44 protein-coding genes, 5 pseudogenes and 2 other annotated features are annotated in these 47,797 nt (G+C 68.5%); of the genes and pseudogenes, 28 read left to right on the forward strand and 21 right to left on the reverse strand.

The genetic code is table 11. From position 1 onward, the window contains the following. Positions 1 to 347 (forward strand): integrase core domain-containing protein (locus tag MHY29_RS00920; protein WP_239237943.1); only part of this gene is annotated, 347 nt, incomplete at its 5' end. A 175-nt stretch (positions 348 to 522) separates the two neighbouring features. Here MHY29_RS00920 and MHY29_RS00925 read toward each other — a convergent pair. Genes MHY29_RS00925 through MHY29_RS00935 form a run of 3 tightly spaced genes read right to left on the reverse strand, consistent with a single transcriptional unit; the run spans position 523 to position 4,653 of the window. Then, positions 523 to 939 carry a VOC family protein gene (locus tag MHY29_RS00925; RefSeq protein ID WP_239237944.1) on the reverse strand — a complete coding sequence of 139 codons (417 nt, stop codon included), beginning with the start codon at positions 937 to 939 and terminating at the stop codon, positions 523 to 525. Continuing rightward, positions 932 to 3,232: an excinuclease ABC subunit UvrA gene (locus tag MHY29_RS00930; protein ID WP_239237945.1), complete on the reverse strand. Its 2,301-nt coding sequence runs from the start codon at positions 3,230 to 3,232 to the stop codon at positions 932 to 934. Before MHY29_RS00930 ends, MHY29_RS00925 begins: the two co-directional genes overlap by 8 nt. Before the next feature lie 32 nt (positions 3,233 to 3,264). Further along, on the reverse strand, positions 3,265 to 4,653 hold the full coding sequence (locus MHY29_RS00935; protein WP_239237946.1) for an MFS transporter: 1,389 nt from the start codon (positions 4,651 to 4,653) through the stop codon (positions 3,265 to 3,267). Positions 4,654 to 4,854: 201 nt separating this feature from the next. Between MHY29_RS00935 and MHY29_RS00940 the strand changes: the two genes are divergently transcribed. Further along, positions 4,855 to 5,835, forward strand: a complete 981-nt coding sequence (locus MHY29_RS00940) for a YafY family protein (RefSeq protein WP_239237947.1) — start codon at positions 4,855 to 4,857, stop codon at positions 5,833 to 5,835. A gap of 97 nt (positions 5,836 to 5,932) precedes the next feature. Here the strand turns inward: MHY29_RS00940 and MHY29_RS00945 are convergent. Together MHY29_RS00945 and MHY29_RS00950 are read right to left on the reverse strand one after the other, a co-directional pair. Next, positions 5,933 to 6,740: pseudogene (locus MHY29_RS00945) on the reverse strand (IS5 family transposase); the annotation flags it as partial. A gap of 63 nt (positions 6,741 to 6,803) precedes the next feature. Next, positions 6,804 to 7,718 (reverse strand): annotated as a pseudogene (locus tag MHY29_RS00950) (helix-turn-helix transcriptional regulator); the annotation flags it as partial. Positions 7,719 to 7,813: 95 nt separating this feature from the next. On the opposite strand from MHY29_RS00950, the gene MHY29_RS00955 reads away from it, so the two are divergent. The 3 genes from MHY29_RS00955 (at position 7,814) to MHY29_RS00965 (ending at position 10,253) form a co-directional block, all read left to right on the forward strand. Continuing rightward, entirely contained in the window at positions 7,814 to 8,179 is a 366-nt protein-coding gene (locus tag MHY29_RS00955; RefSeq protein ID WP_239237948.1) for a VOC family protein, read from the forward strand. Positions 8,180 to 8,247: 68 nt separating this feature from the next. Next, the gene (locus tag MHY29_RS00960) at positions 8,248 to 9,234 is read left to right on the forward strand and encodes an IS481 family transposase (RefSeq protein ID WP_239237949.1); all 987 of its coding nucleotides are present in this window, start codon (positions 8,248 to 8,250) and stop codon (positions 9,232 to 9,234) included. Between the two features lie 176 nt (positions 9,235 to 9,410). Further along, a complete protein-coding gene (locus MHY29_RS00965; protein WP_239237950.1) occupies positions 9,411 to 10,253 on the forward strand; it encodes a chromosome condensation regulator in 843 nt (280 codons plus the stop codon). Positions 10,254 to 10,342: 89 nt separating this feature from the next. Here MHY29_RS00965 and MHY29_RS00970 read toward each other — a convergent pair whose 3' ends face one another. Both MHY29_RS00970 and MHY29_RS00975 read right to left on the reverse strand, forming a co-directional pair. Continuing rightward, a complete protein-coding gene (locus MHY29_RS00970) occupies positions 10,343 to 10,792 on the reverse strand; it encodes a hypothetical protein (protein ID WP_239237951.1) in 450 nt (149 codons plus the stop codon). A 10-nt stretch (positions 10,793 to 10,802) separates the two neighbouring features. Continuing rightward, positions 10,803 to 11,390 (reverse strand): helix-turn-helix domain-containing protein, encoded by a 588-nt coding sequence (locus tag MHY29_RS00975; RefSeq protein WP_239237952.1) that lies wholly within the window; start codon positions 11,388 to 11,390, stop codon positions 10,803 to 10,805. 385 nt (positions 11,391 to 11,775) lie between these two features. Between MHY29_RS00975 and MHY29_RS00980 the strand changes: the two genes are divergently transcribed. Both MHY29_RS00980 and MHY29_RS00985 read left to right on the forward strand, forming a co-directional pair. Continuing rightward, on the forward strand, positions 11,776 to 12,225 hold the full coding sequence (locus MHY29_RS00980; RefSeq protein ID WP_239237953.1) for a hypothetical protein: 450 nt from the start codon (positions 11,776 to 11,778) through the stop codon (positions 12,223 to 12,225). A 253-nt stretch (positions 12,226 to 12,478) separates the two neighbouring features. After that, positions 12,479 to 13,597: a hypothetical protein gene (locus MHY29_RS00985; protein WP_239237954.1), complete on the forward strand. Its 1,119-nt coding sequence runs from the start codon at positions 12,479 to 12,481 to the stop codon at positions 13,595 to 13,597. A 378-nt stretch (positions 13,598 to 13,975) separates the two neighbouring features. On the opposite strand, the gene MHY29_RS00990 is transcribed toward MHY29_RS00985, so the two are convergent. Then, the gene (locus tag MHY29_RS00990; protein ID WP_239237955.1) at positions 13,976 to 14,356 is read right to left on the reverse strand and encodes a MerR family transcriptional regulator; all 381 of its coding nucleotides are present in this window, start codon (positions 14,354 to 14,356) and stop codon (positions 13,976 to 13,978) included. Further along, a complete protein-coding gene (locus tag MHY29_RS00995) occupies positions 14,349 to 15,299 on the reverse strand; it encodes an aldo/keto reductase (RefSeq protein WP_239237956.1) in 951 nt (316 codons plus the stop codon). The genes MHY29_RS00990 and MHY29_RS00995 overlap by 8 nt, the downstream gene beginning before the upstream one ends. A gap of 1,034 nt (positions 15,300 to 16,333) precedes the next feature. Between MHY29_RS00995 and MHY29_RS12420 the strand changes: the two genes are divergently transcribed. The 5 genes from MHY29_RS12420 to MHY29_RS01015 are packed head-to-tail and all read left to right on the forward strand — an operon-like array spanning position 16,334 to position 22,868. Then, entirely contained in the window at positions 16,334 to 17,065 is a 732-nt protein-coding gene (locus tag MHY29_RS12420; protein WP_370643414.1) for a TnsA-like heteromeric transposase endonuclease subunit, read from the forward strand. Positions 17,066 to 17,073: 8 nt separating this feature from the next. After that, positions 17,074 to 19,278, forward strand: coding sequence for a hypothetical protein (locus tag MHY29_RS01000; RefSeq protein ID WP_239237957.1), 2,205 nt, complete (start codon positions 17,074 to 17,076; stop codon positions 19,276 to 19,278). Next, the gene (locus MHY29_RS01005) at positions 19,265 to 20,428 is read left to right on the forward strand and encodes a TniB family NTP-binding protein (protein WP_239237958.1); all 1,164 of its coding nucleotides are present in this window, start codon (positions 19,265 to 19,267) and stop codon (positions 20,426 to 20,428) included. The genes MHY29_RS01000 and MHY29_RS01005 overlap by 14 nt, the downstream gene beginning before the upstream one ends. After that, a complete protein-coding gene (locus tag MHY29_RS01010; protein WP_255718388.1) occupies positions 20,425 to 21,861 on the forward strand; it encodes a TniQ family protein in 1,437 nt (478 codons plus the stop codon). Before MHY29_RS01005 ends, MHY29_RS01010 begins: the two co-directional genes overlap by 4 nt. Next, entirely contained in the window at positions 21,858 to 22,868 is a 1,011-nt protein-coding gene (locus MHY29_RS01015) for a TniQ family protein (RefSeq protein WP_239237960.1), read from the forward strand. The genes MHY29_RS01010 and MHY29_RS01015 overlap by 4 nt, the downstream gene beginning before the upstream one ends. Before the next feature lie 552 nt (positions 22,869 to 23,420). Here MHY29_RS01015 and MHY29_RS01020 read toward each other — a convergent pair. Continuing rightward, positions 23,421 to 24,635: a hypothetical protein gene (locus tag MHY29_RS01020; protein ID WP_239237961.1), complete on the reverse strand. Its 1,215-nt coding sequence runs from the start codon at positions 24,633 to 24,635 to the stop codon at positions 23,421 to 23,423. Between the two features lie 143 nt (positions 24,636 to 24,778). Here MHY29_RS01020 and MHY29_RS01025 point away from each other — a divergent pair, with 143 nt between their 5' ends. After that, positions 24,779 to 25,660, forward strand: coding sequence for a hypothetical protein (locus MHY29_RS01025; RefSeq protein ID WP_239237962.1), 882 nt, complete (start codon positions 24,779 to 24,781; stop codon positions 25,658 to 25,660). A gap of 420 nt (positions 25,661 to 26,080) precedes the next feature. Beyond that, positions 26,081 to 27,553, forward strand: coding sequence for a hypothetical protein (locus MHY29_RS01030; protein WP_239237963.1), 1,473 nt, complete (start codon positions 26,081 to 26,083; stop codon positions 27,551 to 27,553). A gap of 157 nt (positions 27,554 to 27,710) precedes the next feature. Here MHY29_RS01030 and MHY29_RS01035 read toward each other — a convergent pair whose 3' ends face one another. The 6 genes from MHY29_RS01035 to MHY29_RS01060 form a co-directional block, all read right to left on the reverse strand. Continuing rightward, positions 27,711 to 28,631: a GDSL-type esterase/lipase family protein gene (locus MHY29_RS01035; protein WP_239237964.1), complete on the reverse strand. Its 921-nt coding sequence runs from the start codon at positions 28,629 to 28,631 to the stop codon at positions 27,711 to 27,713. Between the two features lie 40 nt (positions 28,632 to 28,671). Next, on the reverse strand, positions 28,672 to 29,940 hold the full coding sequence (locus MHY29_RS01040) for a CoA transferase (RefSeq protein WP_239237965.1): 1,269 nt from the start codon (positions 29,938 to 29,940) through the stop codon (positions 28,672 to 28,674). 54 nt (positions 29,941 to 29,994) lie between these two features. Beyond that, positions 29,995 to 30,744, reverse strand: coding sequence for a bifunctional 2-polyprenyl-6-hydroxyphenol methylase/3-demethylubiquinol 3-O-methyltransferase UbiG (locus tag MHY29_RS01045; RefSeq protein WP_239237966.1), 750 nt, complete (start codon positions 30,742 to 30,744; stop codon positions 29,995 to 29,997). Continuing rightward, a complete protein-coding gene (locus MHY29_RS01050) occupies positions 30,741 to 31,343 on the reverse strand; it encodes a hypothetical protein (RefSeq protein WP_239237967.1) in 603 nt (200 codons plus the stop codon). Before MHY29_RS01050 ends, MHY29_RS01045 begins: the two co-directional genes overlap by 4 nt. A gap of 149 nt (positions 31,344 to 31,492) precedes the next feature. After that, positions 31,493 to 32,344 carry an IS3 family transposase gene (locus tag MHY29_RS01055; RefSeq protein WP_239237968.1) on the reverse strand — a complete coding sequence of 284 codons (852 nt, stop codon included), beginning with the start codon at positions 32,342 to 32,344 and terminating at the stop codon, positions 31,493 to 31,495. Continuing rightward, positions 32,282 to 32,383 (reverse strand) — a sequence feature (AL1L pseudoknot). (Overlaps the previous gene by 63 nt.) Then, on the reverse strand, positions 32,341 to 32,760 hold the full coding sequence (locus tag MHY29_RS01060; RefSeq protein WP_370643417.1) for a transposase: 420 nt from the start codon (positions 32,758 to 32,760) through the stop codon (positions 32,341 to 32,343). It overlaps the preceding feature by 43 nt. The genes MHY29_RS01055 and MHY29_RS01060 overlap by 4 nt, the downstream gene beginning before the upstream one ends. Here MHY29_RS01060 and MHY29_RS01065 point away from each other — a divergent pair. Both MHY29_RS01065 and MHY29_RS01070 read left to right on the forward strand, forming a co-directional pair. Beyond that, the gene (locus MHY29_RS01065; protein WP_239237970.1) at positions 32,754 to 33,563 is read left to right on the forward strand and encodes an alpha/beta fold hydrolase; all 810 of its coding nucleotides are present in this window, start codon (positions 32,754 to 32,756) and stop codon (positions 33,561 to 33,563) included. The genes MHY29_RS01060 and MHY29_RS01065 overlap by 7 nt on opposite strands. 19 nt (positions 33,564 to 33,582) lie before the next feature. Next, positions 33,583 to 34,179 carry a DinB family protein gene (locus MHY29_RS01070; protein ID WP_239237971.1) on the forward strand — a complete coding sequence of 199 codons (597 nt, stop codon included), beginning with the start codon at positions 33,583 to 33,585 and terminating at the stop codon, positions 34,177 to 34,179. A 324-nt stretch (positions 34,180 to 34,503) separates the two neighbouring features. Here the strand turns inward: MHY29_RS01070 and MHY29_RS01075 are convergent, their stop codons facing one another. Further along, a complete protein-coding gene (locus tag MHY29_RS01075; RefSeq protein WP_239237972.1) occupies positions 34,504 to 35,631 on the reverse strand; it encodes a GNAT family N-acetyltransferase in 1,128 nt (375 codons plus the stop codon). Positions 35,632 to 35,682: 51 nt separating this feature from the next. Between MHY29_RS01075 and MHY29_RS01080 the strand changes: the two genes are divergently transcribed. Continuing rightward, positions 35,683 to 36,285, forward strand: a complete 603-nt coding sequence (locus MHY29_RS01080) for a GNAT family N-acetyltransferase (protein WP_239237973.1) — start codon at positions 35,683 to 35,685, stop codon at positions 36,283 to 36,285. Between the two features lie 14 nt (positions 36,286 to 36,299). On the opposite strand, the gene MHY29_RS01085 is transcribed toward MHY29_RS01080, so the two are convergent. Both MHY29_RS01085 and MHY29_RS01090 read right to left on the reverse strand, forming a co-directional pair. Continuing rightward, the gene (locus tag MHY29_RS01085; protein WP_224356013.1) at positions 36,300 to 36,650 is read right to left on the reverse strand and encodes a serine/threonine protein phosphatase; all 351 of its coding nucleotides are present in this window, start codon (positions 36,648 to 36,650) and stop codon (positions 36,300 to 36,302) included. A 97-nt stretch (positions 36,651 to 36,747) separates the two neighbouring features. Further along, positions 36,748 to 37,302 (reverse strand): DUF664 domain-containing protein, encoded by a 555-nt coding sequence (locus MHY29_RS01090; RefSeq protein WP_224356015.1) that lies wholly within the window; start codon positions 37,300 to 37,302, stop codon positions 36,748 to 36,750. 152 nt (positions 37,303 to 37,454) lie between these two features. Between MHY29_RS01090 and MHY29_RS01095 the strand changes: the two genes are divergently transcribed. Next, positions 37,455 to 38,417 carry a YafY family protein gene (locus tag MHY29_RS01095; protein ID WP_239237974.1) on the forward strand — a complete coding sequence of 321 codons (963 nt, stop codon included), beginning with the start codon at positions 37,455 to 37,457 and terminating at the stop codon, positions 38,415 to 38,417. Positions 38,418 to 38,480: 63 nt separating this feature from the next. Next, complete coding sequence (locus tag MHY29_RS01100) at positions 38,481 to 39,035, forward strand: GNAT family N-acetyltransferase (protein ID WP_239237975.1); 555 nt, start codon at positions 38,481 to 38,483, stop codon at positions 39,033 to 39,035. Between the two features lie 22 nt (positions 39,036 to 39,057). Here the strand turns inward: MHY29_RS01100 and MHY29_RS01105 are convergent. Then, positions 39,058 to 40,227, reverse strand: a pseudogene (locus tag MHY29_RS01105) (oleate hydratase); the annotation flags it as partial. Positions 40,228 to 40,302: 75 nt separating this feature from the next. Between MHY29_RS01105 and MHY29_RS01110 the strand changes: the two are divergent. Continuing rightward, positions 40,303 to 41,274: a GNAT family N-acetyltransferase gene (locus MHY29_RS01110; protein ID WP_239237976.1), complete on the forward strand. Its 972-nt coding sequence runs from the start codon at positions 40,303 to 40,305 to the stop codon at positions 41,272 to 41,274. A 229-nt stretch (positions 41,275 to 41,503) separates the two neighbouring features. Here MHY29_RS01110 and MHY29_RS01115 read toward each other — a convergent pair whose 3' ends face one another. Continuing rightward, the gene (locus tag MHY29_RS01115; RefSeq protein WP_239237977.1) at positions 41,504 to 42,238 is read right to left on the reverse strand and encodes a TetR/AcrR family transcriptional regulator; all 735 of its coding nucleotides are present in this window, start codon (positions 42,236 to 42,238) and stop codon (positions 41,504 to 41,506) included. A 126-nt stretch (positions 42,239 to 42,364) separates the two neighbouring features. Here MHY29_RS01115 and MHY29_RS01120 point away from each other — a divergent pair, with 126 nt between their 5' ends. The 8 genes and pseudogenes from MHY29_RS01120 to MHY29_RS12430 form a co-directional block, all read left to right on the forward strand. Continuing rightward, complete coding sequence (locus MHY29_RS01120; protein ID WP_239237978.1) at positions 42,365 to 43,477, forward strand: FAD-dependent monooxygenase; 1,113 nt, start codon at positions 42,365 to 42,367, stop codon at positions 43,475 to 43,477. Between the two features lie 130 nt (positions 43,478 to 43,607). Beyond that, entirely contained in the window at positions 43,608 to 44,486 is an 879-nt protein-coding gene (locus tag MHY29_RS01125; RefSeq protein WP_239237979.1) for an aldo/keto reductase, read from the forward strand. Positions 44,487 to 44,619: 133 nt separating this feature from the next. Further along, positions 44,620 to 45,078: pseudogene (locus MHY29_RS01130) on the forward strand (aldo/keto reductase); the annotation flags it as partial. 44 nt (positions 45,079 to 45,122) lie between these two features. Further along, on the forward strand, positions 45,123 to 45,554 hold the full coding sequence (locus tag MHY29_RS01135; protein WP_239237981.1) for a cupin domain-containing protein: 432 nt from the start codon (positions 45,123 to 45,125) through the stop codon (positions 45,552 to 45,554). Between the two features lie 5 nt (positions 45,555 to 45,559). Beyond that, positions 45,560 to 46,417, forward strand: a complete 858-nt coding sequence (locus MHY29_RS01140) for an aldo/keto reductase (protein ID WP_239237982.1) — start codon at positions 45,560 to 45,562, stop codon at positions 46,415 to 46,417. A gap of 57 nt (positions 46,418 to 46,474) precedes the next feature. Next, the gene (locus MHY29_RS01145; RefSeq protein WP_239237983.1) at positions 46,475 to 46,849 is read left to right on the forward strand and encodes a DUF2255 family protein; all 375 of its coding nucleotides are present in this window, start codon (positions 46,475 to 46,477) and stop codon (positions 46,847 to 46,849) included. 75 nt (positions 46,850 to 46,924) lie between these two features. Continuing rightward, on the forward strand, positions 46,925 to 47,323 hold the full coding sequence (locus MHY29_RS12425; RefSeq protein WP_370643416.1) for an SDR family NAD(P)-dependent oxidoreductase: 399 nt from the start codon (positions 46,925 to 46,927) through the stop codon (positions 47,321 to 47,323). Positions 47,324 to 47,423: 100 nt separating this feature from the next. After that, positions 47,424 to 47,662 (forward strand): annotated as a pseudogene (locus MHY29_RS12430) (transposase); the annotation flags it as partial. Continuing rightward, positions 47,650 to 47,780 (forward strand) — a sequence feature (AL1L pseudoknot). Its footprint overlaps the pseudogene before it by 13 nt. Positions 47,781 to 47,797 lie beyond the last annotated feature (17 nt).

Raw genomic sequence — 47,797 nt, forward strand, 5'->3', positions numbered from 1 at the left:
TGCGCCGCGCGGTCGCTCACTTCGCGCGCCTGGGCGTGGAGGTGGAGCGGGTGCTCTCGGACAACGGTTCGGCCTACCGCTGGCATGCCTGGCGGGATGCTTGCACCGAGCTCGGGATCAAACCCAAGCGGACTCGGCCCTACCGACCGCAGACGAACGGGAAGATCGAGCGGTTCCATCGCACGCTCGCTGACGGGTGGGCCTACGCCCGGTTCTACGGCTCAGAGACCGAACGCAGGGCCGCGTTGCCTGGGTGGGTGCACTTCTACAATCATCACCGGGTCCACTCCGCGATCGGAGCCGCGCCTGCCAGCAGGCTCAACAACCTCCCTGGACATCACACCTAGAACCGCGTCCGCCTGCAGTCGCCGGTGACTCGGCTCCACGCGAGTTGACGGGCCGGCGACCTTCTAGATCTGTGCGGGGGCGAGATTGCTGTGCAGCCTTCGCTGCATCTCGACAGTCGATCTCACCAGTTGGCGCTCCGACGGGAGAGCGCGTCTCAGCCTCCACACACCCGGATCAGATTTCGTTTGTCGCGTGGTGACAGACGGCTTCGACGTTGATGTCGTAGGGGTCGAGGATGAAGGCGCCGTAGTAGTGCTCGTGGTACTCGGGGTGGGTGGCAGGGGGGTGCAGCAGCTGAGCCCCCAAGTTCGTGGCGGTGGCATAGAACGCGTGGACCTGCTCGCGGGTTTCAGTGGTGAACGCAAGGTGCATGTTCGTGCCGACGGTGCCGTTGTCGATTAGCCAGAAGAAGGGCTTGATCTCGGTCCATCCGTAGCCGGTCATGGCGTTGTCCGTAGCGGTTGCAGGGACCTCCAGGACGGGGTGGATGTTCAGACTGGCAAGGAGCGGGTCGTAGAAGGCGCGGGCGCGGGTCAGGTTGGGCACGGCGATGTTGAGGTGATCGATCTGGGAGCCGGAACGGTCAGTCATGAGGGGTCTCCTGGGGCTGCGTGGGGTAGGGAGCTGTGGTTGACAGGCGGGCCGCGAGGGCGCGGCCGGTGTGAGTTTCGGAGTCGACGAGTGCGGAGGAGGGACCCTGGTATGTCAGGGTGCCGCCGAGGGGGCCGGCCTCGGGGCCGAGGTCGATGACATGGTCGGCGGAGGCGATCAGGTGCAGATGGTGGTCGGCGGCGATGACGGTGGCGCCGTCCTCCACGAGCTGATGAAGCAAGGTGGTCAGGGTGGCGACGTCGTCCATGTGTAGTCCCGTGGTGGGCTCGTCCAAGACGTAAATGGCGGCCGGGCTCTGGATGCGGGTGGCCAGGCGCAGTCGTTGACGTTCACCACCGGAAAGGGTGGACAGGGGCTGGCCGAGGGTGAGGTAGCCCAGGCCGACGTTCACGAGCGCTGTTAGCGGGGTGGCAGCAGGGGTGCCTGCATATCGGTGTGCGGCCTCGGCAACAGGGAGGGCCAGGACTTGGGCGATGGTGAGACCGTCCAGTGTGTGCGTGAGCACTTCTGGCGTGTAGCGGTTCCCATCGCAGGTCGTGCAAGTGACGGCGACGGGGGCGCTGTTGGGAGCCTCGAGATAGGTGACTCCTAGACCGGCGCAGTGCGGGCAGGCGCCGGCGCTGTTTGCGCTGAACAGTCCGGGCTTCACAGGGTGATCGGGGGTGCTGGCGGCCTTGGCGAAGGCCGTGCGGAACCAGTCCATGGCCCCGGTGTAGGTGGCCGCAGTGGAACGGCGGGACCCGGGGATCGGCTGCTGGCCGATCAAGGCCAGGTCTTCGCTGGGGGGCAGATTGGCCAGCAGTGAGCTCTTGCCTGCTCCAGCGACTCCGGTGATGCAGGTGAGCACGCCGAGGGGGATCTCCACGGTGAGGTGATCGAGGTTGTGGGTTGTGGCGTTCTGGATGGTAAGGGTGCCCGTTGGAGTGCGGGGGGTGGTGTTGAGGGCAGGGCCGGAGGCCAGGGCGCGGGCGGTAAGGGTGTCGGCGTGGGCCAGTTCGGTGGGGGTGCCGGAGAAGGTGATGGTGCCGCCGTGAACACCGGCTCCTGGCCCGAGGTCGATGACATGGTCGGCAGCGGCGATCACGTCGGGGTGGTGCTCGACGACGAGCACGGTGTTGCCCTTGTCGCGCAGGGCGTGCAGGAGGGCGAGGACCTGGGTGGTGTCGTGCGCGTGCAGGCCGGCTGCCGGTTCGTCGAAGACATAGGTCAGGTCAGTCAGGGAGGAGTCCAGGTGGAGCACCGTGCGGATGCGTTGGCCTTCGCCGCCGGAAAGGGTCGAGGTGGGCCGATCCAAGGTGAGATAGCCCAACCCGACCCGGTCCAGGTTGCTCAGAAGGGAACGCAGCTGTGCGATCAACGGGGCCGCAGCCGGCGCATCGAGGTGGGTGAGCCATTCGGCCAGTTCGGTGGCGGGCATGGCGTGGCAGGTCGTGATGGGAGTGTTCCCGATCGTGCAGGCGCGTGCGGCGGGATTCAGGCGGGTGCCGTCGCATTCGGGGCAGGGCCCGGTGGTCGCGGCCTCCTCCAGGGCCTCTCGAATGCGCGGCTTGAGGCTGGAGGGGTCCTTGGCCAAGTAGAGACGGGTGATCTTGGTGAGAACGCCCTCGTAGGCCATGGGGTAGGAGCCGGTGTCGACCTTGGGGCCTGTTCCATGCAGCAGATGTTCGAGCTCGTCGGGGGTGTACTCGCTCACGGGAGTGTCGTTGTTGAACGCCCCGCTGCGGGCATAGACCTTCCAAAACAGGGAATCGACGGCGAAGTTGGGGAAGGTGATCGCACCCTCGTTGAGGGACCGGGCGCGATCGATGATGGTGTCTACTTCGAGGGTGGCGGCCCGGCCGGTGCCCTCGCAGGCAGGGCACATGCCGGCGGGGCTGTTGAAGGAGAGCGCGTGCGGTCCAGGCACCGGTGGGGTGCCGTGTCCGGCGTAGAGCTGGCGCAGCAGGGACCAGGCGTCGGTGGCTGTGCCCACGGTGGAGCGGGGGTTGGCGCCCAGGGGTGCCTGGTCGACAACGATCGACGCGGAGAGCCCCTCCAGGATGTCGACGTCGGGCCGAGGCAGGTGCGGCATCAGGTTCTGCACGAACGCGGGGTAGGTCGCGGAGAGCAGGCGCTGAGATTCGGCGGCGATGGTGTCAAAGGCCAGGGACGACTTGCCCGACCCGGACACCCCGGTTACGACGGTGAGCTTCTTCTTGGGGATCTCGAGGTCGATCCCGCGCAAGTTGTTCGTGCGGGCCCCACGGACTCGGATCACGTTGTCGGTGCTCATGCGGCGCTCCTGATGAGTTGGGTGTGGTTCGGTCAGTGCTGGTGGGCTGCGGCCGTCTTGGGCAGGGCGAGCATCATCACTGCGGCGGCGAGGTAGGCGGCGGCCTGCCATGGCATCACCTGGGCCAGCGCGTGCCCGAATGTCTGAGCTGAAGAACCTGCGGTGGTCGTCGTTTCGGCGGTGAGGGCGGTGAAGAAGATGGTGCCGAGCACGGCCACACCGGCGGCGCCACCGAGCTGATTCACCGTCGAGAGCACACCTCCGGCTGCACCGGCGGCACGGCCGGGGACGGCTGCGAGCACGACATTGACCAAGATCGGAGCGGCCAGTCCCAATCCGAGGCCACCGATGAACATCACTCCGGCCAGGGCCCAGTAGCCGGGGGTGGCGCCATCACGCACGAGCCACCACAGCAGGGCCTGCGAGACGGTCAGGGTCAGCGATCCAGTCACGAGCAGAGCTCGTCCGGCCTTGGCGGCCAGTGCCACACCGGCTCCGGAGGTCAGCATCGACCCGATGGCGTAGGGCAGGATGACCAGCCCTGTCTCCCATGCTGACCGGCCGGTGCCGGCCTGGAGGTAGATCGACAGCACCAGGAAGAACGAGGCGAGGCCACCGAAGAACAGCACCGACGCCGCCAGCCCAGCCATGAAGGGGCGCACCAGCAGCAGGGCCGGATCAAGGATCGGTTGCCCGCCGCGGCGCACCACTGCACGTTCGTACGCCAGGAAGCCGGCCAGCAGGATGACACCGGCGATCAGCAGCAACCAGCCCCACATTGGCCAACCCCAGTCCTTGCCCTGCACAAGCGGCAGAAGAATCAGGAACACGGCGGCCGCGGCCATCACAGCTCCGGGAACATCGAGGCGGGATCTGGTCGGTGCGTGCGACTCGGGCAGAAAGCGCACTCCCAGGATCAGGGCGATGGCGGCGACGGGGATGTTGATCCAGAAGATCGCCCGCCACCCGAGGTCCCACAGGTCGGCGTCGATGAGGGCTCCGCCGATGAGGGGTCCGGCGACTGAGGCCAGGCCCTGGACCGCCCCGTATGCGCCGAAGGCCTTGGCCATCGCGGCCGGCTCGAAGGAGGAGCGAATGATCCCGAACACCTGCGGCACCATGAAGCCTCCTGCCAGGCCCTGAAGGGCGCGCATGCAGATCAGAATCTCCGCGTTGGGAGCCAGGGCGCATAGCACCGAGGCCAGGGCGAAGCAGCTCAAGGAGACCAGGAAGACTCGGCGACGGCCGTAATCGTCACCGACGCGGCCGCCGGTGATCAGCCCGGACCCCAAGGCCAGCGTGTAAGCAGCGAGCATCCACTGGATCTGGGCGGGGCTTGCCTGGAGGTCGGCAGAGATCTGGGGGGCTGCGACCGTGACGATCGTGACGTCCAACAGGTCCATGAACGAGGCGAAGAGCACGACCAGCAACGCCACGGAGGCGGCTCGCCCGCTGAGACGACCAGCGTCGGCATGGGACTGCGCAGAGGTGCTGCTGCAGTCTGAATCGGTGGCATGTGAAGCGCCGGCAGGGTGAGTGTCGTGGGTATGAGGTTCGCGCATGACCCCACCGTTTCGTAGGTGGCGGACGTCGAGTGGCCGCTATTCCGGCATTCTAGGAGCATGGCGAAGACTTCCTCGCGGGTTCTGCACTTGCTCTCCCTGCTTGAGGCGCGCGTGGAGTGGGCAGGCATTGAACTCGCTCACCGTCTGGACGTGTCGCCGCGGACCCTGCGCCGGGACGTGGACACGTTGCGTGAACTCGGATACCCCGTGGAGTCCATCAAAGGACCCGGCGGGGGGTACCGGCTCGGAGCGGCAGGCAAGCTGCCCCCGTTGGTCCTGGACGATGACCAGGCCATCGCCATTGCTTTGGCTTTGCAGACCGCGCCAGCCACAGTGAGCGGGATCGAGGACGCAGTCGCGCGCGCGCTGACCACCTTGCGCCAGGTGATGCCGGCAAGATTGCGCGCGGCCAGTGAGGCCTTCAACGTCACCAGCCTGCGCAACTATTGGGAGTTCTCCGCGCCACCGATCGACGTCACCACGTTGCGAGCCGTCGGATCGGCCATACGCACCACACGGGCCCTGCGCTTCGACTACGTTCCCAGCGCGGGTGATACGTCATGGCTCGAAGACGGGGCACTCGGCCCGCCTTTGGAAGTGGAGCCCCACCACCTCGTGGTCTGGGCCGGGCGCTGGTACCTCATCGCTCGCCATGCCAGACATGGCACCTGGGGCACCTACCGGGTAGACCGAATCCGACCGACGACCTTGCCTGGGAGGACGTTCGCGCCCCAGCCGCTGGGCCACCAAGACGTGATGCGCATGGTGGTGCAGAATCCACATCGCGGTGACACACCCGGTCAGTGGCGATGTGTGGGGACGGCCACCTTGAACCTGCCTGCTGACGTCGTAGCTCGTTGGGCCCCTGGCGGCTCGGTGGTCACCCCCATCAACCGGTCCACGTGCCGGCTCACCATCGGGGGATGGTCATGGGCAGGTGTGGCAGGTCTGTTCATCACCTTCGACGCCGAGCTCACCGACGTCGAGCCGCCAGAGCTGGCCAGCACCTTCATCGAGATCAGTCACCGTCTTCGGTGACCCGGAGACTCTCAGAGAGCCTTCCCGGGCTGGGAGCCGGTCGGTGGCCGTCTCGGTAACGGTCGAGTGTGCGGTACTCGCTGGTCAATCATGTCGGTTAGGGCGTGTCTGACAATAGTTTCGCCCACGCGATGACCGCGTTGAGCACCACGGCAGCCCGGTAGACGATCGCGTACTTGTCGTACCGGGTCGCCAGCCCTCGCCACTGCTTCAGATGCGCGTACTGGCGCTCGATGACGTTCCGGCCTTTGTAAGCCTGCGAGTCCAGGCCAACGGGGCGGCCACCGGCCGAACCGCGGCGCCTGCGGTGGCCCTGCTGGTCCGCCGGCTCGGGGATCACGGCCTTGATGCCGCAGGTGCGCAGGTGGGTGCGGATCGCCCTGGAGGAATACGCCTTGTCGCCCAGGACCGCGTCCGGGCGGGTGCGGGGCCGGCCTGCAGGCCGGGCCACGCGCAGCTGGCCCAGCAATGGCAGCAGCATCGGGGAGTCCCCTGCCTGGCCTGGGGTGATCAGGCTGACCAAAGGCAGCCCTGCGCCGTCGACGAGCTGGTGGATCTTCGTGCTAAGCCCGCCACGAGAGCGTCCTACCCCATGATCGACGGGCTCATCCCGCAGATTCTTGTAATTCGATCCAGCCCCCTGTGAGGCGCTTCGTGTTCGTCGCGTGCTGATGCGCACGGGCGATCGTGGAGTCCACCGACACCGACCAGTCCACCAAGCCCTGCGTGTCGGCAGCGGCGGTCAGCTTCGCCAGCACCGCGTCCCAGGTGCCCTCTTCGGCCATGCGCCGATGCCAGGTCCACACCGTCTGCCAGGGGCCGTAGACCTCGGGCACATCCCGTCAGGGGATCCCGCACCGATACCGGTAGATGATCGCCTCGACCATCGTGCGGGCATCAGCGAACGTGTGCTGACCGGAGACGTTGATTGAGCCTGCCGGGTTGTGAGCTTGCATCAGTTGGTGGGCGAGGTCATGGACGCGCTGCACGGCTTCAGGTGGGTCGAGGACTTTGATGTGGTCCCCGAATTGGAGGAGCTGGCGAACCGACTCGATGTCGGGATAGGCCACGGTGATGGTGAGCCACTCGTCGACGGGATTGGACACGTCGACCAGACGGCTCCCCAGGATCCTGGCGGCGAGGTCCAGCCGGTTGGCCCGCAGGTGAGCGTTAATCTCCACGCTCGCGTCGGTGGTGAACGTGCCGACCAACTGATCCCAGACTTTCTCCAAGGGCTGGCCGGGCCGCAACACGGCCGGTTCGTCCATAGCCTTGTGTGTCACCAGGCGATTGGTGTTGAACATGCGCGGCGTGCCGTCCACGTCACCAACCAGATACCAGGCGGCCTGCTTGCTGACCAGTCCGTAGGGGTCGACCTGGTAGGTGTCGGCAGTGGCGTGTCCGCTGTGGCGGTAGGTGACGACGAGCCGGCGGCCCTGCCGGGCCGCAGCCAGCAAACTCGACAGGTCCCGGGTCGTGGCAGGCGTGAACCATCCGGCAGGGTCGATCAATAGGACATCGGTCAGAGGCGGTTCGCCTGGGCCCCAGCGACGGGTGGCTGCCGTGAGCTTGGCGCGGGCGTGTTCACCTACCTCTCCCAGGCCGATCTGTGCGAGCTGGTCGGGGCTGAGGCCGACTGTCGCGAGGAGCTGCAGCTCGGAGGGATCGAGCCGTGACAGGTCCAGACGGGAACGCGCGTCGAGCACGATCGCGCCATGACGGCCGCGTTCTGCATGGACTGGGACACCGGCAGCGGACAGGGCTTCCACGTCGCGCAGGACCGTCCGGGTAGACACCTCAAAGCGGTCAGCGAGCTGCTGGGTGGTCATCCGTCCGTGCACTTGGAGCAGCAGGACGATCGACAGCAGACGAGAAGCCTTCATGTCCTCATTTTCACAAAGAATATGACAGGAACTGTCGTGTATCGGCGATGTGCTGGGAGACGTTCACACGCCAGCCCAACCCTTGGAGGCCCGCCATGACGGCACCCAACCTGTTCCTGACCTACGTGACCGACGCTCAGCGTTCTACCGCGTTCTACAGCGACCTGTTCGACATCGAGCCCACCTTCACCAGCCCCCGCTATGTCGCTTTCGAGGTCGCGCCCGGCGTCCTGTTCGCGATCTGGACCGGCCACAACGAACACACCACCCTGGAGACGCCGCGCACCAGCGAGCTCGGACTGATGCTGCCCGGCGGGGGCGACGCCATCGACGAGGTCTACCAGCAGTGGGTCGCCAAGGGCATCCGGGTGGTCGAGGAGCCCCACGACGACGTGTTCGGCCGCACCTTCGTGATCGCCGACCCAGACGGCAACCTCATCCGCGTCAGCCCCGTCGACTGACATCCCACCCCATCCCCTACGTGGCGGCGAGCAGCAGCTCGCCGCCACGACTCTTTGTCGAGGAAACCATGTCACACCCCAACGCTGCCCTCACCCCACGCCACCGTCTCAAGGTGGCGCAGCTCGTCGTCGACAAGGGATGGCCGATCAGCGAGGTGGCCGCCCGCTTCCAGGCCTCCTGGCCCACTGTGAAACGCTGGGCCGACCGTTACCGGGCAGGCCAATCAATGCAGGACCGGTCCTCCCGTCCCCATCGCTCGCCGAACCGGACCAGCGGGAAGACTTCCCGGCGATGCATCGACCTACGGCTGCGCCTCCGGGAGAGGCCAGTGCAGTTGGCCTGTCGACTGGGCATCGCCCCGTCGACGGTCCACCGCATTCTGGTCACCGCACACTTGAACCGGCTGTCCCATGTCGACCGCGCCACCGGCGGACCGGTCCGGCGCTACGAACACGACAAGCCTGGTGCGATGCTGCACGTGGACGTGAAGAAGCTCGGCAACATCCCCGACGGTGGCGGTTGGCGCTACGTCGGCCGTCAGCAGGGCGAGAAGAACCGCGCCGCCACCCCTGGCAAGCCCAGGAACAGGTACCGGGACCCGTTGATGGGCAAGGCCAACGTCCACACCGTCATCGACGACCACTCCCGCGTCGCCTACGCCGAGATCCACGACGACGAAACCGCCCTCACCGCCACCACCGTCCTGGTCCGGGCCGTCGAGTGGTTCAACCATCGCGGCGTCACCGTCGAGCGGGTCCTGTCCGACAACGGCGGTGCCTACCGCTCACACCTGTGGCGAGACACCTGCGCGGAGCTTGGCATCCGACACAAGCGAACCCGGCCATACCGTCCGCAGACCAACGGCAAGATCGAGAGATTCCACCGCACCTTGGCCGACGGTTGGGCCTATGCCCGCTGCTACACCTCCGAGGCCGAGCGCCGGGGCGAGCTCGACGGCTGGCTGCACTACTACAACCAGCACCGGCCCCACACTGCCTGCGGGAACCAGCCGCCCTTCTCACGGTTGATCAACGTCCCCGGGCAGTACATCTAACCGATCTCTTCGCTTACCGGATCCCGCGCACTCTCTGAACAGTTCACGGTGAGTCGCGTACCGTCTTCACTGCATCTCGACAACGCTCGAGTGCGCGTAGTTGCGGAAGGTCATGCCGCCCCCCTTGCCGCCCCCAGTCGGAAGGTCCTCCCAGATGACCATGTAGTCTCCCGAGGATGCAGCTGAACCGGCTCGCCGCGGGACGACGGCATTCGCTCCTCGCCACCAGCAGCGGCGGAGTTCGCGCTGCGGGCCGCCCAGGGTCGCCGGAGCTCGCTGTCGAGGACTGGACTGACATCGTCGCTGTGGCCGCGGGCAACGTTCACACGGCTCGCAACACCGGGCGTTCGCACTCCGTGGGATTGCGCGCAGACGGGACAGCGCTGGCCGCCGGCTGGAACGATGACGGCCAGTGCGACGTCCGCCCCTGGATGGGTTTGGTGGGCGTCGCGGCCGGATGGCGCCTCACGCTCGGACTCCATGCGGACGGGACCGTGATGGCAGCTGGCCGCCGCGCTGAGGGGGCCTGCGACGTGGAAGGCTGGTCAGAGATCGTTGCAGTGTCTGCCGGCGACTGGCACTCCGTGGGCGTGCGGGCTGACGGAACTGCGCTGGCTACAGGTGTGAACCGACGAGGCCAGTGCGAGGTCACGGCCTGGACCGGCGTGGTGGACGTGGCCGCCGGATACCTCCACACGTTAGGCCTCCACCGGGACGGCAGCCTTCTCGTTGCCGGAGATCCCGCCGCCGGCCTCAACGAGGCCCGCCGATGGCAGGGGCTCCAGGCGGTCGCTGCAGGCAGCCACCACGTCCTTGGACTCACCCAGGATGGGCGAGTCGTCGCCGCGGGCGACAACAGCCAAGGCCAGTGCATGGTTCAGGGGTGGCGTGATGTCGTAGCAATCACCGCCGGATCGCGCCACTCCCTCGGCCTTTGCGCCGACGGCCACGTACTCGCCACCGGGGTCAACGCCGACGGCCAGTGTCGGCTCCAAGCCGGGCAGCCAACTGCGTGGTGAGTCCCCTCAGCGACGACCGCCCCTGACTCGAAGCGGGATCTTCGGGTGTCGCATAAGTCCGTGTTGCCTCTCCATCGCCTCGCGCGGGTTCAACCCTGCGAGAGGTCGGTGATCTTCTCCGCGAGCCGCTGAATGCCTCCTCGGATCATCGCCCCGTACCCCTCAGCCGGCAGGAGGTGCATGGCTGCTTGAGCCTGTTCGACCTGGGCCCGCGCCTTCGGCAGATCACCGGCACGGAGGTAGCCGTCGCCGAGGTTGAGGTGCAGGCTGGGGGCGAACCCGGTGGCAGAGGGGATGCCGATGGGTGCGAGGTCGTCGTCGGTGATCCCGTCGAATGCCTCCAGGGCCCTTTCGTCCCAGGCGATCTCGTCAGCGAGGTTGTCTTGCTGGTCGGCGAGATAGTGGGCAATGACGCAACGCTGGGCGGCGTCCTCGGGGCTGGTCCGGTCCCAGCACCCCTGCAACGAGGCACGGGCAGTCTCACTGCGGCCGCCGAGAGCGGCTTGGACGGATTCTTGAATGTCTTCCCAGGTCTGCATAACTCGAAGGCTATGGGCGCGTTGACCCGCTGGTCTTGAACGAATCGGACACAGCCACCCGCCCACGGCCGAGTGCCAAGGACGACGTTGTCAGCGTGAGCGCCTGGGTATCTCGGGCCAGGTGGGCTTGGTCGCTGAACCCGGCTTCTGCGGCCACGGTCGCCAGGGTCGGTTCAGTACCGCCGACCCTGACCGAAGCGGCTCGATGGATTCGCAGGATCCTCCGCAGGGTCGTTGGGGGCATGCCGAACATCTCCAGGGAACGCCGGTGCATCTGGCGCGGGGAAATAGCCAGCTCAGCTGCCGTCACGGCGACAGGCTCCCCGGCTGCGGCGCCCGCCAAGATCCGCGCGGCGCCATCGCCCCGGCTCTCGGTGTCCGCGCCTACCCGCCGAGACGCATAGGCCACGAGGAGGACGGCCTGCTGACGTGGAGTGCTGGCCATTTGAAGCGCGCGGCGCAGATCGGTGCTGGACGCCGCATGGCTAGGCAAGTGGCCGAGTTCGACTCTGGCGTCACACCACGGCGCCAGGCTGGTGTCGGCGAAGGGACGGCCTGCGAGGTGTGTCAGGCGGATCCCCACGACGGTGTCGAGCATGCGATCCGCAACCCAGGGGCGGGTGGCCGGCCCGAACCACCAGACCGTCTCACCAGCGATGGCTAGGCCAGAGCGGCCATCGGGAACGCTGACGTACTCGCCAGGCCTTACCGGTCCAGTCACGTAGGCCAGGGCGACGCCGCTGGCGGGGTGATGCCACAGCTGAGTCATGTCACGAACCTACGGCAGGGGGACGATCGACTCGCTCTACTGACCGGGAGACTTGGATTGCGTCAACAGCTCCTTCGCCCCCCACTTTTCGCGACGCTATAGAGCGCGCCCAACTGTGAAGATTTGACCGCGTTTCGTGCGAAATCTTCCGCGCATCTCAACAATCGGTGGGTCGGCCTTCCTCTTCGGCGGCATCCGCGCACTACCCGAGCCCGTGCAGGCTCCGTTGCGCGTGGCGGCCGTCGGCCTGATCGCGTTCGCTCTCGTGGCCATCCTGTTCCGGCGTCGCGTCATGCCGTCCATGGAGCCGCCGACCCCCGGGGCGATGCGCGTGTACTGGGTCGCCGTCGTCCTGTTGCTCCTGCTGATGCCCGTCACACGCATCGTCGCGGAGGCGCTTCATACCCCAACCGCGCAGATCGCTCTGGTGGCCGCCGTCGTCGGCGCCCACTTCCTGCAGTTCGCCCGAGCCTTCCGCGCGCCGGTGTTCTCGTGGATCGGGGGCTCCATGCTCGTCCTCGGACTCGGCGGCGCGTTTCTGGCCGCGTTGGGTTTCTCGTTCGCCGGTCCGGCTGGTGCTGCGGCCGCGGCGGCGGCAATGTTGGTGATCGTCGCGGCGCAGGCGTTCCTGGGGGGCCGCTCCAAGCGCAGCGCGCGAGGCTGACAGGCTGACCGCCCCTGCGCGGGCTGGTGTTGCTGGCCATGAGGTTGTTGACGTTTCTCGCTGCTGGCTGGTCGCGCAGCTGCACTGGTGCCATGCGGATGCAGCAGCGATTTCAAGACCCCCGGCCGGGATATGGCCGCGGGGTCTTCGACGCGCAGTCGTAGCGCAGTCGTAGCGCAGTAGGTCTCCGCAGGTACGGCCGGGGGAAGTTTCTCGTCCTTCACCTACCTGCCAACTTCTTGGAGACCTTCTCATGTCGCACGCCGACTACCTGACTTCCGACCAGCTCTATCGTGCTCTCAATACGCGCGACCTCACCGATCCCGACCAGGGACGTCACGCCATCCAGGCTCTCCTGCAATCAGTCATCGACCGTCTGCAGCCCGAGTGGGACAGCTCGATCCGGTATGTGCGCAGCTCGCCGGTCGTTCCTGTTCGAGACAACTACGACCGCCTCGGTTACGACCCAGGTGATGTCACTCGGGCTCGCCGGTACACCCGTTACATCAGCCCCGCTGTGATGCTCCGTAGTCACATGAGCGCCGAACTCCCGCGCGCCCTTGAGGACTATGCGGGAATGTCCGAGGTGGATGAGTTACTCGTGGTACCCGGTCTCGTCTACCGTCGCGACGCCGTCGATCGCACCCACGTGGGGGAACCCCACCAGGTGGACCTGTGGCGCATCCGTAGCACTCCGAATACCGGCGACGAGGACATGCTCACGATGATCGGCCACTTGGTCGAGGCAGTCCTCCCGGATGCGCAGTGGAGAACAACAGACGTGGCGCACCCATACACCGTCGGTGGTAGGCAGATCGACGTGCTCCACGACGGCGAATGGCTTGAACTCGCCGAGTGCGGCCGCATCCATCCCGAGGTGCTGCGCGGATCGAGCCTCGACCCCGAGCGGTGGTCCGGCCTGGCTCTCGGTATGGGGCTTGAACGCGCACTGATGCTGCGCAAGGGCATCCCTGACATCCGCTATCTCCGGGCAGAAGACTCTCGCATAGCAACCCAGATGCTCACCCTGGATCCATGGCAGCACGTTTCACTTCTGCCTGCGGCCCGGCGCGACCTCTCAGTCGTCGTGGATACACAAGAGGACGAGGAGACGCTTGGTGACCGCATCCGCGTCGCTCTCGGAGACAACGCCGACGTCATCGAGTCTCTCGAGGTTCTCAGCCGCACACCCCACGAGGGACTGCCCGAGGCCGCGCGCTCGAGGCTCGGCACTCTGGAAGGACAAGTCAATCTCCTGCTGCGAAACATGTTGCGCCCCATCGACCGCACTTTGACCTCAGATGAGGCCAACGTGATCCGCAACGTGATCTACGAGGCCGTGCATGAGGGCCCGGTGATGGAGCTGATCTGAGATCGCTGAGAGCAGTCATGACCTCGCCTACGCATGCCAACGCTCCCCTCTCACCCGAAGGCCGACGCCGCCTTGGCTATGTCAACTCCATCTGGCCCCGGGATGACGGTCTGATTGGGGACCACCCAGACGATGGCGCCCCGTGCCGGGTGCGGCAGGAGCGGATGCTCATCAGTGACAACCAGGAGCCCTCCCATCAGCCTTGGCTGTCCCTGACCAGTGGCCGCTGTGGCTGGGCGTCAGGCTGTGATGTCTCTCCGAGCGATGAGGGCGAAGCCGGGTGCCGCTCGAACGCCGACTCGCACTCGGCTGGACCCGAGCCACACGACACCAGCCCTCGAAGAAGAACCATCTGCGGCAGATGATCGCGTTCGTTCGTCAGTGGGATTGGTGTGTGGCGAGCCGTTGCGTGTAGTCGCGGATCTTCTGGTCGATGACGTCGAGTGAGTGTTGCCAGGTGGTGATCTGGTCGATCACATGGGTGCGGTGTTCCTGCAGCAGGGCGAGGCGTTCGGGCACGCCGTCGGGATCCTGGGCGACCCAGGCAGTGAACTGGGCGATCTGAGCCAAGGGCATTCCGGTGTCCTTGAGGTGCATGAGGACTTCCAGCAGGTGGACATCGCCAGGTTGGTAGGAGCGGTGGCCAGCGTGATCGCGAGGTGGGGCCGGGACGACGCCGTGGCGTTCGTAGTAGCGCAGGGTGTCGGGATCCAGCCCGAGGTGGGCGGCGACTTGGGTGATGGTGAGGGTTTCAGGCACGTCGAGCATCTTCCAGCACTGCCACGTCCTGGGCAGGCAGCGGTGTCGTCACGGCCTGCCAGGCGGAGCGGACCTGGTCGGGGCTGGAGACCCCCACAACGGGGATCACGGGCTGGCTCCGGCTGACCATCCAGGTCAAGACGCCCTGCCCGGCGTCGAGGCCGTGGCGGTCTGCCACGTCGTGCAAGGCCGCGAGGGCGTCCGCGTGGGCCTGGTACCCGGAAGGCAGCGGCCGGTCGGTGCGGGTGTAGGCGCCCGACAGGAGCGGTGAGTAGCCCAGGCGGGTGAGGTCGTGTCGGTCGCACAGGTCGATGATCTCGTCGTCGAGCAGCACGTGCGGGGACAGGTCGGCGTCGGGCTGGGGTGTGAGCCAGGTGAAGCGTTGTTGCAGGGCTCGGTAGCGGATGGCTGTCGGGACGGCCATGGCCTCGTCAAGCCGCCGGATGGTGAGGTTGGACGCGGCGACTTCCCGCACCAGTCCCCGCTCGACAAGGTCGGTGAAGGCACCAAGGGTCTCCTCGAAGGGGACGGTCGGGTCGTCGATGTGGGCGTAGAGCACGTCGATCCGGTCGGTACGCAGGCGGCGCAGGCAGTCCTCGACCTGGCCACGGACAGCGGCTGGCGACAGGCCCAGGGTGTCGCCCAGGTCCCTGCCCGGTACGCGGGGGCGCGCGCCGATCTTGGTGGCCAGCGTGACCTGGTCCCTGGCCGCTGCGCCGTGGGCGTGCAGCCAGTCACCGATGACGGTCTCGGACTCGTCGCCAACACCACCTGCCCAGAAGGCGTAGTTATTCGCAGTGTCCCAGAACCGGGCGCCCACCTCGAAGGCCTTGTCCAGGCAGTCCATGGACCGGTCGGTAGGGACGTGGGTGCCGAAGTACATCGTGCCGAGGGCCAGTGCGGGAACGGTGAGGCTGCCGATGTGGAACGCGTTCTGGGTCATGGCTACACTCCACCAGTTGGACCAAGGTTCAGGTCAAGCAGGCCCAACCCCGCCCATGAACACCAGAGACAGAGGCAGTGGTCTGTCTGCCACTCGGGGTACACCTCCGCCCAGCCGCTCTGGGAGGCAGCGACATGGTTGCCGCAGTACGGGCACTCGCCACGCTGGTCAGAGAAGTCTGCGCTCATGTGCGGAGTCTAGGACTGCCCGCAGAGTTGGTCGGACTGACCCGGGTTAATGATCAATCGTCCCGAGCCGGGTACCGCTCCAGGGCCCATCTCCGGTGGCCCAACGCCCGTTGCAGTGCCCGCTCGTGATCCCAGCTCAGCTCGTTCTCCGCCAGCGCCTCCTGCAGAACATCGCACTCCCAGGAGAGTCTCTGTCGTGTCCGCTTCGTGAGTTCGCGACAGGCCCGGCTGCAGTAGTTGGAGGGTCGGCCGCGCTGGTCCTTTGACGGCCACTCACACATGTTCGTGCACTCGGGGTTGAGACACCTGTACCGCTCGCTGGGTGCTCGAGCGCTGCTGAGCGCCTGGACGAGTTCGTTGGCCGTTGCGCGCGCGGGGTCGGGCAGGTGCTTAGACAGCGGGGCTCTCACGAAGTCACCAGCACGCTGGTTCGATGCGCCATAAGTGTGAAACTAGAGCCGGGCGCTTGGAGATGCAAGAGGCTCGCACATAAGACGTACTGAGTCGCTTCTTCGCTGCCCTGGTGCCGATCCGTCTTCCTCTAAGAAGCGTGTATAACCATACACGTACGGTTAGACGCCGACGAGAAATCAAGTGGACGCATCTGCGTCGGCGGCTTTGCCGCCGCCGAGCCCTTCGATGCTTCTATGAGCCTGAAGGAAGAATGCTCCGGTGCTCCGCACGTCGAAAGTTCGTTGCAGCAGGCCCGATGCTGTTCTAGGCTCAGCCCCAGTGACGAGAGCTTGCGCCCCGTGAAACAGCGAGGGCGCACCGGCGGCAACCGGTACGCCCTCGACGCGGTCAAAACACTAGAACTCAATCGAAAGAACCGCTGTGGTCCAGTCTATGGGCGACCCCAGCGGAGGACCAGCCACACCCTGGCACCAGTGGGAGTTCTCCCAGGCCGGCGAGCCGATCCTCTGCAACGCCCCTGAACATCTGCCTGATCTATCGTCCCTGTCATCGGTGCGCCGCTTCCGGTCGTCACCGAGAAGCCGGCACATACCCGTCGATGCATTCAGCGCGACTATGGGCGCTCCCGTGCGCCTGGAGTCCGGTCTGGAGCATGGTCTGCTCCTGCACTTGGACCGAGACCGGTCTGTCACGTGGCTGCTGCCCCAGCCAGCGTGTCTGCACTTCACGGATGCTGACGGCAAACGCCGCCGACACGTACCCGACCTGCTCTCCCTGGACCGAGATGGGAACGTCTGCCTGTGGGACGCCCGCCCTTCGCGGCGCCAAGACGAGCGCTTCCTCGAGGCCGCGCGCGCCACCCAAGCGTGCGCCCGTCTGCTGGGGTGGGACTACCGCATCCACACCGGCCACGGACCGGCCTACGAGGCCAACCTGAGGTGGCTCTCCGCCTTCCGGGCACCGAAGCCGTGGTACCGCGAAGCAGAGGAACGGTTGGCCCGGCTGCTCACGTCCGGCCCCCGCTGCGTCACGGCGGTCTTCAGTGTTGATGACGGGTCGGGGGAGCTGATCTCCGGGCTGTGGCACCACGTCTGGGCCGGTCGCGTCGCGGCAGACCTGGATTCACCGCTGAGTGGGGCGACCAGTGTGAGGTGGGTCGGATGAGAGCCCAGATGAGTGCCCGGATTCAGGCTGGGGACAGCATCCTCACCGAGCACGGGCCGGTCGAGGTGATCGCACCCCAGCCTTCCGGCCTGTTGGTCCGCGCTGCCGGCGGGCAAAAGACGCTGGTCTCTCACGCTGAGGTCATCCCGCGCCGGTTCCAGGACGGCAGGATCACCGGCGTCATCGCCTCGTTGCACCCGCTGTGGGAACAGCTGGATCAGGACGTGCGTGATGAGGCGCTGTTCAAGCTCGAGTGCGTGAACGAGGTGACCACCGGGTATCGCCGCGGTGTCGCCTCACTGGCGGTCGAGGGCGAACCCTTCTACCCGTTCGGACCGGGATGGAACGTGAGCCTGCGGGGCCGCTACCAGGCGATGGCGCGGGTGGTGAGCCTAGAGAAGGGTGCCGACCGGGTGCTGATGCGCCGCATCTACGACGGAGAGCTCCAGCGCCCCGAGATCGGGCTGCGCACGCTGCAGTCCTGGGGTGAGAACTTCGCCGAGCACGGTCTGCGGGGGTTGATCGATGGGCGGGCTCTGCGCAAGGTCCAGGACTTCAGCGTCCTCGATGTCCGGTACCGCCAGGCCGCCGATGAGGTCTTCGGGCAGTTCGACGGTGAGATCTCGGCAGTGAACCAGCAGGAGATCCAACGGCGCATCTACGCCCTGCTGCGACAGCGCGGCCAGGACGATGTGCAGGTGCCCGAACGGCTCGAGTCTGACTTCCTGCGCCACTACTACCGGCGTCTGGGCGAGGGGACCCGGGCGCATCGGTCCCGCAGTCTGCGCAAGATCGCCACGACGTCTAGTGCTGTGCTGCACCATCCGGGGTACTGCGCCTCGGATGTCACCCGGGCAGACAACCTCGTCATGGACGAGTACACCGGCAAACCGATCAGTGTGGAAGTCTGCACGATCATCAGCGTCCCCACCCGCGTGGTCGTGGCCCTGCGGGTCTTCCCCCGGTCGGTGACGTCCTTCGAGCTGGGTCTGATGCTCTACGACGCGATGCGCCCGTTCTCCATGGTCGCCGCCGAGGGGGCCATCGACGACTGGCGGTGGTGCGGGGTGCCCACCGGATTGGAGGTCAGCGCCCCGCAGCTGCCTCGGCACGTCAAAGAGGACGAGGGACCGCTGGGGGTGCACCACATCCCTGCGGTCACCCCGGTGGAGATGCACACCGACCACGGCAGCACCTTCGTCAGCGACCAGTTCAGGACCCTGCTCCAGCAGTTCGGCATCACTCTGTCCCTGACCCGGGGCGGCCGGCCTACGGACAACCCGCACATGGAGCGGTTCCACGAGACCCTCCAGCGGGCCTACCAGGCGCTGCCCGGCTACAAGGGACGCAACGTTTCCGAACGCGGCTCCATCGTCGGCGTCCAAGCCGATGAGCCGTTGCTGACCGCCCGCCAACTGGAGACCCACCTGCGGGCCTTCGTGGCAGTCGACTACCACCGCCGCCCCCATACCGGGCTGATCTGGCCCGGCGCCGAAGAGCAGGCCCTGACCCCGTTGGAGATGTTCGACGCGATGCTGGCGAGCACCGGGCGGCTGCACTACCCGCAGCACCCGGACCTGATCTACCAGTTCCTGCCGATCCGGTGGCTGACGATCCGTCACGCCGGCGTCGAGTACAAGAACATGGCCTACGACGCCGAGGCCCTCGACGAGTTCCGGGACTGCCGGGCTGGCGCGTTCCGCGACAAGGACGCCGCGGCCCCATTCCACTACGACCCCCGGGACACCACTCGGCTATGGTTCCGCCACCCCGAGACGGACCGAATCCACGAGATCCCCTGGCGTGGCCGTCACCTCTTGCACGCACCCATGGCCGACGTCGTCCGTGATCAGGCCCTGGCCCAGATCCGCCGCCGCGCAGGCCGGCGCCACTCCGCGAAGGTCTCGATGCTCGAGCTGATCGACGAGATCGGCCAGCTCTCCACCGCCCCCCGGGACGAGGCATGGGCGTCCAAGCTCTCGGCCGCACGCATGCGCTGGGGCCAGGGCCAACGCGACCACGACGAAGCCGCCGAAGCTCGAGGGTTGAACCAGGCACCGGTCGCCACGCCACGGGCCCCGCGGGCCGATCGCCAGCATCTGACAGCTCTGCCGGGTGGGCGAAACGACGAGGCCGCGCCGGCAGGGTTCGGGCTGGCAGATCTGGCCGAGCCGTGGCCTGACTACCCGGAGGCGCACGATGAACTCGCATGACTGGCACCACCAGGTGGTGACCTCGCAGCCGACCGCGCTCAGCCCGGTCACGGTCCGCCAGTTCGAGCGCCTGGACCAGCGGGACCAGGACGAGCACTGGACGGCGTTGAACCGGTGGATGGTCTCCCAGCCGATCGACTGCCCCCGCGTGAAGCAGATCAGCACCCGGCTGCAGGCCGAGGTGTTGCGCAACGAGTACGCCCCGCGCGGGGCTAAGACCGTCATCGGGCTCTCCGCGGCGAACGGGGTCGGCAAGTCCACGCTGATCAAACGCCTGGCCCACCAGCTCTACCGCGAGGTCGTGACCACCACCGATCCCACGACGTTGCCCACCCGCACCGTGGGCAACGGCGCCACCGTGGACTGGATCCCCCAGGTCTACATCACCCTGCGCGCGGCCTCGCGCATCCAGGAGGTCAACACCGCGCTGCTGTCGTTCCTGGGGTACCCGACGATCGGTCAGACGCGCGCCACCACCACGCGCGTGGTCGAGGCCATTCGCACCCACGGGGTGCGGCTGCTCATCCTGGATGACGTGCACATGCTCAAGACCACTCAGATGGATGCCCGCGACGTTCTGGACTACCTGAAGTACCTGAACACCGAGCTCGGAGAGCTCGGCGGGACGATGATCCTGGTCGGGGCGAACCTGGAGGACAGTGACGTTTACGCCGACGCGCAGATCGCCACCCGCCTGGCACCGCTGCAGCTGCAGCCGCATTCGATCACGCACATCAGCGACCGGGCCCGGTTCCAGGCGATGCTGCGCGGGGTCGAAGAGACCTTCATGGCCCACCTCGACACCGCCACCGCCGGCACCCTGACCAACGAGCTAGCCGGCGAGATCTGGCAGCGCACCCAGGGCTACCTCGGCGACATCCACCGGCTGATCACCACCGTGATCCTCGACGCCTTCGACGCCGGCGAGGACACCATCACCCGGGAGAGACTTCGCGCGGTGCCGCTGTCGGCACGGGCCACGGCCGCTGAGGCGTCACTACGCGAGGCAGCCCCCCAGCGCTCCCGACGGGCCGAGAACAAGCGCAAATCGAAGGCTGCCTCCATTCCACCGCCGAAGGCCCCGACGAAGAACGAGGCCGGCTCCACCACGCAGGACCCCACGACTCCGGGCCCGGGCGGTGAGGGATGAGCCGTCCTGTCCAGATTCCCCCGATGCCCGGGGAGTCGCTCACGGGCTATCTCCAGCGCTACCAGCAGGCGGGCCTGGCCCCCGTCCGGCTCACAGTGCCGGCCAGTTTCGACAACGCCTCGGCCCCGGCCGCGGTCATCACCCAGGTCCATGCGGCCACGGGTCTGAGCGAGGATCAGATCACCGGCATGACGATGCATCGGTGGGTTCCCTCGATTCGCGGGTACCGGGTGCAGCGCCGCCACGGCTGGAAACTGCACCCCCACCGGTGGTGGATCTGCCCGCAGTGCACCGTGAGGACCGGGTACCAGAGCCTGCGCTGGCGCCTGGCCCTGCAGCCGGTCTGCCTACGGTGCCGCACCTACCTGGTCGACCCCGACAACGCGCAGATCCCGCAGCCCGTCCCCGAGGCCACCGTCGAGCTCGTGCAGGGTCTCGACCGGATCCTCGACGACGCACTGTCCGGGCGCAGGTCAGCTCGGCAGCGCCTGTCCACACTCCGTCAGGCCTGCCAGCATCTGGCCCGACAGCAGGATGCACCCACCCCGGTCGCCCTCGACCCAGCGTTGACCTCCTGGGGGGCATACCCCTGCGCCGACCCCGTGAAGGTGGCGCACCTGCTGACCCTCGCCAGCGCGTCCATCACCCGTGTGACAGCACGGAACCGGCCAGACTCCCGGGCCATGGACCCGGCAGCGCCTGGGCAGAGCGCCTCTGGGGCCACCGTGACTTCCCTGTCGCGTGCCCGTCTGCGCGCGACCGTCACCACCCTGACCGACTGGTCGCAGTCCACCGGGCTCTGCGCCCGCCACGTTCCCACCATCGCCCAGCCGAGCCTGCACACTGGTGGCGGCCGACCCTCCCTGGTCGCTCAGGCGGGGACAGCGCTGGCCCTGCACCTGCTCCTGGACGAGGCCACCGGGGTCCCCGCCTCCGCAGCGGCGGCCCGCTCTGCCCACGGGCTCACCGGTGAACCCCTCGACCATCGACTGCTCCACCGTGTGATCACACGAGACGGCCTCGACGACGACCAGCAACACCATGTCCTCCAGGCCGCGGAAGAGCTCATCGCCGGTGGGCTGGCCGAGTACCAGCTGCGCCGCGCGGTCTTCCGAACTCAACCCCACCTGCCCAGACTGTTGGTCCCGGACCACTGGATCCCTGCCGTCGAGGAGTTCTCCGCCACGACGATGACCCGCGCCTGGATCTGGCTGCACGTCGCCGGCGGACACCCCCAACTCGGGCCCGTCCCCAGCGTCCGCCTCGACGAGATCGACGACTTCAACCATCACCTGGACCCGGAGACCCGTCTGCACCTTCACGAAGCCGCTGCCGCTCAGATCGACGGTCCCGACCTCGTGGGCCTCCTCACGGGCTCGGCCACCGGCCACGAGCGGACGCGCCAGGTCAGCCCGAGGAGGTATGCCGGATGATCACCCCGCTGCCGGTCCGCGTCATACCCGGGGCTGAAGAAGCCATGGACTCGTACATCGAACGTGTGGCCGCCGCCAACGCCCTGGCCATCGGCCCGTTCACCCACCACCTGAAACGACTCTCCGGGGCCACCCTCCGATTCCTGAACGCAGCCCCCGCACCCGCACTCGTGGAGACCCTGGCCATCCTCACCCAGACGCCCCCGCCTGCTCTGCGCCAGCTGACACTGTCCCGGTACGAAGTGATGCCCACGATCGAGAACACCCACCGCTACGGCGCACGAGCGGCCAGCGCGAAGGGCTGGTTCTCCCTCATCCGCACCCAGGCATGTCCGGCCTGCGTGGGTGAAGGCCAGCCATGGGCGAGCCGCTGGCGCCTGCCTTGGGTGGTCGCCTGTCTGCGGCACTCCTGTCTGCTGGTGACCCGGTGCTCCGGCTGCCGGATCAAGCTGCGCTCGACCCGGTTGCAGGGGTTGCGGGCCTCCGGGTTCAGCACCTTGTGCGGCAATCCGCGTGCACCCGGACGGGTGCCCCAGTGCGAACACGATCTCGGTACCGCGACCCGGGTGCCAGCCGGCGCCGCGACCCTGAATCAGCAACAGGCAGTGCTCGAAGCTCTCCGCGGAGAGGTCGTCCTCTGCCACGGCGAACCCGTCCCCGGCGCCGAATATCTGCGCCGGATGCGGTCCATCGCGGTGCTCCTGATCCACATCGCGGCCATCAGCCCCGCCTCAGGCCTCCCCGGATGGGCCCTGCAGGTGCGGGTCGAGGCGCGCGCACGCACCAAGGAGCGCGGCCCGCGGTGGGGTGTGAGCGCCCCGGACTGCCCCGAGCTGCGTGCGGAGGTATTCCTCATCGCCCACCAGATCCTCGCCGGCTCAGTGGGAGTGGGTAGAGGGGCTCTGAACGCCTGGCTCGACCTCGTGCCGCCCAGCAACGAAGGCAGCCGTGCATGGGCGAAAGACCACACCACCACCCCCGATGCCATCAGCTACCTCATCGGCTGAGACGCAGGAGACGAGGAGAGATGTCGAAGTCATCGAAGCGCAAGAGGCGTGCGGGCAAGGAGGACCGCGGCGAGCGCCGGGCGTTAGCCAGTGGCCGGCCAAGCGGGGCGCCCGCAGGAGGCCGGGAACAGCCCCCTGACCGGATGAGCCTGTCGAACTTATTGGGCTCTCGGCCTGGATGGGCTCTGTCGGAAGTGTTCCTGGAGTTCGTCGGCGAAGAACTCTGGTGCTATGAGCCGAGCCGCCCGACGGCCGGCATCCTCGCCCCGGATTCCACCGGCACGACCGTCAGCTGGAATACCTACGACTCTCGGGGCGGCCTCCTTGTAGAACCGCCGAGCTGGGACGGCGGGCTATCCCGCCATGAACGTCTCTACGAAACCCTCCGAGCGCTCGAACTCGATCTGCCTGCGATCGAGGGGTGGAGAGCGGATGCGACCGGCCCACCCCCGGGCGCCCAGTACGGGGCCCCATATTGAGCAAGGGGATGCGAGGGGCTTCCCGCGTCCTGGCTGCCTCGTCGCTTACGCTGCACGTACCGCTCAGAAGGGCTCACTCGTCGGCGTGCTGCGTCATGAAGTGGTACTGCCATTGTGGGAGAGCCCAGCGGCCCTCGTCGCTCGGAACTCCGGCAGAGCCCTTCTCGTCCGTCAGCAGGCATCGGATCGCAGGGAAGTAGACCTCGTCAGGTGTCTCCAGACGCACGCGCACTACGGCCACACTGAAGGCGTGGTGGTCGACTTCTAGGAGCTCATAGCTTTGGAGCTCATGACCGTCGTATTCACGGCGCAGATCGACGGGGCGGACCTGTGCGGACCGTAGAACCACCTGGTCTGACATCTCCTTGTAGTTCTGGCGCCGCCACGCCTGGAGAAACTCTGAAACCAGCTGGACGGCAGGATGCGACGGGAATGCCGGGTCCTGGGTGCCCAGGATCTGGGGGATGAACGTCTCCATCTCCCTGCGGTCCCGCGCAGTGCGTCCCACCTGACGGAGAACTTCCATGAGCGTGGGCGCAGCCGGCTTCGCCAACTCCTTCGCCTCGGCATCCTTGGAGGCAGCCCAGTCGGCGACGGCGAAAAGGCGGTTCCAAGCCTTCGTGGCGACCACCGCGTTGTTGTAGTTCGTCAGGGCTCCATGCACGATGCCATGCCGGTGGAGCTCGGTGACCGGTTCATCGTTCCGCTTCTTGAAGCTCCTCTTGAAGGAGTGGTGCGCCGCGGACAGGCCCTGGTGGTGTCCCACCACGCTGTCCCATGCCTGTAGATCCCCGCCCTCAAGAGCGTGGAGCCCCTGCGGGTGCTGTGGATTGAGGTCGTTGACGAAGCCATCCATGACACTCAGGAGGACATGCACAACGGCGTAATAGCGTCCGGCCTGCTGGTCTGCCAACGCGAGCTCCAGCAAGTGCATGCGAGCGCGAAGAGGTGCGTGCCGGTTAAGCCTGAGCATCATCCACTGAAGGTGGTCTTCCTGGTTGTACCAGGTGACCAAGGCGGCTTCTGCGGCCTGGGGATTACCTGCATGGGCATCCATCAGTGACCTCATCGCGTCCACATTGAGGCTGTCATGGAAGATCCAGTGCTCCGGCCCGAACAGCGTGTAGAAGTCATCGACTGTCTGGGTGAGGGCCTCGAGGCCACGCTGGACCTCGCGCATCTGCTCTCGAGTACCCCTGGGGACCAGCGGGCCGAGGCGCGCGAAGGCGCGCAGCTGGTTCTTCATCTTGGTGATCGACGGAAAGTCTGCAGCAGATTCGTATGCCATGGTTCCCTTTCTGGGCCGGGAGAATGCCGAGCGTGGGGCGGTGGACCGAGCTGGCTCGGGCCGTTCCGGCTCTCTGGACGCTCTTAACAGCCTCGTGTAGACATCGTCACACGAGCGGTTCGAGTGGGAACGGAGCGGGGACCATGACGATGGCAACGGCGGTGCATGAGAAGACGGGTCGCGTTGTTGCAGCTCAGGACATCTGGGCAAGAGGCGACCAGGAGTGGCAGGCAGCCCTCGGTGAGCTGTTCATATGCGGGGAGGCTGACTGCGGGATGCCTGTCTCGCTGGTCAGCCAGTCGATCAACGGGCACTCGCCTCACTTCCGAGTTCGGGGCGAGCACACGGAACAGTGTCCGAAGCGAGGAGAGGCTGGCTCTCGAGGGGGCAGCGAGGTCGACGCCGTCCAGCCGCGGCGGGATAACCCCGGGGGCGCGTTGAAGATCAGCCCCGAGACGCCGCCTGCGAGCGGAAGCGGCGGCAGAGGTGGTGAAGCGACGCCGGGGACGACTGCGTATGCCGGGGAGGGTGCCGACCCCTCGGGCAAGTCGGGGGTCGAAGAACTCGATCAGTCCACCCATGGCATCGGCGCGATGCTGACCGATCTCTTGCGCGATCCGACTCACGCGGCCCCGGACCGGTGGCTGGAGTTGCCCGAGCGCGAGCGGGTCCGCTGGGGAGACGTCGTGTGGGCCAGTACAGATCTGGACCCGGACGATCAGGCGCGCATGGGCAAGCACATGATCGTGTGGGGCCCTGTTCAGTCGGTGGTGCGGGGCAAGGAGGTCTTCCTTAACTTCTTCGATAGACGCGGTGCCGTCATCCTCGACGAGGAATGCCAGGCTGCCGTGCAGCAGCGGGTTGAGCAGCTCGGGATTGACTGGGCGGAGGGCTGGGTCGACGGATGGGGTGTGATCGTCTACGGGGTCACCCGTCCGTTGAAGAACGGTACGCGCGTGAGCATCCGACCCGAGGACCCGCGATGGGTGGCAGTACGGCGGATCCCGGGTTCTAGTCGCCCCTGAACAGTGGCATACGGACTGTCCAGGTGTGCTGCACGCCGTCGGACACTACATTGCACACGTGAGGTCGCAGAGGAGGACTTGTGCAGTCCTCCTCGCGTGTCCTGTGCAATCTTCCCTGCATCTCGACAGGAAACTAGATTTGGAGTAATCTTGCTCGGATATCAGACAATTGTCTCGGCTTCGGCTGACCGCGATAATATGAACGTCATCATTGAGGTGATACAGGAGTGGTTGATTCGGCGTAAGAAATTCTCGGGTCTTCCTCTTGCGGGTAGCAGTGCGGCTTCCTCCGACGGGGCACTTCTAGAGGCCGCTGAAACCTTAGACTCCGAGCGAAATGTCAGCGGATATAGACTGTCGCTAACGGAGCAGTGGGACCCGCCCCGGTGGTATCGCAACCAGGAGACATCCCGAACAGGTGTGACCCGTATCAGCATCGTGTTCGGCCAGGAGAGACTCTGGTTTTGGACAGACGTTGAGCCGCCAATTCTCGACTATGTCGATAGCGCTGGGGTTCATCACTCGGAGCCGCAGCCAAGTGGGACGCCCGCGTTCGTCTCCGATCTCCTTAATCGCGTTGATCTTGTAGATGGAATTGAGACCCCATCTTCCCATATTCAGCTCATTGCCTCAGAGAGTCACGTAGACCATCTCGAACAGGTGCTGCGGGATGACTCCCGGCGCGGTGTTGTCTATGTGACGACCCCGCCCGAAGGGGTGAGTGACAGCGCCTGGCTCACGAAAGTCGAGAAAATTCTCGGCCCATTTGAAGGTATGGCATTTGCGTTCATGCTGACGGGGGGCGCGCGGGTAGAATTTAACTCCCGCGTGGCCGATGGTCACCGGATCCCAGCAGGGTCGATTCGAACCGTACTGCCTGGCGCCGGCCTGAGTGATCCGAATGATTCGTTTAGACATCGGCTCATTCATTCCTCAACTATCGAGAAGAGTACCCACCGCCGACTTCAGCGCATCGTTAGGCGTCGGCAGGTTGAACATCTTCGGAACACCCCTCTTCCGGAAGTGCTGAGGGACGCAGACTATTCTTTCCTTAGGGAAAAGAGCGCTCGTGCATTCCATGCGGTCCGGGGCGATGTGTCAGCGAGGGCATCGAGCTCTTCGGACTCGCCGTCTATTGCTACGCAGGCTCTGGCGGATGCAGAAGAGCTTCTCAATATCGCCCTCGATGAGAATGAGAAGCTGAGGGAGGAAGCCGAGTTTGAGCGTGTCAACGCCGGTCTTCTGCGTCTAGAGAATGATGAGATGCTAAGAGCTACTCATCTTCTGCGTACTGAAGAGGAGCGCTTACGTCGCGAGATCGATTACCTGAAGCAGAGTCTCATTAATGCAGGTGGTGCTGAACTCGCGCATTCGTTTGTTGACGTTGCAGATGAGGTATTCTATCCTTCGACTTTTGCCCAGTTGATGGACTCCTTTGATCGCCTGTCTGGTGTCAAATTCTTTGGAGACCGGGGAATTGCGGAAGAGCTGGATGAATATTCTGACCTGGGCGATTCTGCCATCCAAAAGGCATGGGATTCTCTTCTTACTTTCGAGGCATACGTCAAGGCGCGGAGGGAGGGGGACTTTTCTGGATCGCTGAGTCACTACGTTAAGAATGCGCAGCATGGGCTCTTGATGCGCGCGGTCGGTATTAAATGGGGTGAGGGTCAGACTGTGCGAGAGAATGGGAAGATGAAGGGTCAGCGGACCGTCTACGGTTTGCCCCGCGAAGTTTCTGCGGACGGAAGCAAATTGATGGTGGCCCATGTTGCGCTTGCAACTGGCCGTGCCGGTTCTCCTCGCATGTATTTCGACGACACTTTCAGCGCGTGCGGATTTGTTGCGGTGGGGTATATTGGTCCTCACCTTGATAATACCCTCACGAATTAGCTTGTTCTGTTCGATATTTTCGTGAATGTCGAGTAAATGGTGCTGCCCTCGAGAGGATTGTGGTTCCCCCACTTGAACTTTCCGCTTGGAGCCGGTGCGATCGAGGCGCAGCGCTCGGGCCACCCGCGGCTGGTGATGCGCCGGGGCTACTGAGGGGTCAGCGGGCCCTCATCGCCTCCCGTAGCACTCCGTGCCCCGCCGCGTTCGGGTGCACGCCGTCGTCGATCAGTTCGCCCCGGTCCTCCAGCACGGGCCACAGGTCGACGACGTCGCGGTGCGTCTCCGTGCCCCAAGCCAGCAGCGCGTCCCGGTAGGCCGCCACGACTCCGCGCTCCACGAGCAGCCCGAACTCGCGGGCGGCGCGCTCCTCGTCCGTCCAGATCGGCCCGAGCACCACGGGCCGCGCGCCCGTCTCCTCCAGCTCCCTGCACAGCCCCTCCATGATCACCACGAGCTCGGCCGGCGTCCGCCGCGCACCACCCACCCCGGCGAGGTCGTTGATGCCGGCCGAGATGAGGACGGTGTCCGCGCGGCGCCAGGCCAGCTCGGTGGGGGCGTGCTCGGCGACCTCCGTGAGCGTCGCCCCGGGCAGCGCGAGTGCGAACAGGCGGTGGCGCGCCTCGTCCTCCGCGAGGTGGTGCCGGGCCAGGCGGGCGGCCCAGCCGCCGTCGGGATCGGTGCGGCCGTAGGCGATGCTGTCCCCGACCACGCCGATCCGCTCCGCCGCCGCGAGCGGATCCGCGGCCACGTACGCCCACGCCGCGGTGCCGTCCGCCAGGCGCACGCGACGCCGCACGTAGGCGTCCACCTCGTACTCGTCCGCCCGGGCAAGCTGCTCCGGCGTCAGTGCCAGAACCCCGCCCGCCACCGACGCGCCCTCGCGCCGGCGCAGCCCCCGGTGCACGGCCAGGCCGCTGATCTCGAGGACGTGCGGGTCGGTGATCGGCACGTCCACGACGTCGTGCCCGGCCAGTTCCGCCGTCTGGGACGGCACGGGGCCGCCGAACACGGCGGCCTGCACGGGGGCGTCCAGGAGGGTGCCGAAGGAGAAGAGGAGCGCGGGAGAGGCGGGGGTCATGGGGCGAGGGTAGACGTACGCGGGCCGCCTGTCCTGTGCCTCACTTCCAACGCCGCGCGGCATCCCCGTACGCGGCCACGTCCCGTTCGACGGTCGCCCCGTCCAGCGTGAGCGGCGGCGGCACGGTGTTCAGCGTGCCCGCGGCGGACCGCACCGTCACGTGCGGCACGCCCAGCTCCGCCACCGGCTCCTCCGGCGGGGCCGGGAGCCAGAGCAGCGTCCGGGCCGCGCCCAGGAGGCTCGCCCGCACGACGCCGGCCCGCCCCTCCGCCAGCAGGCGCACCACCCCGGCCGCCAGGGCGTACCCGGTCGCGTGGTCGAGCGCCTGCACGGGCAGGGCGCCGGGCGTGGCGCCGTCGTCCGGGGAGCAGGCCAGCGCGACGCCCGAGGCGGCCTGCACGATCGAGTCGAAGCCCGCCCTCTGCGCCCACGGGCCGCGCTCGCCCCAGGCCGAGAGGGACCCGACCACCAGGTGCGGGTGCCGCTGCGCGAGCGCGTCTGGACCCAGGCCGAAGCGGTCCAGGGACCCGGGCCGGTAGCCCAGCAGGACGACGTCGGCCCCCGCCAGCAGCGCCTCCAGCTCGGTGCGGTGCTCGGCCAGGTCCGCGGTGGCGGACCGCTTGCCCATCCCGTTCGAGAGGAACTGGGCGTCGATCTCGGGCCGCGCCGGCGGGTCGATGCGCAGCACGTCCGCACCGAGGCACGCCATGAGCTGCGAGCCGGCCGGCCCGGCGATCACGCGGGTCAGGTCCAGGACGCGCACGCCGTCCAGGGGCAGTGCCCCGCCGGAGAGCGGAGCGCGCTCGCGGCCGGCGTCCACCGAGACCCACGGCTCGCCGCTCGTCGCCACGCCCTGCGGGTGCGCGGCCCACTGCGTGGCGCGGCGGACGGCCACGGCGATCCCGCCGGCGTCGTGCACCGCCTCCTCCACGTCCAGCGCGGTTCGCCCCGCCACGGCCCGCTCCAGCGACGCGCGGTCCGTGGCCCCGAGCGCGCGGCCGAGGGCGGCCGCGTGGTGCGGATAGTTCGCGTGGGTGCGCACCCAGCCGTCCACCGCGCGGACGAAGCCGGACATCGGGGCCCAGGACGCCACGGGCTCGCCGACCACCCGCAGGTGCTCGATGGCGGCGAAGGAGGCGGCGACGAGCTCCGGCGACGTGCCGACCCGCCATCCCTGCCCCCGCGCGTCGACCAGCGCCTGGACCGCGTCCCGGGCGTCACTGACGGCGGTCCAGGCCAGCCGTTCGACGTCCAGCGGGCCCGCCCACCAGCGGCGGGGGGAGGGGACGGGGGCGGAGACGCGCGGCATGCGGCGAGCGTAGTGGGGAGGTACGGTCGAGCGACGGCCTCGCCCGTGCCGTGTTCAGGCCTTCCGCGCCTCCACCCCCATCAGTCGGTCTGTGGCCTCGACGAACGGCGTGCGGTGCCAGTCGCCGGAGATCCGCTCGACGGTCAGCCCCACCGCGTCCAGGTCGGCGCGCACCTGCGCTGCCGAGCGGAACTGCAGGCGCTGCTCCGCCTCGACGAGGGCGCCGTCGGCCAGGAATACGGTCCGTGACCTCATGAGCACCACGCCGTCCGCGTCCGGCGCGGTCACGGTCTCGGTTTCGAGGAGGCGACCGGCCGGCGTCGTGCGCTCGGTGGGGCCGTGGCTCCAGTCCTCCCATGCGCGCAGCACCGGGTTGCGGGTCTCGAACACGAGACGTCCGCCGGGAACCAGGCCGGTGGCGACGCGCCGCAGGGTGGCGTGCCAGACGTCGCCGATCAGGTGCATGGCAACGTTCCCGCTCATCACCACCAGGTCCGCCGACGCCGGCTCGATCAGCTCCGCCGTGCCCTGCCGCCACATCACCGCGTTCCCGCCGGGGCGGGCGCGCGCCACGGCCAGCATGGCCTCGGCCGGGTCGATCCCGACGACGGCGCGCCCCTCGCCCGCGAACGTCACGGTCAGCGACCCGGTCCCGCAGCCGAGGTCCACGATGCGCCGCGCGCGGGACTCGTCGGCGACCTGCCGGAAGTAGGCGTGGTCCTCGCCGGGCGGATTGTCGTGGTCGTAGAGGGCGGCGAGGCGGGCGTCGTCGTAGGTGGCCCCGTTGGGGTCGGAGGGGGTCATCCGGGGAGGATAGCCCGGCGCGGAGGCCGGACCAGTCGCACCCGGCCCAGGAGCGTGGTACCGACCTCCCTCAGCTCCGGCTCCTCCTGCCGGTAGAGGTCGGCGAGGGTTCGGTTCGCTGCGGTGACCAGGATGGGTGCCCCTGCAGCGTCCGCGGCGTTGCGCAACGCGGGTGCGAGCGCCTCCCGCAGCCCACGGCCGTCGCCCTTCGCAGAACGTGTCGCGACGTGGTCGGAGAGCTCCCATCCCTGGCTGGTGGACCTGATCGTCAGGAAGGCGGTGCGACCGTCGGTGGTGTAGACGAGGTGACCGTGCCACCCGCGGCAAAGCAGGAGTCTGTGGAGGAAGAGAACAGCCCACAGGAGGGCCGAGAGGGCCAGCACCGCTCCTGCCGCGGCGGCGAGGACGTCCTGGAGTGGGAGGAGGGAGGTCGCCGCGGTGAGGACCGGCCGGGCCGCCTCCATGAGACGACGCAGCAGCAGTGATCCGTGGACGACGTCCGGCAGGCGGCTCATGCTGGCCCGCGTGTAGACGAGGGCATCCCGCAGGGTGGTCGCGCGGGGCAGGGGCAGGTAGGGACAGGCGGGGCGCTGGGACATGGAGGCCTCCTCGGGTCGATTCGGTGAGAGGCGGTTCTGGCCTCTCACTGGTTAAAAGGCCGATGTCGAAGCCACATGTCCCTCCGGTGGGCGGAATTCGTCCGAGCGCTTCCGATGTGGGGGGTGCGAGGTGGACGTGACGGCCTGCTTTACGTCGGCATGGCCGAGCGGCGCCTGCGCGGTCGAGGCCTGTGGACGCTCTTCAACGTGGCCAGCTCGACCGCCTCGGTCGAATCCCAGAGCCGCTTGGAGTGGATGAGCTCGGCCTTGTAGAGGCCGTTCACGGTCTCGGCTAGGGCGTTGTCGTAGGAGTCGCCCACGGTGCCCACCGAGGCGCTCACCCCCGTCGTGATGAGCGCATCCGAGTAGGCCAAGCTGACGTACTGGGCGCCTCGGTCCGAGTGGTGGATCAGGCCTTGGCGGCCACGGCTTGCACCCGTGCTCAGGAGAGCATGTTCAAGGGCCAGCAGCGGCAGCCCCTGGGTATGCAGGCTGGCTGACACGGCCCACCCCACGATCCGGCGAGTGAAGACGTCGGTGATGAACGCGACGTAGCAAAACCCGGTGATCGTGCGGACGTAGGTGATGTCAGCGACCCACAGCCGGTGAGGACGCTCAGCGGCGAATCGGCGCTCGACGAGATCAGGACGCGCATCCGGTTCACCTGCCGGCCGCGTGGTGATCGGCTTGCGGCCACGGCGAACTCCCTGCAGGACCGCGGCGCGCATGAGGCGGGCGACCTGGTCCCGGCCGATCTCCCACCCGGCGCGGGCCAAGGCGTGGTGCATCTTCCGGACCCCGTAGACGCTGTAGTTCTCCGCGTGGATCCGCTCGAGCTCCTCGATGAGGAGCTCGTCTCGTAGAGCCCGCGCGGAGGTGGGCCATGTCTTCGCCGCACGGTAGGCCCGGGAGGTGATGAACCCACACTCTGTCGCACCAAGGGTGCGGCAGATGGCCTCGACCCCGAACTGATCGCGGTGTTCGTCGATGAACCGGATCATCTCGTCGTGGGGCGGTCGTGCTCCGCTGCGAAAAAAGCTGAAGCCTTGCGTAGGATCTCGTTCGCGCGGCGCAGCTCGAGGTTCTCCCGGCGCAACCGGCGCATCTCTTCAAACTCGTCAGTGCTCACACCGGGGGTCTCGCCTCGGTCGACGCGGCTTTGCTTCCACCAGTTCCGCAGGGTGTGGGGTGAGATCCCGCCGAGGGCTTCGCCCACGGCCGCGCAGGCGGCCCAACCGGAGCACTGCTCGGCGCGGATGCGCTCCTCGATGAGCTGCAAGGCCTTCGCCTTGAACTCGGGGCTGTACTTCTGGGGTATGGTCCGATCCTCCTTGTGGAAGTAGGTCGGAACGAAACCCAGGGCGCTTGACCGGAGCGGCGTACCGCGTTTGAGGCGAAGGGGTGAATCGCATGTCAGGTCTGGGCCGTAGGTCTGCGGGCCCCGTCACCAGGGAGGACGGCACCCGCCTGCATGTCCTCGATTCCGGCGGCAGCGGGCCCGCGCTCCTCCTCCTGCATGGCCTGGCCGGATACGCGAGGGAGTGGGCGCAGGTCGCCGAGCGGCTGGCCGCGGCCTGCCGGGTCGTCGCGTTCGACCAGCGGGGTCACGGCTCCAGCACCCGGCGCCCCGCGGACCTGAGCCGCACGGCCCACGTGGGCGACGTCGTCGCCGTGGCCGATGCGCTGGGCCTGCAGCGGTTCACCCTGGTGGGCCAGTCCATGGGCGCGCACACCGCCCTGCTCGCCGCGGCCGCCCATCCGGCGCGTGTGGGGCGGCTCGTGCTGATCGAGGGCGGCGTCGGCGGGGAGGGGCCCGAAGCCACCGCCGGCGTCATCGACTGGTTTCGCGCCTGGCCCATCCCCTTCGCCACCGTGGACGACGCCGTCTCCCACCTTGGCGGCGGACCTGCCGCCCGGGTGTGGGCCGAGGGGCTCGAGGAGACGGACGCCGGCGGGGTGCCACGCTTCGACGTCGACGTGCTGGAGGCCGCCCTGCGGCCCGTCCACGAGCGGCCCCGGTGGGAGGAATGGGGGCAGATCGCCGCGCCAACCCTGCTGATCACCGGGGAGAACGGGAACGTGCCCGCCGGAGAGCTGGACGAGATGCGGCGGCGGCGCCCGGATGTGCGGCACGGCAGGTGCCCGGCGCGGGGCACGACGTGCACCTGGACGCGCCGGAGCGGGTGGCTGAGCTCGTGCGGGGGTTCGCGGCCTGATTGATCTGGGGCAGGATCACCCCATGGACCACAAGCAGATCCTCCACGACGGGCTGCGCCGCCAGCGTGCGGCCCTCCTGCACAAGCTCGAGGGCCTCAGCGAGCGTGACGCCCGCCTGCCGCGCACCCCCACCGGCACCAACCTGCTGGGACTGGTCAAGCACGCCGCCGTCATCGAGCTGGAGTACTTCGGCGAGACGTTCGGCCGTCCCGCGGAGGTGCTGCTGCCCTGGGTGGCGGCGGGGCAGCAGGAGGAGGACAACGTGGACATGTTCGCCGCGGAGGGGGAGTCCCTCGAGGACGTCCTCGAGTTCGCCCGCCGCTGCTTCGTCCACGCGGACGCGACCATCACGGCCCTCGGCGCCGACGCCCCCGGGCGGGTGGCGTGGTGGCCCGACGACAAGGCGGAGGTCACGCTCGCGCAGATCATCGCGCACGTCGCCCTGGACGAGGCCCGGCACGCCGGCCACGCGGACATCCTGCGGGAGCAGATCGACGGGCAGGCTGGCCTGCGCTCCCCGGGGAACAACCTGCCCCCGTGGGACGCCGACCGCTGGGCCGCCCACGTGGGCCGTCTGACCGCCATCGCGGAGGGGAGCGGCGGGCCGGGCCGGAACTGAAGGCACATGCCTCCCGTGCCCGACCTGCCCGCCTGCCTCGAGTGCGAGCCGCTGACCCGCGCCGTCGTCACCGGCTACGCCGCGAAGGTGACCGCCGAGGCGCTCGCGGCCCTCGGCGTCGACCTCGCCGACGTCATGGACCCGTGGAAGCCGGCCGTGGAGGCGGGGGAGGAGCCGACGTCGTGGGCAGTGCGCCGACGCCTGCAGGAGGCCGGGGCGCACGGGCTCATCGACCCGTCTCGCACGGCCCCCGGGCTGTGGCACCTCACCCTGGTCCGGTGGAACGAGGACGGCGCACCCCGGGTGACCCGTAGGCCCGCCCCCTCAGCCCCGGTCGCTCGCGAGCGTCGCGTAGACGAGGGTGTCCGTCCACTCGCCCTTGCTCCACCAGTCCTGCCGGTGGTGAGCCTTCCGGCGCAGACCGACGGCCTCGGCCAGCTGGGCGGACGCGGTGTTGCGGGCGTCCATCTGCGCCACCACCCGGTGGAGGTCGTATGTCTCGAACGCCAGGGTCAGCAGCGCGGCCGCGGCCTCCCGTGCGAACCCCTGCCCGGCGTGCTCGGGGTGCAGGGCCCAGCCGATCTGCGCGACGCCGCGCTCGCGGTCCGTCAGCCAGAGGATCACGTCCCCCACCGGCACGCCGCGGTGCTCGACCACCAGGGACACCGCCCCGGATGGGCCGGCGAGGCCGTCCCACGCGATGCGCTTCGCCAGCTTCTGCCGGGCGGTCGTCTCGTCCCACGGCTCGTCCAGCAGGTGGCGCACCACCTCCGGCCGGGCGTACATGTCCCGGAGCCAGCCGAGGTCATCCTCCCGATGCGGGCGCAACGTGAGGCGCTCAGTTCGCAGCGGCCAATCGGGGGCCGGGCCGACCGCCGCCGCGCCCTCCCCGTGCTCCACCTGGGGCGGGACGTCGACCTCGGCGGGGACCGGCGTCGTCGTGCCGGTCTCCCAGTCCTGCCGCAGGACCGCGTACGCCACGGACGCGAGCGGCTCGCCGCCCTCCACGGGCCACCCCCGCCGGTAGTGCGCCTCCTTGACCCAGCCGGCCCGGCGGAAGGTGCGCAGCATGGGGACGTTGTCCTCGCGGGTCTGCCCCTCGAAGCGGCCCACCGCTGGCATCGTCTCGAACACGAGTCGGGTGAGCGCAGTGAGGATCGGCGCGCCGAGCCCGCGCCCGCGGAAGCGCTCGGTCACGCGCAGGTCGAACAGGGGGGTGGGGTCCGTCAGCTCATCCAGGCGCACCACCCCGACGCGCCCGTGCTCGGGATGCTCGATCCAGAGGGTGCGGTGGTCCTCGTCCTCCCAGGCGCCGCCGTCGAGGGCCTCCTCCGCCTCCGACCGGGTAATGCGCGGGCGCATGTGGAACGGCCAGACGTTCTCGGTGAGCAGGGCGACGAGCGCGTCCCGGTCGGCGCCCGCCGGGTCGAGCGGGGTGAAGGTGACGTCCATGGGGCCGAGCGTAGGGGAGGAGACGTCACCGCCGCCCGCTACCGTGACCCCATGGCCACGCCCCTCCTCGACCTCGCCGCGCGCCGCGGCGTCGCCTTCCCGCTGCGCACCGAGCGGCTTACCCTGACGCCGTTCACTGCCGCCGACGCCCCCGCCGTCTGGGACTTCTGCCGCCTCGAGGAGGTCTGGACATGGACCTCCGGGCGGGCCGGCTCGGCCGCCGAGCTGCGGGAGCAGTACCTCGCCGCCGGGGACCGGCTCACGGTGCGGGACGGCGCGGGCGACGTCGTCGGCGTCGGGAAGCTGACCGTGCAGGACGCGTGGAGCCAGGGCGGCCCCCACCCCGACGCCCGGGACGCCCAGGCCGAGCTCGGCTGGACGGTCGCCCCGGAGCACGCGGGCCGGGGCTACGCCACGGAGATCGGCCGGGCCCTGCTGGACCTCGCGTTCAGGGGCCTAGGCGTGCGGCGCGTGGAGGCGGGGGCCTTCGCGGACAACGCCCCCAGCCTGCGCGTCATGGCGAAGATCGGCCTGCGCCACGAGGGCACGTTCCTGGGCGAGTCCCTGCACCTCACCCGCGGCTGGATCGACGGGGTCACGTTCGCGCTGCTCGCCTCGGAGTACGAGGGCGGCGCGGCGGCGGGTCGGGCCTGATTCGGCGTGCGGTCTCAGGCCTGGCGCAGCCGGGCCGTGGGCAGGGGCAGCCGCACCGTGGCGGTGAGGTCCAGGGACTTCGCGACGGCGGCCGAGTCCAGCGCCGGAGCCACCACCACCGCGTCCCGCGTGACCTCCAGGATGCGCACGCACAGGGGCTCGTCGCCGTCGGCGTCCAGGATCCAGTCCTCGGCGAGGAGGCGCAGGCCGATCTCGTCCAGGACGGCCTCGGCCTCCTCAAGGCCGCCCGGCTCGCCCCTGCGCCGGCGCAGCAGGTCGTACGGGACGAACGCGCCGTCGTCGGTCATCTCGATGTACCCCACGTGCTCGCGGTCCTCCGCGCGGAGGTGGTCGAAGTCGGTCATGCGGTCAGCGTAGCCCCGGCGCCGCGCCAGGCTCCCGGCGTCCTGGCCGGCCACGACGGCGTCCCACAGAGCCCGCAGAGCGGGGGCGTCCGCGCCCTCACCCCTGCGCCGCGGCGTCCGCGAGGTCGTTGAGCTCGTAGGAGCCCGTGCCGTCGATGCTCTCCCGGATGAGGTCCGCGTGGCCCACGTGGCGGGCGACCTCGGCGGTCACGTGCAGCAGCGCCCACCGGGCCTCCCACGTCTTCAGGTCCGCCGGGAACCACGGTGCGTCCGGCACGGGCACGGGGGCCGAGAGGTCCGCCACGGCCGCCAGGTTCTGCCGGGCCACCTCCACGCACCGGTCGAAGCGCTCCAGCACCTGGGCCAGCGGGCGCCCGTCCGCCACCAGCTCGTCGAGGCTGTGGTCCTCGTTCACGTCCTCCGGGAGCACCGGCTCCCCGGGGGCGGAGGCGGCCGCCGCGGTCCAGTAGACGGCCACCTCCCCGGTGTGCAGGAGCAGGCCGGTGAGGTTGAGGGCGGAGGCGGACGGGACGCTGTGGGCCTGCTCGTCGGTCAACCCGTGCACCGTGGTGCGCATCTGGGCCAGCTGCTGCAGGGCGTAGGTGGTCAGCACGGCGAGCTCGCCGTGCGCCTGGGGGGTCAGGAAGCCCATGGTGTTCTCCTTCGTCGGTGGTCCACGGGGGGCCAGGGTCGGGCCGGCAGGGCCGCCGGGCCCGTCTCGACGCCGGAGGTCCCCGGCGTCGAGACGAGCGTCCACCCCGATGCGGACAGATCCTGTCCTCGACATCCGGCACCATGGGGGCCATGACCGACCCCACCTCCCGGGCCCTGCGCCTGCTGGGCCTGCTCGAGGCCCGGGCCGTCTGGACCGGCGCCGAGCTGGCCGAGCGCCTCGGCGTCACCTCGCGGACCCTGCGTCGCGACGTGGACCGGCTCCGCACCCTCGGCTACATCGTCGAGGCCGATCCCGGCCCCGGCGGCGGCTACGCCCTCGGCCGGGGGCAGGTGGTGCCCCCGCTTCTGCTGGACGAGGACCAGGCGGTGGCCGTCACCCTCGCCCTGACGCGCGCGGCCCACGCGGGGGACGGCGTCGCCGCGGAGTCGGCGCTGCGCGCCCTCGCCACCCTGGACGCCCTCATGCCCGCGGACCTGCGGCACCGCCTCGAGGGGCTGCGCGCCGCGTCCACGGTCGGCGCCGGGGACGGCCCGCCGGTCGGCCCCGAGCTGCTCGCCTGCGCCGACGCGGTGCGCCGGCGCGTGCGCCTCACCTTCGGCTACCGGGACCGGCGTGGGGCCCGCACCGAGCGCCGCGTGGAGCCGCACCGGCTCGTCGCCCGGGCCCGAGCCTGGCTCCTGGTGGCCCACGACCTGGACCGGGACGACTGGCGGACCTTCCGCGTGGACCGGATCGTGGACCCCGCCGTCGGCACCTGGGCCTTCACTCCGCGGCCGGACCTCGCCGAGGCCCTGGCCCGGCTCGACGAGCCGACCCCGCCGGAGGCCTGGCGGCATCGCGTGAGCGTCCGCGTGCACGCGCCGCTCGAGTCCGTGCGGGCGTCCCTGCCCGCCACGGCCGGCCGGCTGACCGCCCTCGACGCGCGGACGACCGCGTTCGAGACCGGCGCGGACGACCCGGCCGAGGCCGCCCGGTGGCTGGCGTTGCTGGGCCACGAGTTCGAGGTGCTCGGGGACGAGCCGGTGCGCGCCGCCGTCGCGGCCCTGGCCGACCGGCTGCACCGGTCCACCGTCCAGGTGCTGCGCGGGTAGCGTCCACCCCATGGCCTTCGAGGTGCACCCCTGACCCTGGACCGCTTCGACGACTTCGCGGACGTGGTCAACCCGAACCGCCGGTCGACGCACTGCTGGTGCCTCTCCCACCGGCTCTCGGCGCCGCAGATGCGCGAGCTCGGTGAGACCCGTGAGGACGCGATGCGCGCGCTCGCGGCCCGGGACGTCGCCCCGGGCGTCGTCGGCTACGCGGACGGCGAGCCAGTGGCGTGGTGCAGCATCAGCCCGCGCACGCAGATCCCGCGGCTCGAGGCCTCACAGCTGATGCCCCGCACCGACGACGTCGACGTGTGGAGCGTCATCTGCGTCGTCGTCCGGGCCGGGCACCGGCGCCAGGGGCACACCACGCGCCTGCTCGAGGCCGCGGTCGCTTTCGCCCGCGAGCACGCCGCTCCGGCCGTCGAGGCGCACCCCGTGGACAATCGGCCCGACGGCGGCGGGGCGGCTCCCGGCACCGACGCGCCCGACCGCATCGACACCACGATGGCGTTCGCCGGCACGTGGTCGATGTTCGACCGCGCCGGCTTCGAGGTCGTGGGGGAGACCGCTGCGAAGGGCTCCGGCCGGCCGCGGCTGGTGATGCGCCGGGACTGCTGACGGGCCGTCGCCGTCCGTCGGCTCAGAGCAGCCCGCGCAGGTCGGTGGCCGAGGCGAACACCTCCGGCACGCCCCGCTCGACGTCGAACACCGTGTACACGGCCTCCATGGCGGTGCGCACCGAGTACTCCGTGGTGCACACCGTGTCCCGCGTGGGGGATTCGGCGAAGTTGCCGATGAAGGCCAGGTTCACCGAGCCCTCCGGCACGACGGCGGGACGGTCGCCCGCCCGGCGGGGCATGAAGGAGGACGTGATGAACGGCATGTACACCGGCACCGTGTTCACGGACTCCTGCGCGGCCGGCTCCGGGATCCGGTCCTCCGGCACACCCAGGTGGTACAGCCACTCCTGCGTGATCTCCACGCCGGTGCACTCGGTGACCGGCTTCTTCACGTAGGCACCCTCGGTGTCCGAGTAGAGGGCATGGATCCACACGATGGTCTGGTCCGGCTGCTGGGTCAGCCGCTCGATGTGCTCCTCCACCTCCCGGCGCTCCACGGTCGCCGTCGCGGAGACGAACCAGCTGCGCTCCGGCAGGCCCCGGTAGAAGACGCCGGGGCGCCCGAACAGCGGCGACTGCTCGGCCAGGTTCTCCCACAGGGTCCAGCTGCCGCCGGGCTCGGTGGTCGGCGGGGCGGGGGTGTGGTGGTCGCCGTAGGTGGTGGACTCGGTGATGGAGCCGTTGGTGACGGACACCAGGTCGTCCTCGCCGACCTCCTGCTCCTGCTGCACGCCGTCGACCGTGAGGAGCAGCCTCTCTGCCCGGACCTTGCCGTCGGCGGTCTCCACCCGGACGTCGCGCACCGTGGTGCTGTAGCGGAAGTCCACGCCGTGGGACTCGAGGTGGGCCAGGAGGGGCTTCACCATGGAGTCGTACTGGTCGTAGCGGTTGAACTTCAGGGCGCTGAAGTCCGCAAGCCCGTCGATCGCGTGGACGAAGCGCAGCAGGTAGCGGCGCATCTCGGCCAGCGAGTGCCATGTCTCGAACGCGAACATGGTGGCCCAGTAGGTCCAGAAGTTGCTCTCGAAGAAGTCCTCGGAGAACCACTCCTCGATCGTGCGGCCCTCGAGTGAGGACTCCGAGGCGATGAAGAGCTTGACGATCTCCTTCTGTGCCCTGTCCGAGAGGGTGAAGTCGCCGTCCGGGGGGACGCGCTCGCCCTGCTGGCGGATGAGGCGCCCGTGGGTGGAGTTGGGGCACTCGGCTCCCGTGGAACAACGCTAGTCAGACACGCCCTAGGGGAGGGCAACCGCTACGCTCCGCTCATGATCGTGCACATCACCCTGCCGGAGGACTGGGCTGCAGCGCGGAACAGCGGCCAGTACCTTGCCTCGACCCGTGGAGTGACCATGGCAGCGGCGGGCTTTCTTCACGCCTCCGAGGACGCCGCTCAGGTCAACCGGGTCGGTTCAGCCCTCTATTCGGATCGACCAGACGCATTCGTCGTCGCGATGGAGGAGGAGGCCCTGACTGCAGCGGGCCTGCACGTACGCCGAGAACCCAGTGACCTGCATGATCCGACCTCGCCCCTGTTCCCCCACGTCTACGGGGCGTCGGTGCCGCCGATGCTGATGCGGCCGATACCCCGACGCGCAGCCGAGGCCCGCGTGCTCCGTGAAGATGACCCGAAAGCCCAACACTTGCTCGACACGGGCTGGAGTGTGGAGTCCACGTCCTGGGGAGCGCGGTTGCATCTGGGCGACGAGGCGGATCTGAGCCCCTACACGTGCCGAGTGCAGGACGCGGAGGAACGAGGGCTGTGCGTGCGCAAGCTCGGAGCCGAGGACCTTGTGCGGTTGGAGGCTTTGGACGGCCTGGTCGCCCCTGACTTTCCCCACACGCCCGCCTCGCATCACGACCCGCTGCCGGCCGACCTCTCCGCCCGGATCGCTGGTGGAGACGCTCGAGCCTTCGGAGCCTTCCACCGCGGTGAGCTGGTGGGCTTCACCGTGGTGGTGCAGGCGAAGGAGCGGTGGGAGGTCGACCGTACGGCCGTGGATCGGCGGTGGCGCGGCCAGGGAGTCGCTCAGGCGGTGAAGGCCAGCTCCGTTCTGGACACCTATGCCGACGGGGTCCGTGTCTGGGGCACGGGCGGGGCGGCGGTGAACACGGCGTCGCGTCGGATGAACGAGGCGCTCGGTTTCGTCCTCGAACCGTTCTGGCTAGCCCTGGTTCCGCCGGTTGGCTGGCGGGAGTACGCGGAGTCCGGGCCAGGTGGCATGCGTATCGAATCATGAAGAGTTCACCGAGTTGCACTGTGCGGTCTTCCTTGCATCTCTACAGAAACCTTCGCTGCATCTCGACAGGCGCGTTAGGCGTCCAGCCGGGTATACCTCAGTGGGGCAGCTATGGACCCGAGGTGTCGGATGGTCTGGGATCGCTGTCAGTTAGCGAACCGCACGAACGCTCGCCCGGGCACACCATCACCGAGCAGCGCGAAGCCCAGCGACTCGTAGAAGGATGGGCTCACGATGTGCTCTCCATGTCATCGTCGTCAGCCGCATCGGCGCGGATGACGTCCTGCTCTGGCCTCGTCGGCTGGAGCAGTGTGTGGGTCTGGGCCGTGGTAAGCGCCGGGATGGGCAGCTGTGACGTCGGGCCGTCCGCGCGAAGCCCGTCGAGGGCGATCCACAGGTATCGGCGATACAGCTGCTCGGCATCCTCGCGTCCCTCGAGTGAGGCTCCATCCTGGGCGACGGCCGCCACCGTGCTCAACGCGATCTGGAGGAAGACCAGGTCAGTGCCGGTCGCGTCGGCCCGCAGCGCCCCGGCGTCGCGCGCACGCTCCGCGACCCGGTTGATCAAGGGTGCCAACCGGTCCCGGCTCTCGTCGTACTTGGTCCGTCGGCCGTGCCTGCCAGCGAAGATCTGCGCCATCCCTCGGTCCTGCGCCTGCAGGGCCAGGGAACGCTCGAGGTACAGCACGAGCCCCGTCCAGGGGTCCGGTTCTGCCAGCGCCGCGTGGAGGATCTGCTCAATCTCCTCATTCTGTCGCTCCAGGATCGCGTCGATGAGCTCCTCCTTGTTCGAGAAGCGTCGATAGGCGGTGCCCACGCCGACACCGGCATGGTGAGCGACATCGTTGAGGGTGACCCCAAGCCCGCGTCGGGCGAGGAGCTCGCGCCCAGCGGTGAGCAGGCGCTCTCGGTTCGCGGCGGCATCCTTGCGCAGCTTCTGTTCGGTCGCACTGGTGGAAGTCATGCTCCCCACCCTACATGAAGCGGATGCCGCGTATCCGTATGTGCGCTAAACTGGGATTATCCGGATGCTCGGAATCCGGATCGCGGACGAGTCCTGTAGGTACGACGAAAGAGGAGGCAGTCAGCCATGAGGAGCGAAGTGGTGGACGGGTTGCGTGCCCTGGTCGTCGGAGGTTCCCTCGCGGGTCTGACGAGCGCGCTGGCCCTGGCGCGGATCGGCGCGCAGGTCACCGTCGTGGAGCGCGCGGCCGGACGGCGCAGCGGCGCTGCCCTCGCGGCTCATCCGGCGGATCTCGAAGAGGTGATCGGGATCGAGGCCGCAGCGGTGGTGCTCGATCGTCTTGCCGGACCGGGGCACCGACCCCACGGCTCCCAGCCCGTGGCGTGGGAGGATCTGCGCGACGGGCTCGCCCAGGCGGTGCTCGCCGATCCCTCCATCTCGCTGCTGGAAGGCCGGCAGGTGGTGTCCGTCGGTGAGGATGAGCGCGCGGTGTGGGCCAGAACCGACGACGGCACCGAGCATCGGGCCCACGTGCTGATCGGTGCGGACGGTCACCGCAGCCTCGTGCGACGGTATGTTGCTCCGGAGCGGCCGGACGCCGACTTCGCCGGCTACTTGCTCTGGGTCGGCATCGCCCGCGAGCACGACCTGGACCTGCACGGATCGTGGCCCGCCGGGCTGGACATTCAGTCCAGCGGGGATCATGTCCTGCTCGGCTACCCCCTTCCTGGGCCCGATGGAAGCCTGCGGCCGGGGATGCGGCGTCTGGGCTGGGCCTGGTACGACGCCGGCCGAACCGAGCTGTTGGTCTCGACCGGCGCGGTTCGCGACGGGGTCGTGCGCCATTCCATCCGCGCCTCCGACGTGTCGGAGCTCATCTATCGCGAGCTCCCGGATCGAGCGCGCGGGGCGTGGTCCGTGCCGTGGTCAGCGGCTATCACGGACAGCGCCCGACGCCGCGCCATCACCGCGACCCCGATCGCCGAGTACGTCCCCGACCGGCTGGTCCGCGGACGTGCGGCACTGGTTGGCAACGCCGCACACGTGCCCACACCGATGACAGGCAGTGGCTTCGCGGCGGCCCTCGACGACGCGGCCGCCCTCGGCGAGGCCCTCCGCGCAGTGACGCCCAGCCAGGTTCCCGATGCGCTGGATTCCTACGAGCGAGACCGGCTCGGGCCGGCCCGACGACTGGTCCAGTCCGGCCAGAGCTTCAGTCGATCCTTCGCGCGCGGATGACCGTCGAATGCCACACCCTCGGCCCCCAACCCACCGAAAAACGGATTGACAGTGTCCGGATGCGTGCTAGCCTGGTTCAGGTGGATGCAACATATCCGCTTACATCCTCGAGCTCTCGGAAGGAGCCAACATGACTACTCCCCAGCCTCACTTCACCCTCAACAACGGCGTCGAACTGCCGCAAATCGGATTCGGCGTCTACCAGACCCCGCCTGAGGAGACCGCCGACGCGGTGCAGACAGCGCTCGAGACCGGCTACCGCCACATCGACACCGCCGCCGCGTACGGCAACGAGAAGGGCGTCGGCGAGGCGCTCAAGCGTTCGGGCCTTGCGCGCTCGGACGTGTTCCTCGAGACCAAGGTCTGGGTGGTCGACTACGGCTACGACCAGACCCTGCACGCTTTCGAGAAGAGCGTCGCAAAGCTCGGCGTCGACCAGATCGACTTGCTGATCCTGCACCAGGCCTACCCGAAGTACTTCGACAAGACGATCCAGGCCTACAAGGCCCTGGAAACACTGCTGGCCGACGGCAAGGTGCGCGCCATCGGGGTGAGCAACTTCCTGCCGGTCCGCCTGGAGCGGCTGCTGGCTGAGACCGACGTCGTCCCGGCAGTCAACCAGATCGAAGTGCACCCCTACACCCAGCAGCGCGAGCTACAGGACTTCAACCGCGAGCACGGCATCATCACTCAGGCCTGGTCGCCTATCGGGGGCCTGCGCACCTACAGCGATGGCGACACGCCCCTCACCAACGACACCATCGCCGCGATCGGGAAGGCGCATGGCAAGACGCCCGCCCAGGTGATGCTGCGCTGGCACATCCAGGAGGGCCGCCAGGTCATCCCCAAGTCCGTGCGCCCGGCGCGCATCGCCGAGAATTTCGACGTCTTCGACTTCGAGCTCTCGGCCGAGGAGATCACCCGCATCGACTCTCTGGAGCAGGGCATGACGATGGTCCCCGACGAGCTCGACCTCGACGCGTTCGGCATCGAGGTTCCCGAAGCGTGATCCAAGCCCAGCCGGAAGGAACGCCACGGGCGTTTCTTCCGGTTGGGGCAACCGGACAAGGCGCCCGCCACGACGTGGAGCACCGCATGGGAATGCTGGACGGAAGGGTCGCCCTGATCACCAGCGGCAACTCAAAGATCGGGCCGGGCACGGCCTGGTGTCGGAGCAGAGCCTCTACAACCTCGCCAACAGAGCGATCGAGCAGGAGATGATCCCCGCGCTGGAGCACTTCGGCGTCGGCCTCCTGCCCTGGAGCCCGCTGGCCCGCGGCGTGCTCGCCGGGCGTCACCCCGGCCCCGACGCCGTGCGCCGCGCCAGCGACGGCGCGCAGCAGCAGCGCCAGCAACTCGCCAGCCAGCTCACCGAGTACGAAGCCCTGTGCGACCGGATCGGGCACGCCCCGGCCGAGGTCGCGCAGGCCTGGCTGCTGCACCAGCCCGCCGTCACGGCCGTCATCGCCGGCTCCCGGACGACGGCGCAGTTGGAGGCCACGGTCTCCGCCTCGGAGATCGTGCTGGACGCCGAGACGCTGGCGGAGCTGGACCGCATCTGGCCCGGACCCGGGACCGCCCCGCAGTCCTACGCCTGGTGACCGCAACAACCACAATCCAATTCAACGCAACCAAGGAGAGACACATGGGTGACAACGGATTCGACCAGGACTTCCCGACCGGGGAGCACAACGACGCCTTCGCCCAGTACTTCATCGGCCAGAGCTACAACGCCCCGGTCGTCGACGGCAGCGTCCCCGTCAACAACATCACCTTCGAGCCCGCCTGCCGCAACAACTGGCACATCCACCACGGCGAGAACGGCGGCGGCGACCAGGTCCTGATCTGCACCGCCGGGTCCGGCTGGTACCAGGCCGAGGGCGAAGAACCGGTCAGCATGGTCCCGGGCACCGCGATCCGCGTCCCGGCCGGCACCAAGCACTGGCACGGCGCGAAAGCCGACTCCTGGTTCTCCCACCTGGCCTTCATCACCCCCGGCGAGGGTGTCAGCAACGAATGGCTCGAGCCGGTCACCGACGAGGTGTACGGCCAGCTGCCCACCCACGACGGAAAGTGACCATCATGAGCATCCTGAACGAGACCTACACGCTGACCGGCGGTACCGAGATCCCCAAGCTGGGACTGGGCACCTGGTTCATCGACGACGACAAGGCCGCCGAGGCGGTGCGGTCGGCGGTCGAGATCGGCTACCGCAACATCGACACCGCCCAGGCCTACGGCAATGAGCGCGGCGTCGGCGAAGGCGTCCGCACCTCCAGCGTCGCCCGCGAGGAGCTGTTCGTCTCCACGAAGCTGGCGGCGGAGATCAAGGACTACGAGGGCGCGGTCGCCGCCATCGACGGCTCGCTTTCCACCATGGGACTGGACTACATCGACCTGATGCTCATCCACGCCCCGCAGCCGTGGGAGGACTTCCGCGGCGGCGACTACGCCGACGGCAACCGGCAGGCCTGGAAGGCGCTGGAGGAGGCGCACCAGGCGGGCAAGCTCCGCGCCATCGGAGTGTCGAACTTCCTGCAATCCGACCTCGACAGCCTCCTGGAGACCGCGACCGTGACACCGCACGTGAACCAGCTGCTCGTCCACGCCGGCAACACGCCGACCGAGCTGCTGGACTACTGCGAGTCCAAGGGCATCCGCGTCGAGGCGTACTCACCCATCGCGCACGGCGAGATCCTCGACAACGCCGACGTCAAGGCGATGGCCGCCAAGTACGGAGTGAGCGTTCCGCAGCTGTGCATCCGCTACACGATCCAGCTCGGCGCGGTGTCGCTGCCCAAGACCGCGAACCCCGACCACATGCGCTCCAACGCGCAGGTCGACTTCGAGATCAACGACGAGGACATGGCGACGCTGAAGGACCTGCACGCCCAGGACTACGGCGAATCCAGCGCCTTCCCGGTCTACAGCGGCAAATGACAGCCGCGTCCCCGCCGCGGGCCGGCGGCGGACGCATACGAAAGGAGAACCAACGCCATGAGCACCTGGACACCCGAGCAGCTGCAGCGCATTGCCGAGGCCGACGACTTCCACGTCGCGCCCTACCGCGCCGACGGGCGCACGCCCGGGACCCTGACCTGGATCTGGTCCGTCGTCGTCGACGACGTCGTCTACGTCCGGGCCTACAACGGAGTGGATGGGCGCTGGTACCAGTCCGCGCTCGCGCAGCGTGCCGGGAGGGTCACCGCCGCCGGTGAGGAGCACGAGGTCGGGTTCGCTCCAGTCGACGACGCGGACCTGCAGGACAGGATCGACGCCGCCTACTCCACGAAGTACGCCGGCAGCGCCTACCTGCCGTCGATGGTCTCCGACCGGGCTCGGGCGGCCACCGTGCGCGTCGACCCCCGATGAACGAGAGGACGATGCGATGAGCGTTCAGGACCAGCATCAATCGGCCTCGACGCGGTCAGCGACGCCGCCGACGCCTTGGAGGGCGTCGACCTGACCGGTCGGGTCGCCCTGGTCACCGGCGGCTCGTCCGGCCTCGGCTCTGAGACTGTCGAGGCCCTCGTACGAGCGGGTGCCCGGGTGATTGCACCGGTCAGGCGTCCCGGCTCGGCACCGGCGGCGGACGGGGTCGAGGAGGTAGCCGGCCTCGACCTCGGGGACCTGGGCTCCGTTGCCCGCACTGCCGAGGCTGTCGGGGGCATCGCCGGCCGCCTCGACGTCGTGATCGCCGCCGCAGGCGTCATGGCCACGCCGCTGCGCCGCGTTGGCCCGGGCTGGGAGGGCCAGCTCGCGGTCAACCACCTCGGCCACTTCGCCCTCATCGCGCGCCTGTACCCGCTGCTAGCTGCATGGGGAGCGCGGGTCGTCAACTCTTGAATCGCCCCGGGTCTGGTGGAGGCTCTGATCCAACGGAAGGATGCAGAGCATGCCAGCACCACGGAAATACCCCGACGAGGTCCGCGAACGCGCCACGCGGATGACCCTCGAAGCCCGTCAAGACCCCGCCACGAGGTCTGGAGCGTTCCGCCGCGTCGGAGAACAGCTCGGGATCAACCCTGAGACGCTGCGCAACTGGGTCCGCCAAGCCGAGATCGTAAAGGTCACCGCCCTGGGGTCACGACCAGCGAAGCCGCCCGGGTGGCCGAGCTGGAGAAGGAGAACCGGGAGCTGCGGCGGGCGAACGCGATCCTGCGCTCGGCCTCGGCTTTCTTCGCGGCGGATGCTCGAGACGCCCACACCGGTGATCGTGGAATACATCGACGAGCACAAGCACGAGTTCGGTGTCGAGCCGATCTGCACCACGCTGACCGCAGCGGGCACGCAGATCGCACCGAGCACGTACTACGCCGC

The sequence above is a fragment of the Micrococcus sp. ACRRV genome (genome assembly GCF_022346985.1).
In the GTDB taxonomy this organism is placed as follows: Bacteria; Actinomycetota; Actinomycetes; order Actinomycetales; family Micrococcaceae; genus Micrococcus; species Micrococcus porci.

Bases quoted from the DNA above. Each gene is read 5' to 3' on its own strand.
- MHY29_RS01065 (WP_239237970.1), top strand. From the start codon at position 32,754: ATGTCAGGTCTGGGCCGTAGGTCTGCGGGCCCCGTCACCAGGGAGGAC.
- MHY29_RS00940 (WP_239237947.1), top strand. From the start codon at position 4,855: ATGGCGAAGACTTCCTCGCGGGTTCTGCACTTGCTCTCCCTGCTTGAG.
- MHY29_RS01125 (WP_239237979.1), top strand. From the start codon at position 43,608: ATGACTACTCCCCAGCCTCACTTCACCCTCAACAACGGCGTCGAACTG.
- MHY29_RS01015 (WP_239237960.1), top strand. From the start codon at position 21,858: ATGATCACCCCGCTGCCGGTCCGCGTCATACCCGGGGCTGAAGAAGCC.
- MHY29_RS01095 (WP_239237974.1), top strand. From the start codon at position 37,455: ATGACCGACCCCACCTCCCGGGCCCTGCGCCTGCTGGGCCTGCTCGAG.
- MHY29_RS01075 (WP_239237972.1), bottom strand. From the start codon at position 35,631: ATGGACGTCACCTTCACCCCGCTCGACCCGGCGGGCGCCGACCGGGAC.
- MHY29_RS00960 (WP_239237949.1), top strand. From the start codon at position 8,248: ATGTCACACCCCAACGCTGCCCTCACCCCACGCCACCGTCTCAAGGTG.
- MHY29_RS01005 (WP_239237958.1), top strand. From the start codon at position 19,265: ATGAACTCGCATGACTGGCACCACCAGGTGGTGACCTCGCAGCCGACC.
- MHY29_RS00975 (WP_239237952.1), bottom strand. From the start codon at position 11,390: ATGCTCGACACCGTCGTGGGGATCCGCCTGACACACCTCGCAGGCCGT.
- MHY29_RS01145 (WP_239237983.1), top strand. From the start codon at position 46,475: ATGAGCACCTGGACACCCGAGCAGCTGCAGCGCATTGCCGAGGCCGAC.
- MHY29_RS01010 (WP_255718388.1), top strand. From the start codon at position 20,425: ATGAGCCGTCCTGTCCAGATTCCCCCGATGCCCGGGGAGTCGCTCACG.
- MHY29_RS00925 (WP_239237944.1), bottom strand. From the start codon at position 939: ATGACTGACCGTTCCGGCTCCCAGATCGATCACCTCAACATCGCCGTG.
- MHY29_RS01055 (WP_239237968.1), bottom strand. From the start codon at position 32,344: ATGATCCGGTTCATCGACGAACACCGCGATCAGTTCGGGGTCGAGGCC.
- MHY29_RS01000 (WP_239237957.1), top strand. From the start codon at position 17,074: ATGAGTGCCCGGATTCAGGCTGGGGACAGCATCCTCACCGAGCACGGG.
- MHY29_RS01140 (WP_239237982.1), top strand. From the start codon at position 45,560: ATGAGCATCCTGAACGAGACCTACACGCTGACCGGCGGTACCGAGATC.
- MHY29_RS01045 (WP_239237966.1), bottom strand. From the start codon at position 30,744: ATGACCCCCTCCGACCCCAACGGGGCCACCTACGACGACGCCCGCCTC.
- MHY29_RS00985 (WP_239237954.1), top strand. From the start codon at position 12,479: ATGTCGCACGCCGACTACCTGACTTCCGACCAGCTCTATCGTGCTCTC.
- MHY29_RS01135 (WP_239237981.1), top strand. From the start codon at position 45,123: ATGGGTGACAACGGATTCGACCAGGACTTCCCGACCGGGGAGCACAAC.
- MHY29_RS01035 (WP_239237964.1), bottom strand. From the start codon at position 28,631: ATGACCCCCGCCTCTCCCGCGCTCCTCTTCTCCTTCGGCACCCTCCTG.
- MHY29_RS01070 (WP_239237971.1), top strand. From the start codon at position 33,583: ATGGACCACAAGCAGATCCTCCACGACGGGCTGCGCCGCCAGCGTGCG.
- MHY29_RS01085 (WP_224356013.1), bottom strand. From the start codon at position 36,650: ATGACCGACTTCGACCACCTCCGCGCGGAGGACCGCGAGCACGTGGGG.
- MHY29_RS01040 (WP_239237965.1), bottom strand. From the start codon at position 29,940: ATGCCGCGCGTCTCCGCCCCCGTCCCCTCCCCCCGCCGCTGGTGGGCG.
- MHY29_RS00995 (WP_239237956.1), bottom strand. From the start codon at position 15,299: ATGACCCAGAACGCGTTCCACATCGGCAGCCTCACCGTTCCCGCACTG.
- MHY29_RS12420 (WP_370643414.1), top strand. From the start codon at position 16,334: ATGGGCGACCCCAGCGGAGGACCAGCCACACCCTGGCACCAGTGGGAG.
- MHY29_RS01120 (WP_239237978.1), top strand. From the start codon at position 42,365: ATGAGGAGCGAAGTGGTGGACGGGTTGCGTGCCCTGGTCGTCGGAGGT.
- MHY29_RS00970 (WP_239237951.1), bottom strand. From the start codon at position 10,792: ATGCAGACCTGGGAAGACATTCAAGAATCCGTCCAAGCCGCTCTCGGC.
- MHY29_RS01050 (WP_239237967.1), bottom strand. From the start codon at position 31,343: ATGTCCCAGCGCCCCGCCTGTCCCTACCTGCCCCTGCCCCGCGCGACC.
- MHY29_RS01090 (WP_224356015.1), bottom strand. From the start codon at position 37,302: ATGGGCTTCCTGACCCCCCAGGCGCACGGCGAGCTCGCCGTGCTGACC.
- MHY29_RS01080 (WP_239237973.1), top strand. From the start codon at position 35,683: ATGGCCACGCCCCTCCTCGACCTCGCCGCGCGCCGCGGCGTCGCCTTC.
- MHY29_RS01020 (WP_239237961.1), bottom strand. From the start codon at position 24,635: ATGGCATACGAATCTGCTGCAGACTTTCCGTCGATCACCAAGATGAAG.
- MHY29_RS00965 (WP_239237950.1), top strand. From the start codon at position 9,411: ATGCAGCTGAACCGGCTCGCCGCGGGACGACGGCATTCGCTCCTCGCC.
- MHY29_RS01115 (WP_239237977.1), bottom strand. From the start codon at position 42,238: ATGACTTCCACCAGTGCGACCGAACAGAAGCTGCGCAAGGATGCCGCC.
- MHY29_RS00930 (WP_239237945.1), bottom strand. From the start codon at position 3,232: ATGAGCACCGACAACGTGATCCGAGTCCGTGGGGCCCGCACGAACAAC.
- MHY29_RS01025 (WP_239237962.1), top strand. From the start codon at position 24,779: ATGACGATGGCAACGGCGGTGCATGAGAAGACGGGTCGCGTTGTTGCA.
- MHY29_RS01110 (WP_239237976.1), top strand. From the start codon at position 40,303: ATGATCGTGCACATCACCCTGCCGGAGGACTGGGCTGCAGCGCGGAAC.
- MHY29_RS00955 (WP_239237948.1), top strand. From the start codon at position 7,814: ATGACGGCACCCAACCTGTTCCTGACCTACGTGACCGACGCTCAGCGT.